At 46.8% G+C, this 43,372-nt stretch carries 39 protein-coding genes; 26 read left to right on the forward strand and 13 right to left on the reverse strand.

Annotation, left to right across the window (positions count from 1 at the left end; translation table 11 throughout):
- The coding region (locus A2X74_RS10795; RefSeq protein WP_299765638.1) for a CoA transferase at window positions 1-345 on the forward strand (345 nt) is incomplete at its 5' end.
- A gap of 1 nt (window position 346) precedes the next feature.
- Window positions 347-1,279: a methionyl-tRNA formyltransferase gene (locus tag A2X74_RS10800; protein ID WP_293625429.1), complete on the forward strand. Its 933-nt coding sequence runs from the start codon at window positions 347-349 to the stop codon at window positions 1,277-1,279.
- Window positions 1,280-1,294: 15 nt separating this feature from the next.
- Here A2X74_RS10800 and panC read toward each other — a convergent pair whose 3' ends face one another.
- The 4 genes from panC to metG form a co-directional block, all read right to left on the reverse strand.
- The gene (gene panC / locus A2X74_RS10805; protein WP_293625427.1) at window positions 1,295-2,146 is read right to left on the reverse strand and encodes a pantoate--beta-alanine ligase; all 852 of its coding nucleotides are present in this window, start codon (window positions 2,144-2,146) and stop codon (window positions 1,295-1,297) included.
- Complete coding sequence (locus A2X74_RS10810) at window positions 2,143-3,024, reverse strand: ScpA family protein (protein WP_293625425.1); 882 nt, start codon at window positions 3,022-3,024, stop codon at window positions 2,143-2,145. The genes panC and A2X74_RS10810 overlap by 4 nt, the downstream gene beginning before the upstream one ends.
- Window positions 3,017-3,205, reverse strand: coding sequence for a DUF3460 family protein (locus A2X74_RS10815; protein ID WP_293625423.1), 189 nt, complete (start codon window positions 3,203-3,205; stop codon window positions 3,017-3,019). The genes A2X74_RS10810 and A2X74_RS10815 overlap by 8 nt, the downstream gene beginning before the upstream one ends.
- A gap of 150 nt (window positions 3,206-3,355) precedes the next feature.
- Complete coding sequence (gene metG / locus A2X74_RS10820; RefSeq protein ID WP_363925369.1) at window positions 3,356-5,026, reverse strand: methionine--tRNA ligase; 1,671 nt, start codon at window positions 5,024-5,026, stop codon at window positions 3,356-3,358.
- A 135-nt stretch (window positions 5,027-5,161) separates the two neighbouring features.
- Here metG and A2X74_RS10825 point away from each other — a divergent pair, with 135 nt between their 5' ends.
- From A2X74_RS10825 to A2X74_RS10840, 4 genes are all read left to right on the forward strand, one after another.
- The gene (locus A2X74_RS10825; protein WP_293625437.1) at window positions 5,162-6,004 is read left to right on the forward strand and encodes a formate dehydrogenase accessory sulfurtransferase FdhD; all 843 of its coding nucleotides are present in this window, start codon (window positions 5,162-5,164) and stop codon (window positions 6,002-6,004) included.
- A gap of 41 nt (window positions 6,005-6,045) precedes the next feature.
- Window positions 6,046-6,612 (forward strand): dCTP deaminase, encoded by a 567-nt coding sequence (gene dcd, locus A2X74_RS10830; RefSeq protein WP_041484826.1) that lies wholly within the window; start codon window positions 6,046-6,048, stop codon window positions 6,610-6,612.
- A gap of 48 nt (window positions 6,613-6,660) precedes the next feature.
- On the forward strand, window positions 6,661-8,928 hold the full coding sequence (locus A2X74_RS10835; protein ID WP_293625421.1) for an arginine/lysine/ornithine decarboxylase: 2,268 nt from the start codon (window positions 6,661-6,663) through the stop codon (window positions 8,926-8,928).
- Window positions 8,929-9,039: 111 nt separating this feature from the next.
- Window positions 9,040-9,273 carry a type II toxin-antitoxin system Phd/YefM family antitoxin gene (locus A2X74_RS10840; protein WP_293625419.1) on the forward strand — a complete coding sequence of 78 codons (234 nt, stop codon included), beginning with the start codon at window positions 9,040-9,042 and terminating at the stop codon, window positions 9,271-9,273.
- Window positions 9,274-9,285: 12 nt separating this feature from the next.
- Here the strand turns inward: A2X74_RS10840 and A2X74_RS10845 are convergent, their stop codons facing one another.
- From A2X74_RS10845 to argH, 3 genes are read right to left on the reverse strand one after another with little or no spacing between them, the layout of a single operon-like run.
- On the reverse strand, window positions 9,286-10,818 hold the full coding sequence (locus A2X74_RS10845; RefSeq protein ID WP_293625417.1) for a TRAP transporter large permease subunit: 1,533 nt from the start codon (window positions 10,816-10,818) through the stop codon (window positions 9,286-9,288).
- Window positions 10,815-11,366 carry a TRAP transporter small permease subunit gene (locus tag A2X74_RS10850; RefSeq protein ID WP_293625415.1) on the reverse strand — a complete coding sequence of 184 codons (552 nt, stop codon included), beginning with the start codon at window positions 11,364-11,366 and terminating at the stop codon, window positions 10,815-10,817. The genes A2X74_RS10845 and A2X74_RS10850 overlap by 4 nt, the downstream gene beginning before the upstream one ends.
- Window positions 11,367-11,371: 5 nt before the next feature.
- Window positions 11,372-12,790, reverse strand: coding sequence for an argininosuccinate lyase (gene argH / locus A2X74_RS10855; protein WP_293625413.1), 1,419 nt, complete (start codon window positions 12,788-12,790; stop codon window positions 11,372-11,374).
- Between the two features lie 43 nt (window positions 12,791-12,833).
- On the opposite strand from argH, the gene hemC reads away from it, so the two are divergent.
- Both hemC and A2X74_RS10865 read left to right on the forward strand, forming a co-directional pair.
- Window positions 12,834-13,814, forward strand: coding sequence for a hydroxymethylbilane synthase (gene hemC, locus A2X74_RS10860; RefSeq protein WP_293625411.1), 981 nt, complete (start codon window positions 12,834-12,836; stop codon window positions 13,812-13,814).
- A gap of 22 nt (window positions 13,815-13,836) precedes the next feature.
- Entirely contained in the window at window positions 13,837-14,646 is an 810-nt protein-coding gene (locus A2X74_RS10865) for a uroporphyrinogen-III synthase (protein WP_293625409.1), read from the forward strand.
- Here A2X74_RS10865 and A2X74_RS10870 read toward each other — a convergent pair.
- Both A2X74_RS10870 and A2X74_RS10875 read right to left on the reverse strand, forming a co-directional pair.
- Window positions 14,643-15,215, reverse strand: coding sequence for a chorismate lyase (locus A2X74_RS10870; RefSeq protein WP_293625407.1), 573 nt, complete (start codon window positions 15,213-15,215; stop codon window positions 14,643-14,645). The genes A2X74_RS10865 and A2X74_RS10870 overlap by 4 nt on opposite strands.
- Before the next feature lie 2 nt (window positions 15,216-15,217).
- Window positions 15,218-16,762, reverse strand: a complete 1,545-nt coding sequence (locus A2X74_RS10875; protein ID WP_293625405.1) for a DEAD/DEAH box helicase — start codon at window positions 16,760-16,762, stop codon at window positions 15,218-15,220.
- Window positions 16,763-17,012: 250 nt separating this feature from the next.
- On the opposite strand from A2X74_RS10875, the gene leuE reads away from it, so the two are divergent.
- A complete protein-coding gene (gene leuE, locus A2X74_RS10880; protein WP_293625403.1) occupies window positions 17,013-17,678 on the forward strand; it encodes a leucine efflux protein LeuE in 666 nt (221 codons plus the stop codon).
- Window positions 17,679-17,699: 21 nt separating this feature from the next.
- Here the strand turns inward: leuE and A2X74_RS10885 are convergent, their stop codons facing one another.
- Window positions 17,700-19,103 (reverse strand): coniferyl aldehyde dehydrogenase, encoded by a 1,404-nt coding sequence (locus A2X74_RS10885; protein WP_293625401.1) that lies wholly within the window; start codon window positions 19,101-19,103, stop codon window positions 17,700-17,702.
- A 51-nt stretch (window positions 19,104-19,154) separates the two neighbouring features.
- On the opposite strand from A2X74_RS10885, the gene msrA reads away from it, so the two are divergent.
- Window positions 19,155-19,727, forward strand: coding sequence for a peptide-methionine (S)-S-oxide reductase MsrA (msrA, locus tag A2X74_RS10890; RefSeq protein WP_293625399.1), 573 nt, complete (start codon window positions 19,155-19,157; stop codon window positions 19,725-19,727).
- 6 nt (window positions 19,728-19,733) lie between these two features.
- Here msrA and pdxH read toward each other — a convergent pair whose 3' ends face one another.
- A complete protein-coding gene (gene pdxH, locus A2X74_RS10895; RefSeq protein ID WP_293625397.1) occupies window positions 19,734-20,369 on the reverse strand; it encodes a pyridoxamine 5'-phosphate oxidase in 636 nt (211 codons plus the stop codon).
- A gap of 22 nt (window positions 20,370-20,391) precedes the next feature.
- Here pdxH and A2X74_RS10900 point away from each other — a divergent pair, with 22 nt between their 5' ends.
- The 6 genes from A2X74_RS10900 (at window position 20,392) to A2X74_RS10925 (ending at window position 28,267) form a co-directional block, all read left to right on the forward strand.
- Window positions 20,392-21,141 carry a tRNA threonylcarbamoyladenosine dehydratase gene (locus A2X74_RS10900; RefSeq protein ID WP_293625395.1) on the forward strand — a complete coding sequence of 250 codons (750 nt, stop codon included), beginning with the start codon at window positions 20,392-20,394 and terminating at the stop codon, window positions 21,139-21,141.
- A 302-nt stretch (window positions 21,142-21,443) separates the two neighbouring features.
- Window positions 21,444-22,769, forward strand: a complete 1,326-nt coding sequence (locus A2X74_RS10905) for an amino acid permease (RefSeq protein ID WP_293625435.1) — start codon at window positions 21,444-21,446, stop codon at window positions 22,767-22,769.
- Between the two features lie 10 nt (window positions 22,770-22,779).
- Window positions 22,780-23,898, forward strand: coding sequence for an alanine dehydrogenase (gene ald / locus A2X74_RS10910; protein ID WP_293625393.1), 1,119 nt, complete (start codon window positions 22,780-22,782; stop codon window positions 23,896-23,898).
- A 74-nt stretch (window positions 23,899-23,972) separates the two neighbouring features.
- The gene (locus A2X74_RS10915; protein ID WP_293625391.1) at window positions 23,973-24,548 is read left to right on the forward strand and encodes a TMEM165/GDT1 family protein; all 576 of its coding nucleotides are present in this window, start codon (window positions 23,973-23,975) and stop codon (window positions 24,546-24,548) included.
- A 34-nt stretch (window positions 24,549-24,582) separates the two neighbouring features.
- Window positions 24,583-27,192, forward strand: coding sequence for an aminopeptidase N (pepN, locus tag A2X74_RS10920; RefSeq protein ID WP_293625389.1), 2,610 nt, complete (start codon window positions 24,583-24,585; stop codon window positions 27,190-27,192).
- 64 nt (window positions 27,193-27,256) lie between these two features.
- Window positions 27,257-28,267: a class 1 fructose-bisphosphatase gene (locus A2X74_RS10925; protein ID WP_293625387.1), complete on the forward strand. Its 1,011-nt coding sequence runs from the start codon at window positions 27,257-27,259 to the stop codon at window positions 28,265-28,267.
- 100 nt (window positions 28,268-28,367) lie between these two features.
- Here A2X74_RS10925 and cphA (A2X74_RS10930) read toward each other — a convergent pair whose 3' ends face one another.
- Window positions 28,368-30,938 carry a cyanophycin synthetase gene (cphA, locus tag A2X74_RS10930; RefSeq protein WP_293625385.1) on the reverse strand — a complete coding sequence of 857 codons (2,571 nt, stop codon included), beginning with the start codon at window positions 30,936-30,938 and terminating at the stop codon, window positions 28,368-28,370.
- Window positions 30,939-33,131, reverse strand: a complete 2,193-nt coding sequence (gene cphA, locus A2X74_RS10935) for a cyanophycin synthetase (RefSeq protein WP_293625383.1) — start codon at window positions 33,129-33,131, stop codon at window positions 30,939-30,941.
- Window positions 33,132-33,341: 210 nt separating this feature from the next.
- Between cphA (A2X74_RS10935) and A2X74_RS10940 the strand changes: the two genes are divergently transcribed.
- The 10 genes from A2X74_RS10940 to A2X74_RS10985 all read left to right on the forward strand — a co-directional run bounded on the left by A2X74_RS10940 (window position 33,342) and on the right by A2X74_RS10985 (window position 43,250).
- Window positions 33,342-35,684 carry an ABC transporter ATP-binding protein gene (locus tag A2X74_RS10940; protein ID WP_293625381.1) on the forward strand — a complete coding sequence of 781 codons (2,343 nt, stop codon included), beginning with the start codon at window positions 33,342-33,344 and terminating at the stop codon, window positions 35,682-35,684.
- Window positions 35,681-36,157 (forward strand): DUF1854 domain-containing protein, encoded by a 477-nt coding sequence (locus tag A2X74_RS10945; RefSeq protein WP_293625379.1) that lies wholly within the window; start codon window positions 35,681-35,683, stop codon window positions 36,155-36,157. The genes A2X74_RS10940 and A2X74_RS10945 overlap by 4 nt, the downstream gene beginning before the upstream one ends.
- Before the next feature lie 187 nt (window positions 36,158-36,344).
- Window positions 36,345-37,346: a tripartite tricarboxylate transporter substrate-binding protein gene (locus A2X74_RS10950; RefSeq protein WP_293625433.1), complete on the forward strand. Its 1,002-nt coding sequence runs from the start codon at window positions 36,345-36,347 to the stop codon at window positions 37,344-37,346.
- A 181-nt stretch (window positions 37,347-37,527) separates the two neighbouring features.
- Window positions 37,528-37,992, forward strand: a complete 465-nt coding sequence (locus tag A2X74_RS10955; RefSeq protein WP_293625377.1) for a tripartite tricarboxylate transporter TctB family protein — start codon at window positions 37,528-37,530, stop codon at window positions 37,990-37,992.
- Between the two features lie 39 nt (window positions 37,993-38,031).
- Complete coding sequence (locus A2X74_RS10960) at window positions 38,032-39,531, forward strand: tripartite tricarboxylate transporter permease (RefSeq protein WP_293625375.1); 1,500 nt, start codon at window positions 38,032-38,034, stop codon at window positions 39,529-39,531.
- Between the two features lie 97 nt (window positions 39,532-39,628).
- Entirely contained in the window at window positions 39,629-40,000 is a 372-nt protein-coding gene (locus A2X74_RS10965; RefSeq protein WP_293625373.1) for a DUF2946 family protein, read from the forward strand.
- A 59-nt stretch (window positions 40,001-40,059) separates the two neighbouring features.
- Entirely contained in the window at window positions 40,060-42,255 is a 2,196-nt protein-coding gene (locus A2X74_RS10970; RefSeq protein WP_293625371.1) for a TonB-dependent receptor, read from the forward strand.
- Window positions 42,256-42,456 carry a hypothetical protein gene (locus A2X74_RS10975; protein WP_293625439.1) on the forward strand — a complete coding sequence of 67 codons (201 nt, stop codon included), beginning with the start codon at window positions 42,256-42,258 and terminating at the stop codon, window positions 42,454-42,456. It abuts the gene before it with no gap.
- The gene (locus tag A2X74_RS10980; protein ID WP_293625369.1) at window positions 42,380-42,739 is read left to right on the forward strand and encodes a DUF2244 domain-containing protein; all 360 of its coding nucleotides are present in this window, start codon (window positions 42,380-42,382) and stop codon (window positions 42,737-42,739) included. The genes A2X74_RS10975 and A2X74_RS10980 overlap by 77 nt, the downstream gene beginning before the upstream one ends.
- A gap of 22 nt (window positions 42,740-42,761) precedes the next feature.
- Complete coding sequence (locus A2X74_RS10985) at window positions 42,762-43,250, forward strand: copper chaperone PCu(A)C (RefSeq protein ID WP_293625367.1); 489 nt, start codon at window positions 42,762-42,764, stop codon at window positions 43,248-43,250.
- The last annotated feature ends 122 nt before the right edge of the window (window positions 43,251-43,372 follow it).

Consider the following 43,372-nt stretch of genomic DNA (forward strand, 5'->3'; position numbering starts at 1 on the left):
CCGCACTTGATGGAAATTTTCGGTGAAATTGAAAAGTGGACCATGACTAAGACGAAGTTCGAGGTTATGGATATCTTGAATAAATACGATATTCCTTGCGGCCCAATTTTGTCGATGAAAGAAATTGCAGAAGAGCCAGCTTTGCGCGCTACTGGAACTGTTGTCGAAGTGGATCACCCAATTCGTGGCAAGTACCTCACTGTGGGGAATCCAATCAAGATGTCTGACAGTCCAACTGACGTTACACGTTCGCCATTGCTAGGCGAGCATACTGATGAGATCCTCCATGAATTAGGTTATTCAACGGATGAGTTGATTAGTCTCCGACACGATAAGGTGATCTAAGATGCGTGTTGCGCTGATTGGAAGTGCAGATTTTGGTAAGGCGGCATTAGAGGCTTTTTTAGATCGCGGTGACGAAGTTGTTGCTGTTTTTTGTCCGCCGGATAACCCCAAATCTAGCAAGCCTGAGGCGCTGAAAGAAGCGGCGATTGCAAGAGATTTAACTCCCTTGCAATTTGCCTCTCTTAAAGGTTCAGAGGCTGCGCAAGCAATGATTGATAGCGGGGCCGATATCTGTGTCATGGCCTATGTGCTTCAATTTGTGCCGCAAGAGCTTTGCAAGATTCCAAAGCATGGAACTATTCAATATCACCCTTCCTTATTGCCGAAGTACCGTGGCCCTAGCGCCATTAATTGGGCAATTGCATTGGGTGAAGAAAAAACAGGCCTGACAATCTTCCGCCCATCCGATGGTTTGGATGAGGGCGAAATCATTTTGCAAAAAGAAGTTGCTATTGGACCTGACGATACTTTGGGTAAAGTCTACTTTGATCACTTATTTCCAGTTGGGGTGAAAGCGCTTCTTGAGGCTGCTGATCTTGTGGTTGCAAACAAGCATCAAGAGGTTGTTCAAGACGAATCGCAGGCGAATTATGAAGGTTGGTTTGATGCGAATGCCGCTCAAATTCACTGGGCAACTCACATTACCCAAATCTATAACTTAATACGTGCATGTAATCCTGCGCCCGGCGCCTGGACTAAGTTTGGCGAACAAAAAGTACAAATCTATGATTGCCATAAGCATGTAGCAGCTACCTTCGGATCCGTTAAAGGTAAGCCTGGTGAAATCACACAAATTACTTTGGATTCAATTTTCGTTGCTTGCCATGGTGGGCAAATCGAAGTCTTAAAGGCAAAAGGCGCCGCAGGAAAAGTAACGGGTGCTGAATTGGCTAAAGAGTTGAGCTTAGAGGTAGGTCAGTTCTTCGCGCTGTAAACCGTAAACCTAGAATTAAATCTCTAGGTTATCAATCAAACGTGTTTTACCCAACTTGGCAGCCGTCAGAATCACTAGCGGCTCACCAGCTTGCAAGCTTTCGTTAGAGGCTGGTGCTAAATCACTTTGCTGGCGAATGGCAATATAGTCTGGTTGCCAGCCACGTTTACTCAGAAGGTCTACCGCTATCTTCTCAATCTCAATGAGTGAATGCGCATTGAGATTGCTTAAGCCCAGCACGCGCGTACGAACTTCCTGCAAAGCTTTCTGCAGTTCAGGCGCTTCTGCGCGCTCTTCAATGGAGAGATAGCCGTTGCGAGAAGATAGTGCAAGACCATCTTCGGCTCGAATCGTTTCGCCCGGAATGATTTCAACTGGGAGGGCAAACTGCTTTGCCATCTGGCGAATAATCATCAACTGCTGGTAATCTTTTTTTCCAAATACGGCGACTTTGGGTTGCACGCAAGACAGGAGCTTCAATACAACAGTGCAAACACCTTTGAAGAAGCCGGGGCGGAACTCACCCTCAAGGATGTCGCCTAGTTGCTGTGGCGGATCTACGCGGTACTCTTGAGGCTGCGGATATAGGTCACGCTCAGTTGGTGCAAACAGGATGTACACACCTTCTTTTTCTAGCTTATCAATATCTGCCTGCATCGTGCGCGGGTAGCTATCAAAATCCTCATTGGGGCCAAACTGTAAGCGATTAACAAAGATACTGGCTACCACTGGATCGCCATGTTGTCTAGCAAGACGCATGAGCGATAAGTGACCTTCATGGAGGTTGCCCATCGTTGGCACGAAGGAAGCGCGATTTTGGCCACGTAAGTGGTCACGCAACTCTTGTATATCGCTAATTATTTTCATGCAACAGGGGTATAGGCGAGGCGCACATAAATTGGTGCATATGGCTCAGCCTGAGTAATTTCAACTAAAGCTTCGCGAGAGAGCTCTAGCATCGCGATGAAGTTTACGATTACCACTGGAATACCTTTTCCAGATTTGATGGCTTCCTCGAATAGCTCGCCAAACTCAACGAATTTAGTGCTTTGCAAGCGACGCAAAATACGTGTCATGAAATCGCGTACGGATAGCTCTTCGCGAGTAATGGTGTGGTGTTGATTGAGTTTTGCGCGGTGAAGCACATCTCGCCAAGCCATTTGGAGGTCGTCTTGATTGACGTCAGGCCATGTCACTGCAACGGTGGTGTCTACATAGCCGTGAGCGATTTGAAAATCACGACCTTGTTGCGGAATTTGATCCAGTTCTTGAGCGGCTAATTTCATACGCTCGTACTCTAAGAGGCGGCGCACCAGTTCTGCGCGTGGGTCCTCAACCTCTTCATCGCTATCTGCCTTCTTCATCGGCAGCAGCATGCGAGATTTAATCTCAATTAACATCGCTGCCATCAATAGATATTCAGCAGCGAGCTCTAAATTGTGGTGGCGGATTTGATCGATGTAACTCAAGTACTGTTGAGTTACTTGCGCCATCGGAATGTCCAGGACATTGAAATTCTGTTTACGAATGAGATAAAGCAGAAGATCGAGGGGGCCTTCAAATGCTTCAAGAAAAACTTCTAGCGCATCAGGTGGAATATAGAGGTCTGTTGGCAGCTTAAATAATGGCTCGCCATATAACTTAGCAAATGCCGAAGACATTCCATCGGTAACCGACGGAGTGCTATCGAGCAACTCAGATTGAACGCTTGGCTCAGATCCCAAGGAACTGCCTGAGTTAGTCATTCGAGTACACGTAAGCGCGCTGCTTTAATTTGGCTGCCTTGGCGCGACGTTGATCTTCGATAGTCAAAGGTTCTTTATCCCAGAGGAGGGCGCGACCAGCTTGTTGGCCTGCCTCGAGATGCGGTTTCTCAGATTTGAGTTCATTTAAGAACTGGGTGAATTCGGATGTATATCTAGCCATCATATTTCCTAAAATTCTTAATTAATTCAATAACTTGCAAAAATTACTGCGTAGCAATGATCTGCCTAGGCCATCATTATTAACGATTTTTCCTACAAACCTGCCGACTTTTTGGTTAATTCCAAGAAATTCGCCTTTTTGAGGCTATTTTTACAGGTTTGCTGCCAATAAAGCGTCGATTTGAGGCGCTTCGACCCGGGTCATGAGGTGCTTATAGGCTTTGATTGGATTTTGGCTGGAAAGAGGCGTTTTAACATCATCCCAGGTCATGGCGGGTACTGAGAGGAAGTCCTCAACCCCAGAGGTAACTTGAGGCAAGATCGGTTTGAGATAGAGGCTTAGTAAGCGGAATGCCTCCAAGGTCACGCTGCAAACACGCTGTAAGTCAGCTTCACGCTCTGGGTCTTTGGCAATCTCCCAAGGCTTGTTTTCATCAACAAAAGCATTGACCTTATCAGCCAATTCCATAATGCTGCGCAATGCCTTGGCGTACTCACGAGCTTCGTAGAGCTCAGCAATTTTTTCACTCGCGGATGCAATATCGGTAAGCAGTGGATTGCTCATTGCTGCATCAGAAACTACCCCACCAAAACGCTTTACCAAGAAGCCAGCACTACGACTGGCGATATTGATGTACTTACCTAATAGATCACTGTTCACTCGTGCAACAAAGTCTTGGAGATTTAAATCTAAATCTTCCATGCTGTCATTGAGTTTAGTTGCAAAGTAATAACGGAACCACTCTGGATTGAATCCAGATTCAATCACGCTATGCGCAGAAATTAAAGTGCCACGTGACTTACTCATCTTTTCACCATCCACAGTGAGGAAGCCATGAGCAAATACATTGGTTGGAGTGCGATAGCCTGCGAAGTGCAGAGTTGCTGGCCAAAAGAGTGTGTGGAAATACAGAATATCTTTACCGATAAAGTGGTACTGCTCGGTGCTGGTATCGGGCTTAACCCATTCCTCAAAGTTCAAGCCTTTACTCTGGCAGTAGTTCAGGAAGCTGGCGTAGTAGCCAATTGGTGCATCAAGCCACACATAGAAATACTTGCCAGGCGCATCGGGGATTTCAAAGCCAAAGTAGGGTGCATCGCGGGAGATATCCCAGTCACCAAGCTTGCTATCTCCTGGCTGTCCAACCCATTCTTTCATCTTATTGCGAGCTTCAGGTTGCAGTGGAGTTTTTACTTGAGTCCACTCGCGCAAGAAAGTTTCACAGCGAGGATCGGATAGTTTGAAGAAGTAATGATCGGAAACTTTTTTAATCGGTGTTGCGCCACTGACCACAGAGAATGGGTTCTTCAAGTCGGTTGGGGAGTAGGTTGCTCCACACTTTTCGCAGGAGTCACCATACTGATCTTTAGCGCCACACTTAGGGCATTCACCTTTAATGAAACGATCCGGCAAGAACATTTCTTTAACGGGATCGTAGGCTTGCTCAATAGAGCGCATTTCAATTAGGCCAGCATCGCGTAACTTGAGGTAGATACTTTGAGATAACTTTTCGTTCTCAGGACTATCGGTGGTGTAGTAGTTATCGAAAGAGATTAAGAAATCATCAAAGTCGCGTTTGTGCTCTTTCCAAACATTGGCGATGAGTTCTTTAGGAGTGAGACCTTCTTTTTCAGCGCGCAACATGATTGGAGTGCCGTGGGTGTCATCAGCCCCAACATAATGGACTTCGTGACCACGCATTCTTTGGAAGCGTACCCAAATATCTGTCTGGATATATTCCACCAAATGCCCAATGTGGATCTGGCCATTGGCGTAAGGCAGAGCGGAGGTAACTAGCAGGCGACGTTTGGGGCTACTCATGCGAACTTAAATAGAAATAATTTCAACAAATGGGAATTCAAGATTATGGGGCTTGCGACCTCACTTCAGCATCAATTTTAGTCTGCGGTTAAAGTTAATACCGATTTGAACCTATTTAAGAGGCGTTTTATGGCTTTGCCCCACAACATTCAGATGTCTAACGCTTCCGTGCCCTTGGTGCACGAGGTGCAGGTCATGGATGAGGCGGGGCGCATTAAGACCACCCATATTCCTGGGGAGCGCCCCTTAACCATCTACTTGGATAAGCGGGAGGTCGTCACCTTGATGACCTTGGGGAGCGCCCCTGAAGCCCTTGTATTGGGCTATCTGCGTAATCAGCGCCTAGTGGAGTCACCCGACGATATTGCGAGTATTCAGGTGGACTGGGAGACGGACTCGGCTGCAGTAAAGACTCACCGCAGCACAGTGGACATCGATGCTCTTACCAGTAAGCGTGTGGTGACTACAGGCTGCGGGCAGGGCACGATGTTTGGTGGCCTGATTGAGGAGATGGCAGAAATTAGATTGCCAGACGGCCCTCAATTAACCCAAGAGGCAATTGTGGCCCTCATCGACAGCATTCGAGTTCATGACACCATCTATAAGAAATCCGGCTCGGTCCATGCCTGTGCTGTTTTTGAGCGGGATGGAAAACACAATGTCCGCCTTCTGCATTTCATTGAGGATGTGGGGCGGCACAATGCTGTTGACTCAATCTCGGGCTTAATGTGGTTGGCAGATAAGCCAGGCAAGGATCTAATCTTCTTTACTACCGGGCGCCTCACCTCGGAGATGGTCATTAAGGGGGCCCAGATGGGCATCCCCTTCTTGATGACTCGCTCCGGTATGACCTTGATGGGCTTAGAGTTGGCCCGCCAAACCAATCTCACCCTCTTATCCCGTTGCTCTGGGAAGCATTTTGAGATCTTCAACGCCCCTGAGAGGGTGATTTTTACCTCTCCACCTACTACCTCGTAAATTCGTGGGCATATGGCCTGCGATGGTTTTACAATTCGGCCATGACTATTAAATCTGACCACTGGATCCGCCGTATGGGCGAGCAAGGCATGATCAGCCCATTTGAACCTGGGCAGGTCCGCCAAGATGCCGCCGGGCAAAAAATTGTGAGCTATGGCACTTCAAGCTATGGCTATGACATTCGTTGCGCTGATGAGTTCAAGATTTTCACGAACATCAATAGCACTATCGTTGACCCCAAGAATTTCGACGAGCAATCCTTTGTGGATTTCAAAGGTCCAGTCTGCATCATTCCACCCAATTCTTTTGCTTTAGCAAGAACCGTTGAGTACTTCAAGATACCACGCAGTGTATTAACCGTGTGCGTTGGTAAAAGTACATATGCGCGTTGCGGAATTATTGTGAACGTCACTCCATTTGAACCTGAGTGGGAAGGTTACGTCACACTCGAGTTTTCTAATACGACCCCATTACCTGCAAAAATTTATGCTGGTGAGGGATGTGCACAAGTTCTGTTCTTTGAAAGCGATGAAGTGTGTGGTACATCGTACAAAGATCGTGGTGGTAAGTATCAAGGCCAAGTTGGCGTGACTCTGCCGAAGACTTAATCTGCTTAATTTGCTTCATCGCCATATTGGCGAATCAAAAGGGTGCTCATGAAATTTCGTTTTCCAATCATCATTATTGATGAGGACTTTCGCTCTGAAAATATTTCAGGTTCGGGTATTCGCGATTTAGCGGAAGCCATTGAAAACGAGGGCATGGAAGTCATTGGCTTAACTAGTTACGGCGACCTTACATCCTTTGCGCAACAGGCCTCCCGCGCCTCCAGCTTTATTGTGTCCATCGATGACGAAGAGTTTGTTTCTGACTCTGAAGACCATGACTTGCCCGCATTAAATAACTTACGCGCATTCATTACAGAAGTGCGTAAGCGCAATGAAGATATTCCAATCTTCTTGTATGGTGAGACTCGCACTTCACGCCATATGCCAAATGACATCTTGCGTGAATTGCACGGCTTCATTCATATGAATGAAGATACGCCAGAGTTTGTGGCGCGTCATATTATTCGCGAGGCTAAGGTTTATCTAGATTCATTAGCCCCGCCATTCTTCCGGGCGCTGACTAATTACGCCTCTGAAGGTTCTTACTCTTGGCATTGCCCGGGCCACTCTGGTGGTGTCGCTTTCTTGAAGAGCCCAGTAGGTCGTATGTTCCATCAATTTTTTGGTGAGAACATGCTCCGCGCTGACGTTTGTAATGCGGTGGAAGAGCTGGGTCAATTATTGGATCACACTGGTCCTGTATTGCAAAGTGAGCGCAATGCTGCCCGCATCTTTAATACTGATCATTTGTTCTTCGTAACGAATGGCACCTCTACATCAAATAAAATTGTTTGGCACTCTACTGTTGCCCCCGGTGACGTAGTGTTGGTAGATCGAAACTGCCATAAGTCGGTAATTCATTCAATTACGATGATGGGCGCGATCCCCATCTTCCTGATGCCAACACGCAATCATCTTGGCATTATTGGTCCGATTCCAAAGGAAGAATTTGAATGGAAAAACATCAAGAAGAAAATTGATGCCAATCCCTTTATTAAAGACAAGAATGTCGTGCCACGCGTCATGACGCTCACGCAAAGTACATATGATGGCATCGTCTACAACGTCGAGATGATTAAAGAGATGCTCGATGGCAAAGTGGATTCATTGCATTTTGATGAAGCTTGGTTGCCTCATGCTGCATTCCATCCTTTTTACAAAGATATGCATGCCATCGGCTCTGATCGTAAGCGTACGAAGAAGAGTTTGATGTTTGCAACCCAATCAACCCACAAGTTGTTGGCTGGCCTCTCACAAGCTTCACAGGTATTGGTGCAGGACGCAGAAGAGCACAAGCTCGATCGCGACTGCTTCAATGAAGCCTATCTCATGCACACCTCGACTAGTCCGCAGTACGCCATCATTGCTTCCTGTGATGTATCTGCCGCCATGATGGAGGCTCCTGGTGGGACTACGCTAGTGGAAGAATCTATTGCCGAGGCGATGGATTTCCGTCGTGCGATGCGTGAAGTCGATGATAAGTTTGGGGCGGACTGGTGGTTCAAGGTTTGGGGTCCAGATCATTTAGCTGAAGAAGGTATTGGTGAGCGCTCAGATTGGATTCTGGAGCCCAATGCTAGCTGGCACGACTTCGGCAAGGTTGCCCAAGACTTCAATATGCTGGATCCAATCAAGGCTACTGTTGTCACCCCTGGCTTGGATATTGAGGGTAACTTCGGATCCATGGGTATCCCAGCAAGCATCGTTACAAAGTACTTGGCTGAGCACGGTGTGATCGTGGAGAAGTGCGGTTTGTACTCCTTCTTCATCATGTTCACTATCGGTATTACTAAAGGCCGTTGGAATACCTTGGTAACTGAGCTACAGCAATTCAAAGATCACTTTGATAAGAATGCTCCATTGTGGAAAGTGCTTCCAGAGTTTGTGGCTAAACATCCTCGTTATGAGCGCGTTGGCCTCAAAGACATCTGTCAGCAAATTCATGAGTTCTACAAGAGTCGTAATGTAGCTCGTATGACGACTGAGATGTACACCTCAGACATGGTGCCTGCAATGATGCCTTCAGAAGCTTGGGCTAAGATGGCGCATAAAAAAGTAGATCGTGTTCCCTTGGATCAATTAGAAGATCGGATTACCGCAATGCTGGTAACCCCATATCCTCCAGGTATTCCACTGCTTATCCCGGGCGAGCGCTTCAATAAACGCATCATTGACTACCTCTACTTTGCTCGTGACTTCAATGAGCGCTTCCCAGGCTTTGAGACCGATATTCATGGTCTGGTTAAAGGAGATATCGATGGGCGTAGTGAGTACTACGTTGATTGTGTAAGGCAGGAGCCTGACATCACTCTATGATCTCTTTCAGGTAATAAACACTCTTAATACCCTGCTTTTGCAGGGTATTTTTTTATCTTGGAATATGTTTATATGGAGCCGTACTATGCGCAATCTAAATTGGAGGCCTTGATGCGAGTTATTCATTTTTCTGATGCAACACAACGGTTACATCAAGTGATAAATCAAGTTGTGAATGATTGTGATGTAACTATTATTTATTGCGAGGGCGGGGAGGCTGCTGTTTTTATATCAAAAAATAAATACTCCAGCATTATGGAGACGCTACATTTATTAAAATCTCCGGCCAACGTAAAACACCTTGACAGGTCTTTGTCTCAATATCGCAAAGGCCAGATAAAGTAAGCGCTTGGCCTACTATTTTCCTGGCTTATCCAATCGAAACAGTACCGGCGCGTCTTCATCAACCTTATTTGTTGCCGCATCAGGCTTGGATTCATCGTCACTCGTGAAGTTAAATTCTTGACTCTGGACCACTGCTGCAGGCTTATCCAAGAAGGTAGTGACTAGTGCCGGGAATGCTGCTACAACCACCACCATGATGAGTTGCAGGACAACCCAAGGCAATGCTCCCCAATAGATATCACTACTCTTCACTTCTTTCGGTGCTACCCCACGAAGATAGAACAACGCAAATCCAAACGGTGGATGCATGAATGAGGTTTGCATATTCACGCAAAGCATGACGCCAAACCATACCAATGCAGCACTGGCTGCGGCCTGGGGATTGCCATTCATTGAGGCAAGTAGAACTGGTGCCAGTAGTTTGATTGCGACTGGTGCTAACAAGGGTACAACGATGAAGACGATTTCAAAAAAGTCTAAGAAGAACGCCAAAAAGAAAACAAACAGATTCACCACCACTAAAAATCCAACCCATCCACCTGGCAGATTGGAAAACAATTCTTCAACCCAGTGGCCGCCATCAACACCCTGGAAGACAACCGAGAAGCAAGTGGAGCCAATCAAGATGAAGACCACCATGGCAGTGATGCGCATCGTGTTTTGATAGGCCTCTTGAATCAATCCTTTGAGATTGGGGATGCTGGCCCTGCGTATCCAGGCTAAAAGCAATGCACCCATCGCACCCATAGCGCCTGATTCGGTTGGAGTGGCGATGCCAGTCATGATGGTTCCCAGTACCAAGAAAATCAGTACCGCTGAAGGAATGATTCCCAAGAGGCACTTCTTCCAGAGCGCCCAGCCTCTAAGGGTGAGCTCATTTTCCGGCGCGGGGGGTAGGTAATCTGGTTTAAAGCGGGAGAGGAAGAATGTGTAGAGAGCAAAAAGACCAATTTGCAGAAGAGATGGACCCCAAGCACCAAGATACATACTGCCAACATCTGCACTCCCGCTCTGGGTTTTGAGCTGGTCAGCCAGGACAATCAGCACTAAAGAGGGCGGCACTAGCTGAGTAATGGTTCCAGAAGCTGCTAAAACGCCCGTAGCGTAGCGCATGTTGTAGCCGTAGCGCATCATCACGGGCAAGGAGATCATCGCCATAGCGATCACCTGAGCAGCCACAGTGCCGGTTATTGCCCCGAGAATAAATCCCACAATAATCACCGAGTAACCAAGACCACCCCGAATGCGTCCAAAGAGCTGACCCATGGAGTCCAGCATTTCTTCCGCAAGACCGCAGCGCTCCAGAATGGCGCCCATAAATGTGAAGAAGGGAATTGCTAACAGTAGGTCGTTAGCAAGGACGCTACCAAAGATGCGCTGAGGAATGGCTTGCAAAAATGGCATGCCAAAGAAATTCTCAGAAATCGCAATGCCGGCAAAAAATAATCCTGCAGCCATCAATGAAAAAGCTACCGGAAAGCCGATCAACATAAACACAATGAGTCCGCCAAACATGAGCGGTGGCATCCATTCAAGCGGAATCATTGAATGGGCTTTTCATAATGGAGATCGGCGGCGGGTAATGTTTCTTTCCCTTTGAGTGCGCCAATGCGTTTAATGATTTCAGATAAGCCTTGCAGGCTCAACATAAAGAAGCCAAGTGGCACAACCAATTTAATCGGGTAGCGTAATAATCCGCCTGCATTGAGTGAATGCTCTGAGACTAGCCAAGAGGGATAAAACAAAGTGGTCCATGACAGCCAAGTAAAAAGAATGCAGGCTGGCATTAAAAAGACAATCAAACCAAAGAGGTCAATGTAGATACGCCCACGATCAGAAACCTGCGAGTAAATTAAATCGACTCGCACATGTTCATTGCGTTTAAGGGTATACGCGGCACCTAACATTACGGCAGTAGCAAAGAGGTACCACTGCAATTCTAGTGGCCAGTTGTTGCTGATATCTAGGCTATAGCGGAGTAGTGCATTGAGAGCTGATACAACGCAAGACAGCAAGATCATGATGCTGGCTGCTTTGCCCAGGAATTGATTTAGACGGTCAATTCCTGTTGAGATTGTTCCCCAAAAGCCCATGCAGTTTAAAGATCTGCGCGACCCCGTTTAATTGCAGCAAGCACTTGTGCTGGAGCGGTGCCACCAGCATGTTGACGAGAATTCACGGAACCATCTACGGTCAGCAAGGCAAAGACATCATCACTCATCATCTCTGGGCGATTATCTAAGCCACAAGCAAAGCGTAATTCAGATAGGGTGAGGTCGGTAAGCATGCAGTTACGACCAACGCAGGCTTTAACAGCGTGAGCTACTGCTTCATGAGCATCACGGAAAGCTAAACCTTTTTTCACCAAGTAATCAGCTAAGTCAGTTGCAGTGGCGAAGCCTTCTTCAGCAGCAGCCTTCATTACATCCGCTTTCACCTGAATATGTGGAACCATATCAGCGAAGATGCGCAATGTATCTTGCACGGTATCAACGGCGTCAAACAAAGGCTCCTTGTCTTCTTGGTTATCTTTGTTGTATGCCAATGGCTGGCTCTTCATCAAAGTTAATAAAGAAATCAAATCACCATATACACGACCCGTTTTGCCGCGCGCCAATTCTGGTACATCGGGGTTCTTTTTCTGAGGCATGATGGAGCTGCCAGTACAGAAGCGATCTGGTAAATCAATAAAGCCAAAGCGTGGGCTGAGCCAAAGTACCAGCTCTTCAGATAGGCGCGACACGTGCATCATCAGGATAGAAGCAAAGGCGCAGAACTCAATCGCGAAGTCACGATCCGATACGGCATCAAGTGAGTTATTGCAGATGCCATCAAAGCCGAGGGTCTTGGCAACTTGCTCACGATCAATTGGGTAGGTTGTACCGGCTAATGCGGCAGCGCCAAGCGGCAGGCGATTAAAGCGAGCACGAAGATCAGCCAGGCGACTCGCATCACGGCTAAACATTTCGTAATAAGCCATTAAATGATGGCCGAAAGTAATGGGTTGGGCTACTTGCAGGTGAGTATGGCCAGGCATGATCGTGGCAGAGTGGGTCTCCGCAAGATCAAGCAAGGCAATGCGTAAAGTTTTGAGGGTGGCTGCAATTTGATCAACGCTACCGCGTAACCACAGACGTAAATCTGTAGCAACTTGGTCATTCCGTGAGCGACCAGTGTGAAGACGCTTTCCGGCATCGCCAACTAATTCCGTGAGGCGAGCTTCAATATTGAGATGCACATCTTCCAATGAAAGTTGCCAGTTAAATTCACCGGCTTCGATTTCACCTTTAATCTGAGCCATTCCCTTTTGAATATCTGCCAAATCTTGTGCGCTAATGATTTTTTGCGCAGCCAGCATTTCAGCGTGGGCTAAAGATCCAGCGATATCTACTAAGGCAAAGCGTTGATCAAAGCCGATAGACGCTGTATAACGCTGTACTAGTTCGTCAACGGGTTCGTTAAAACGGGCCGACCAAGCTTGGGCTTTGTTGGCAAGGGAATTTTTTGATGAGCTCATAAACGCAGTATATTGGTGTAGGTCTTTGATTATTTTAAATGTTATGTCCCAAACCCCCATTTCTAGCTCTAGTTCCTCTGTATCTCCCACCCCTCAGCGCCTGGTAATTGCCTCCCGTGAGAGCCGCCTTGCCATGTGGCAGGCGGAACACGTCCGAGATTGCCTTAAAAAGCTCTATCCAGCATGCGATGTTCAGATTCTGGGCATGACTACCCGGGGCGACCAAATATTGGATAAGGCCCTCTCTAAAGTGGGTGGCAAGGGCTTATTTGTGAAAGAGCTCGAAACCGCTTTGGAGGGCGGTCGGGCTGATTTGGCTGTTCACTCCCTTAAAGATGTGCCTATGGTCATGCCCGAGGGTTTTGATTTGTCCTGCGTAATGGCGCGGGAAGATGCGCATGACGCCTTTGTCTCTAATGATTACGCTAGCCTCGAGGATTTGCCGGCGGGCGCTGTGGTGGGTACTTCAAGCTTGCGGCGTGAGTCAGTTCTCAGATCCAGGTTCCCGCATTTAGTGATCCAGCCCCTGCGTGGCAATTTAGATACCCGTATGGGTAAGCTCGATCGCGGTGAGTATCAAGCAATTATTTTGGCTGCTGCCGGTCTAAAGCGACTTGGTTTGGAGAGTCGTATTCGTGCACTGTTGCCGATTGATCCCTACACGCCAGCCGCCGGACAGGGCGCGCTCGGCATCGAAACCCTCAGCAAGCATCCCAATATTAAAGAGTGGCTTGCCCCTCTGAATGATTTACCAACCCTCTATGCAGTTACTGCCGAGCGTATGGTGTCACGCCAACTAGGTGGTTCTTGTGAAGTGCCTTTGGCTGCATACGCTACCTGGGATCAAGATCATATGAACATCCGCTCTTTTGTAGCTAGCGTAGACGGCACTGCAAGTTGCTTAGCTAGCGCTCAAGGCGCAGTAAAAAGCTTGGAAGATGCCGAGGCACTTGGTTTGTCAGTTGCGTGCGATCTGATTTCTCAAGGCGCCGAGCATTTGCTGCCTAATGGTTTGCCGAAGTAAGTAGTAAAAAGGTAATTCATTAATGAGCAATAAGACCATTGTCATTACCCGTCCTAGCGGACAGGCGCGTCAATTGTCAGAAGCACTCCAGGCAAGCCTGCTCAAGAATAGTTTTACTTCAGAGACTTCTCCCCAAATTATTTCTTTACCCTTGCTGACAATTCTTCCAAAGGGTGAGGGTATATTGGTTAAATCAATCATTGCAGGGCTAAAGAGTGCTGACTTAGCAATCTTTGTTAGCCCCAATGCAATTGAATGCACGATGCGTTTGCTGGAAAGGTCTTGGCAAGAGGTATCTGATCGGCCATTGCCGATAGGTGTGATGGGAGGTAGTAGCTTGGCAGCCCTCAACAATCATGGCATTGGTCTTGAGAGCAATGCTACGAAAATTATTCTTCCTCAGAGTAATGCACAGTGGGACTCCGAAGGTCTTTGGGCTGAATTGCAAAAGTTGAAATGGGATTGGTCCACCAAGAGAGTGATCATCCTTAAGGGTGAGGGTGGTCGTGACTGGCTGGCTGAAACTTTAAAACAGGCTGGTGCGCAAGTTGAGACATTTTCTGTTTATGCGCGAGTCCCATTGGATCTCAATAGTCCTGCCTGGAAAGATGTCCATGAGATGGATTTTGCAAAATCACTTTGGCTTCTGACCTCTTCTGAGGCGGTGCGATATTTGGGTCAAGCAAAATTGCCCTTAGATCTGGCAACAGCCATTTGTCCACATCACAATATTGCTGATGCCGCTGAGCAAATTGGCTTTGGTGAGGTGTTTACTTGCGAGCCTGGTGATGAGGCTTTAATTACCGCATCGCAAGCTTGGCTCTCTATTTAATTACTAGGGTAGCTGAGTAGCGCCGGCAAAAATACTTCGCTCACGAGGAGTGGGCGTCCCTTGAGTTGATATAGAGTTCTTCTTGCCCAGCTCGCAGAAGGAAGCTCTGAGTATTGCTGGAAACATTTTTTCCATAAAACGCTTTGTTTATCCAGTCGAGCAATTTCACGGAATGGTTTTTTCTTGGAGTGCATACGCGTTTTAGCAAATAGCACTGCTCCTAAAGGTTTCTTGCCTAAACGTAAAATCTCATGATTACTGCCACTAGAACTACTAGTGGGAATAATGCTGTGAGCCATAACTAGTGGTACACCGTTTGCGCAAAGTAGCACTTCTCGGATACGGCAACGTTTGATCTTGAAATGAAAATAGCGACTTTCGTCGCTATTTAGGTTTTGTCGGCAATCTCGCAGAACCACTACCTCTAGTTTCTGTCCAATTGCGCGTTCAATTTTTTGGGTTAAAGAGCCGGTATCACTCAACCAAGACTGCCACTTTCGTGGCGCTTGATGCAACTCACCGGAATCGACTCGATTCCATGCAGAACGGAGACGACGACGGTGAATCATATTTAGCTACCGCTAAAGTTTCTGCGCTGACCGCCAGATTTTGGTTTAGCAAAACGTGGACCGGCGGATGGACGTGAATCTCCAGAGCGTGCTGGACGTGAGTCAGCAAAACGCGCAGGGCGTGAATCAGCAAAACGATTGCCACCAGCAGGACGTGAATCGCCGGATGGGCGGGAGTCGCTAGAGCGAGATTCGAAATGATTGTCTGAGCGATTACCACCGCCTCCGCCACCAGAACGAGACTCTGAACGAGCACCAGAACCGTAACGACCGCCACCACCACCAGAACGACCGCCACCGCCAAAGCCACCACCAGAACGACCACCACCTGGGCGACCACCGCCACCACCAAAGCTAGGCTTAGCTTGTGGCTCAAGGCCGGCAATAACTGAAGCAACGATGTCTTGCTGTGTAAAGCGCTCGATATTGCGAATCTTGGCGCGGTCACGATGTTCAACCAAAGTGATAGCTACACCATTGCGACCCGCACGACCAGTACGACCGATGCGATGCGTATAGTCTTCTGGTTTCATTGGCAGGCCAAAGTTAATCACGTGACTAATACGTGGCACATCAATACCGCGAGCTGCTACGTCAGTCGCAACTAAAATCTTGGTGTGACCTTTACGCAAAGACTCAAGACGGCGCATACGAACTGCTTGAGGCATTGCACCGTGTAAGGCGCTAGCTTCGTAACCATTGGCACGCAAAGTGTCAGCAATTTTTTCACTTTCAACTTGAGTGCTTGCAAATACGACTGCTTGATCCAAAGAGGCATCAGCCAAAATGTGCTCAAGCAATTTATGCTTGTGTGACATGCTGTCAGCCCAGTGCAGTTTCTGTTCAATGTTCGCGTGCTTTTCGCCAGCATGAGCAAGCTCAATACGTTTAGCGTTGGTAGTCAACTCATTAGCCAAAGACATAATCTTTGGTGCAAAAGTTGCAGAGAACATCAAGGTTTGGGTGCGACCAGCACAACGCTTATCAATCGCCTCGAGATCATCAGCAAATCCCATGTCGAGCATGCGATCGGCTTCGTCAATAACGAGTTGTTTGACATCATCTAAGCGAATTGCTTTGCTATCGGTCAGATCGAGTAAGCGACCAGGAGTTGCGACAACTAACAATGCGCCTTTGAGGGCCTGGATTTGCTTGCCGTAAGGCATGCCACCCATGACGGTTGCAATACGGATGCCTTTCATGCCGCGAACTAAGTTCACTGCATCTGCGGCAACCTGTTGAGCTAATTCACGAGTAGGGCAGAGCACCAACACTTTAGGTTGTGCGCGACCTGGTACGGGTGAGCCGTTTGGGTTGTCTTCGATCAGTTGATTAATCAAAGGTAATAAGAAGGCTGCGGTTTTACCGCTACCGGTTTGGCTGCTGACCAATAAGTCACCACCAGCGAGAGCAGCAGGAATAACCTGAGCTTGCACTTCAGTAGCTTGGGTGTAACCCAGTTCAGCAACGTTTTTAAGGAGTGGCGCCGCGAGGGCGAAATTCTGGAAATCATTTCCAGCGAGATTGGTTTCTTTAGAAAAAGTCATGCTATTACACATCCCTTTTAAGGGATGTCTCCGTGTATACACTCTTTGTTTTTTTGAGTGTGATGGTCAAAGGCATCGACCATCAGACAGGCGGCAGCGCGTTTTTTTAACTTCGGTGTTTATGACTTCTAAACGGTACGCTGAAATATAGCTGGGGGGCGATGAATCAAATTGCTTTAAAAAGCTTCCCATTATGGCATTTTGAGAAGTGAATTACAAGGGTTTTCCCGAATTTAATTATGATGGGGTGATGGATTGGTTTATTTCACCTTCAAGTGTTGGCATCATCGACTTCCCCACATATTTGCTGGGAGTGATTTTTACCATCCTATTCCCTGGCCCAAATTCTCTTTATGTATTAACGATTGCTTCTCTTAAGGGCTGGCGTGCGGGGGCTTGGGCATCGCTCGGAATCTTTATTGGTGATGCCATCCTGATGATCGGTGTTGCACTAGGCGCCGCCACTTTACTGAACTCATCGCCATCAACATTTAACTTCATACGCATGCTGGGCGCCGCTTATTTGGCTTGGATGGGTTATGGATTTATACGGGATGGAATGAGACGTTGGCGTAGAGATCAAACAGTTGTTACAGAAAATGGCGGGGCGCATTATTTGAATGCGTTACATCCTTTGATAGCTTCTCTGACATTGTCCTTAACCAACCCTAAAGCGATCTTTTTCTTTGTTTCATTTTTTGCGCAGTTTATTCAGCCCGGGTACGCGCATCCCGTTCATACCTTTTTGTATCTTGCCGTTGTACTCCAGCTAGTGAGCATGACTTACTTAGCTGGCCTAATATTTTTAGGTCAGTATTTTCTTGGCTTCTTTAAAAAGCACTCCCGCTATGCTGCGATTCTTTGGCTTGTAGTTGGAATGCTTTTAGTCGGATTTGCTGCGAAATTGTTACTCTAGCGCCATACCAATCGACAGCATTTATTTGAGCCAACTTATCAAGCGCTCAACACCTGTGCGATAGGGCGGTCTTGCCAATTTAGTTCCGCGTAAGAAACTGAGACCCAAGAAGCCGCGAACCTCTAAGACGGATTTGCGATGACTGAATGCTTCAAAACCTGCTTTGCCATGATATGCACCCATTCCGCTTGCACCGATACCGCCAAAAGGTAAATCCTCTATTGCTGCATGCAAGAGGGTGTCATTGATTGTCACGCCACCAGAGCGAGTTTCATTCAGAATGCGCTGCATTACCACCTTATCTTTTCCAAACCAGTACAGGGCCAATGGATTTGGGCGTTCATTGATATAGCGAATGGTGGAATCAACATCATTGATAGCGACGATTGGCAGAATGGGTCCAAACACTTCTTCTTGCATAACCAGAGCATCCTCAGAGACATTCAGAAGTGCTACAGGCATGAATGCAAGTCCAGCATTATCAGCGGGAGAGGTCAAGGGGATTACTTGTGCACCACGATCCGATGCATCTTGAACCAGTTGATGCCAACGCGTTAACTGATAATCATCGATTGCGCCTGTGAATTCCTCCGGATTGGAGAATTGTTCTTGTGCTGCACTTTGCAATCCTTGAATAAACGCATCGCAATCACTCGCGTGAACTATGGCGTAATCCGGGGCAATACAGGTTTGACCACCATTCACTAATTTGCCATAAATAATGCTTGCAGCTGCATCCTTGAGTTTGGCGGATGGGTCAACAATCGCTGGCGATTTACCACCCAACTCAAGTGTGATCGGTGTCAGATGGTCTGCAGCAGCACGCATCACTTTTTTGCCAATGTCGTTCGAGCCAGTAAAGAAGAGGTGATCAAACGGCAGTGCTGCAAAAGATTCTGCAACTTCAGTGCCACCAACGGTGACACAAAATTCACTTGGGTGAAAATATTCTTGAATCAATGTTGCTAAGAATCCAGAGGTGCGTGAACTTCTTTCTGAGGGTTTGAGCCAAACACGATTACCTGCCGCAAAGGCAGCAATAGCTGGAACCAGTGCCAGCTGAACTGGGTAATTCCAAGGGCTCATGATTCCGACGACGCCCATAGATTGCATTTGTGTCCAAGCGTGAGATGAGCCTAGGAATCCTGGCGTTGAGACTAGTTGCGGTTTCATCCACTCTTTGAGATGTTTGCGAACATGTTTGCAAGCCTGATAGATCATCTGAAACTCTAGGAGTCGACTCTCAATCGAGTGACGAGTACCAAAGTCTGCGGCTAAGACTTTGCAGATTTTTTCTTCATTGGCGGCAATCATTTTCTCAATGCGACCGATACGTTCAAGCCGAACCTCCAATGTAGGGTTTGGTTCTGCAGCATATGCTGCCTTGATTTCATCTAATTGGAGTGTGAAGCGATTTATGGACATGAGGTTTATATAGGGCAAGCAAACGATTGAATAAGGCATTAGGATAAAGGTATGAACAACACTATCCTTAAAAACCATCCTAGTCTTGAGCGTGCCACCTTGGGGGGCGGCTGTTTCTGGTGCTTGGAAGCGGTTTACCAGCAAATCTTAGGCGTAAGTGCGGTTGTTTCTGGGTACGCAGGAGGGGCAATGGCCAATCCCGACTATGAATCCGTTTGCTCGGGCCAAACTGGCCACGCTGAAATTGTGGATGTGTATTTCGATCCGACACTAGTGTCTTATCGTGATTTATTAGAAATCTTTTTTGTCATTCATGATCCCACTACCTTGAACTATCAAGGCAACGATCACGGCACCCAATATCGTTCAGTGATCTTCACTCACAGTGAGAGTCAAAATGTCACTGCGCATGAGGTGGTCAAAGAGCTGGAGGATGCGAAGATTTATTCCAGTCCAGTGGTAACCCAGATTGATTTAGCCCCGGTTATTTATCCAGCCGAGGACTATCACCAGGATTATTTCCGTCAGCATCCAGGACAGGGTTACTGCATGGCAGTCGTTGCTCCTAAGTTAGCAAAATTCAGAGCAAAGTTTCAATCTCTAATTGCGCCAGAGTTTCGCTAGAGTCGATTAGGGTGCCAGGCGAGAAATGCGCCAGTGGTCCCCATCCAGTTGATAGTGAATGCGGTCATGTAGTCGTGAGGGTCGACCTTGCCAGAATTCAATTTCAGTGGGGTGTAGACGATATCCGCCCCAATGATCGGGTCTAGGTGGTTTATCTCTAAAGTCGGCCGCGAATCGCTTTTCAGCTTCTTCAAGAAATTCTCGATTCGGAATTTCAGCGCTTTGAGGTGATGCCCATGCCCCAATTCGGGAGGCTGCTGGGCGGGAGTGAAAGTATTCATCGCTCTCGGTAGGGCTGACCCGCTCAACTATCCCTTTAATCCGAACTTGACGCTCTAGCTCATGCCAATGAAAAAGCAAAGCAGCTTGTGGCCGAATGGCTAAGTCCTTACCTTTTTGACTCTCGTAATTGGTAAAGAAGGTAAAGCCAGCCCCATCCGCGCCTTTTAGTAAGACAATACGGGCTGATGGATTGCCTATTGCATCTGCAGTTGCCAAAGTCATGGAGTTGGGTTCTGGGCATTCTGCTTTGACGGCCTGATCAAACCAAAGCTGAAATAAGCTCAGTGGATTGGACGGAACTTCAGTCTCTGAAAGTTGACCGAAGGTATAGTTTTTGCGGAGTTGAGCGATGGAGTCCATTTTTTCAGTATAAAGAGAAGCTATGGCAGAAGACAAGTTAGAAGACGGTGTGGGAGATCGACGCTTTGGTGGTGTAGCTCGGCTATACGGCCCAGAGCTGCGTGAGCGTTTTCATCATGCCACTGTTGTTGTAGCTGGATTGGGTGGAGTCGGTTCATGGGCTGCTGAAGCTTTGGCACGCACTGCTATTGGACATCTAGTCTTGATCGATTTTGATCACATTGCCGAAAGCAATACCAATCGTCAGCTACACGCTCTTGAGGGTGAGTATGGCAAAGCTAAGGTACAAGCGATGACCGATCGCATTCGCCAAATTAATCCTGAAATCAGGCTCACTAGCCACGATGCATTTTTGGAACCAGAAAATCTGGATACCTTGATTCCGGAAGGTGCGATTGTTTTGGATGCAACCGATTCAGTGCAAACTAAAATTGCTTTAGCGGTTTGGGCTAACAAACACCAGCGCGCTCTAGTCATGTGTGGTGCAGCTGGCGGAAAATCAGACCCTACTTCTGTACGCTGTGATGACCTATCTAGAACCGAGCAAGATGCTTTATTGGCAAAGGTGCGTCAGGGTCTCAGACAGGACCATGGATTTTCTAGAAATCTGAAAAGAAAAATTGGTATTCGAGCGATCTATTCTCACGAGCCTCGTGCAGGTGTTGCTAGCGGAGGTCTTGCATGCTCTGGCTATGGGTCAACAGTGATGGTGACGGCGGCATGTGGTTTAGCCGGGGCTGCTGAAGTCTTAAATCTCATTGCTGCTCAATAGATTTTTTCAAATCTATCCATAAATCCTTAAGGGGAATCCCTGTAGGAAATTACGGATTCTGATGTCATCCAAAATTTATTATTTCCTCAGCAAGCCTGCATCCTCTTTGCCTAGTGATTTTTTTCACACCATATTTAATTGTTTAAGCACTTTACGCACTTTTAGCCTCTAGTGCAGATGCTTGGTCCTCCCTAGACTTTGCCTCGTTGGTGATTTACCAACGACAAATCGAAAGGGGGTCTCTTTTGCAGACTGAACAAACTGGTTTACAGCGCCACCTCAAAGTCAGGCACATTCGCCTGATGGCTTTGGGTTCCACTATCGGCGTTGGATTATTTCTGGGCTCGGCAAGTGCAATTCAAATCGCAGGACCTTCCATCTTGCTGGGATATTTGCTTGCCGGCATCGTTGCCTTCATCGTGCTTCGCGCCTTGGGTGAGATGGCAGTACATGAACCTGTTGCAGGCTCGTTTGCTGCATATGCCAATACCTATGTAGGACCGCTGGCGGGTTATATGGTCGGGTGGGGCTACTGGACTTACTGGATCGTTGTTGGAATAGCCGAAGTCACTGCTGTTGGTATTTATATGGGTATTTGGTTTCCAGATGTCCCCCAGTGGATTTGGGCTTTGTCCTCCATCTTGATGATGGGCTTAATCAATCTCATTGCCGTAAAAGTTTTTGGTGAGTTTGAGTTTTGGTTTGCTCTCATCAAAGTGGTTGCTATTGTGGCCATGATTGCCTTGGGAAGCTCAGTCATCTTCTTTGGTTTTACCAATGACTGGAATCCGATTGGCTTCAGTAATCTTTGGCAGCACGGCGGCTTCTTCCCTAATGGTGTTGGCGGCATGTTACTTTCTCTGCAGATGGTCTTATTTGCATATGTTGGTATTGAGATGATTGGGTTGTCTGCTGGTGAGGCTGAGAATCCACGCAAAACCATACCGATGGCAATTGATTCATTGGCATGGCGCATCTTGATTTTTTATATGGGTGCGATCCTGGTCATCTTGGCCATCTTCCCTTGGAATGAGGTTGGGCAGCAAGGAAGTCCATTCGTGGTGATGTTTGAGCGGATTGGTTTACGCGAAGCTGCTGGCATCATTAATTTCGTAGTCATTACTGCTGCTTTGTCATCCTGCAATGCTGGCATATTTAGCGGTGGGCGACTCTTATACGCGCTCTCAGTGAATGGCTATGCGCCTTCCCCATTTGCCAAGCTATCGAAGTATGGGGTTCCACATCGAGCGGTGATGGCAACGGTGGCGGTTTGTATGACCGGGGTGGTGTTGAACTACTTTGTTCCAGATAAAGCGTTTCAGTACGTTATGGCTGCAGTTACCTTTGTTGGATTGATGGTGTGGATTGCAATCTTGCTCACCCAAATTCAATTTCGCCGCTCACTCACTAAAGCCCAGGCTGCCGAATTGGCATATCGCACGCCTTGGTGGCCCTATTCCTCATGGTTTGCATTGGCATTTATTACCTTGGTCGTGGTGTTGATGGGCTTTCATGAGGATGCACGGATTGCTTTGGTATTGGGTCCGTGCCTATTGGGTGTGTATCTCGCCATGTTCTACATCGTTGGCTTACATCGCAAAACAAAACTGAGTCGTGAATTCAAATAAGGAGATTGAAATGATTGTTGGCGTACCTCAAGAAGTAAAAAATAATGAATTTCGTGTTGGCTTAACTCCAGGTAATGTCAGGGGTTTATGTAAGCAGGGTCATTCTGTCCTGGTGCAGCGTGGAGCTGGTGAGCAAATTGGCTTGAGCGATGAGTCCTATCGCCTATCTGGTGCCACCTTGATCAACAGTGCTGCTGAGGTCTTTGCAAAAGCAGAGATGATCGTTAAGGTTAAGGAGCCTCAGCCGCAAGAATGCGCCATGTTGCGTGAAGATCAAATCCTCTTTACCTATTTACACCTCGCTCCAGACCCACAGCAGACCAAAGCATTGCTAGCTTCAGGTGCAAGCTGTATTGCTTATGAAACTGTTACCTCATGTAATGGTGCGCTGCCTCTGTTAGCCCCTATGAGTGAAGTTGCGGGCAGGATGTCTATCCAAGCAGCAGCCATTCATCTTGAGAAAACAAATGGAGGCTTGGGTATCTTGATGGCAGGTGTACCAGGAGTTGCACCAGCAAAAGTCGTGATATTGGGTGCAGGTGTAGTGGGGCGTAATGCTTTGCAAATGGCAGTGGGTATGGGTGCCGATGTTTGTATTTTCGATCGCAATATCGATTGCTTGAGACAGATTGACATGCTCTACGGCAACCGCGTGAGAACCTTCTACGCTGACCCACTCTTGGTTGAGTTGGAGGTTTGTGAGGCGGATGTGGTGATCGGCGCCGTCTTGCTGCCTGGTGCTGCAGCACCAAAGCTGGTTACAAGAGAAATGGTGCGAAAAATGAAGGCGGGTGCAGTAGTAGTGGATGTCGCAATCGATCAAGGCGGCTGTTTTGAAACATCCAAGCCAACTACGCATGCTGATCCTACCTTTATCGTAGATGGCGTTCTGCATTACTGTGTAGCAAATATGCCTGGAGCAGTTGCGAGAACCTCTACCTTTGCACTGACCAATGCGACTTATCCGTTTATTGAAGCTTTAGCTAATCGAGGTATGGTGAAGGCACTCTCTCACGATCACCATTTGCGCAATGGCTTGAGTGTGCATCGAGGTAGTCTTACTTCTGAGCCGGTTGCCAAAGCCCAGAAGGTCGATTTTGTATCAGCAGAAGAGTTGTTGGCTGCGTAGCAGTTTCACCGAAGTCGTAGGTGTGGAATGGCTTGGGGGCTTAGGCTCTCAAGCTTTCCTCTATCATTCAATACATGGACTTATCTGCATTAACTCTTTCTACTGGCGTGGTCGCTCTGGCTGAGATGGGCGACAAAACTCAACTGCTTTCCTTGATGTTGGCTGCCCGCTACCCAAAACAGGCTCTTGCCATTATTGGTGGGATATTGATTGCCACAATTGCGAACCATGCTTGCGCAGCGTTGCTAGGGCATTGGCTCACTACCTTTATGAGTCCAGACATCCTTAAATGGATTTTAGGTTTAAGCTTTTTGGGAATTGGTCTTTGGCTCTTGGTACCTGATCACATTGATGATGCGGCTGGATCTAAAGTGGCTGATAGAGCCCTTCAGGTGTTCATGCTCACGGTTGGACTATTTTTCTTGGCCGAGATGGGGGATAAGACTCAAATTGCCACCATCGCTCTGGGCGCTAAATATTCCGACGTTGTTTCGGTCACCATTGGCACCACTTTGGGGATGATGTTGGCCAACGCTCCAGCTGTTTGGATTGGTCAGAAGTTCACTAAACGCATGCCGATTAAATGGGTACATGCGGTAGCTGCCGTGACCTTCATTGCCATTGGTGTCGCTACCCTCATCTGGGGTTAGGGCGAAATTGGTCTGCGGGGCTTAAAATTGCCCCATGAAAACTGATCTGCCACAGAGCTTTCGCAGGCTCGAATACCGCGCTCCCAATTACACCTTTTCACAGGTTGAGTTAGATATTGCCCTAGATCCTGCTAGGACCATTGTGAAGAGTCGCCTAGAGGTCTTGCCAGGCGCTGGTCATGAGGCTGGAACGCCGTTGGTATTGCAGGGCCATGAGCTGGAGTTTGTGAGTTTGCGTATTAATGGTGAAGCCCATCGTCAATTTGAACTGACACCAGAAACACTAACCATTCATGCATTGCCCAATGAAGGCAAACAAACCTTCATTGTTGAAATCATTTGTGTTTGCGTGCCTGAGAAAAATACTACGCTGATGGGTCTGTATGTCTCTAATGGGAATTTCTTTACCCAGTGCGAAGCAGAGGGCTTCAGAAAAATTACTTATTTTCTTGATAGACCAGACGTCATGGCACGCTATCGTGTCACACTGCGTGCGCGTGAAGCAGACTGCCCAGTACTGCTGTCAAATGGCAATCTCATTAGCACAGAAAAATTACCGAATGGATGGCATAGCGCTGTTTGGGAGGATCCATTTCCAAAGCCATCCTACTTGTTTGCTTTAGTTGCTGGCAAGTTGGAATGCATTGAGGAAACTATCACCACCGGTAGTGGTGCTCAGAAGCTACTGCAAATTTGGGTTGAGCCACATGACCTGAAAAAGACTCGTCATGCAATGGATTCTTTAATTGCTTCGATTCATTGGGATGAAAAACGTTACGGCCTGGAACTTGATCTTGAGCGCTTCATGATTGTGGCAGTAAGCGATTTCAATATGGGTGCAATGGAGAACAAGGGCCTCAATGTCTTCAATACCAAATTCGTGCTTGCCCAGCCAGAGACAGCAACAGATGCTGACTTCGCCAATATTGAAAGCGTAGTAGCTCATGAGTACTTTCATAACTGGACTGGTAATCGAGTTACCTGTCGAGATTGGTTTCAACTTTCTCTTAAAGAAGGCTTGACCGTATTCCGCGATCAAGAATTCTCTGCTGATCAAATGGGTAGTGAGTCTGGCAGGGCAGTGAAGCGTATTGAAGACGTGCGTTTATTGCGTCAACTGCAGTTCCCGGAGGATGCTGGTCCGATGGCGCACCCAATTCGTCCAGATGAGTATCAAGAAATTAATAACTTCTATACCGTGACTGTGTATGAGAAGGGTGCTGAAGTTGTGCGTATGTATCAAACCTTGTTAGGTGTTGAGGGTTTCCGCAAGGGTATGGATCTTTACTTCAAGCGTCATGATGGACAAGCGGTGACTTGTGATGATTTCTTGGCTGCTATGGCAGATGCCAATGGGCGAGACCTCTCCCAGTTTAAAAACTGGTACAGCCAAGCAGGCACCCCTAAAGTCAAAGTAGAAGAATCCTATGATGAGGATAAAAAGCAATATCAAATTACCTTGACGCAAAGTCCATCAGCCAATATTGAGCACAAAGATAGCAAGCCATTTCATATTCCATTGAAGATGCGCCTGCTCACGCCAGCAGATGATCAGGTAGAGACTTTGTTAGAGCTAACTCAAGATCGGCAGACTTGGACTTTTGATCAAATAGAAAGTCGTCCGGTGCTATCGATTAACCGCAATTTTTCGGCACCGATTCATTTAGATTTTGATCAGAGTGAAGCTGATTTACTAACGATGTTCTCAAGTGATGACGATGCCTTTAATCGTTGGGAGGCTGGTCAGAAGCTCGCCATGCAAATGATCCTAGGCAATCGTTTGCCTGATAAAGCCCTGATTGAGGCTTATCGCACACTCTTGACCGATCCAGAGTTGGATCCTGCGTTCAAAGAGTTGGCGCTGACTTTACCCGCTGAGACCTATTTATATGAGCAGTGTGCAAGCGTTGATCCTCAGCAGATTTATGCTGCCCGTCGTGCTTTCCGCCATGCTATTGCCAGTGAACTGAGAATTGAATGGGCTGCTCTCTACCAACAGATGCAGGCTCCAGGGCCATTTAACCCTGATGCAGCAAGTGCTGGTAAGCGCGCATTAAAGAATCTTGCACTCAGCATGTTGCTCGAAGCGGATCCATTAATCTGGGCACCCATGGCAGTCAATCAATATCAAAATGCTGACAACATGACTGACCGATATGCAGCTCTGGCTGGTTTAGTGATTCATGGAAGTAAATCCGCAGCAGCTTGCCTAGAAGATTTTTATAGCCGGTTTGCTGACGATGCTTTAGTAATCGATAAGTGGTTTGCATTGCAATCCAGTAGGCCGCCACTAGTTCATGCTGAATCTACCTTGGATGTGGTCAAGCGTCTGCGTGAGCACGAAGTTTTCAAGATGAATAACCCCAATCGAGTACGCAGCGTGATTCATGCATTTTGTATGAATAATCCCGCCAGCTTTCATCAAACCGATGGTAGTGGTTATGCATTTTGGGCGGAATCTGTTCTTGCCCTGGATCCAATCAACCCGCAGGTTGCCGCTCGTTTGGCAAGGGGCCTTGATCGTTGGCGCCATTTTGCCAAGCCTTACCAAGACCATATGCTGGCAGCCCTGAAGAAGGTCGATGCTTGCGAAACCCTCTCTCCAGATGTGAAAGAGGTGGTTTCTAAGGCTTTGGGCAATTAGGCAGCTTGGAACAAGGCAAAATAGAGCCCATACAGAAATAAACCCCATTACGGAGAAACTCCTTTTGAGCGCTTCAAGTACTTTTAATACCAATTTCAAGCAATATCTATCGTTCGCCAAGGTAAAGGGTGCAGAAATACCTGCGGGTCTTCAAGAGCTGTTATTGGCCGTTGCCGATACTTGCTCAACCTTGAGTCATGAAGTTGCTCAAGGCGCTTTGATTGGCTTATTGGGATCTGCGGGTACTGGCAATGTCCAGGGTGAAGTTCAGCAAAAGCTCGATGTCATTGCTAACGACTTATTGATTGACGGCGTACAGGGCTGCAAATCTTTAGCCGGTCTCGCTTCTGAGGAAATGGAGTTGCCGCTTCCAGTTCAAGGTACTGGCGACTACTTATTGTTGTTTGATCCGCTAGATGGCTCTTCCAATATTGATGTCAATGTCTCTATCGGAACTATTTTCTCTGTGCTGAAAAAGCAAGATCCTGCAGCGCCATTGCAGACAGAAGATTTTTTATTGTCAGGCCGTCACCAAGTTGCTGCGGGTTACGTTGTCTACGGACCACAAACCACGATGGCATTAACTTTGGGTGATGGCGTAGTGATGTTTACCTTGAATAAGGTGACCGGAGAGTTTGTCTTAATTAAACATGCGGTGGAGATTGCGCATTCCACTAAAGAGTTTGCGATCAATATGTCTAATATGCGCCACTGGGCTGAGCCTGTGCGTCGTTACGTTGATGAGTGCTTGGCTGGCGTCAGTGGTGAGCGTGACAAAGACTTCAATATGCGCTGGATCGCATCTATGGTTGCGGATGTGCATCGTGTCTTATCACGTGGGGGCATCTTTATGTACCCGTGGGATCAACGTGAACCGCACAAGCCAGGAAAGCTGCGCCTGATGTATGAAGCAAATCCGATGAGCTTCTTAGTGGAGCAGGCTGGTGGTGCATCGACCAATGGCGAGCAACTTATTATGGATATGGTGCCTACTGAACTGCATGAGCGCGTCTCTGTCATGTTGGGATCTAAAGAAGAGATTGAGCGTTTACAGCACTATCACTCTCAGGTATAAGCAACTACCAAAACCCTGAAGTTGATCACTTAGGTGATCAATTAAAAAAGCCCAATCACTGATTGGGCTTTTTGTTGGCGGCTACAAAAGCAAGCCTTGATTAAGGCTGAACCTTTTCTTTTAGGTAGGCAAGCGATTCTTCCACCTGGTCAATGAGGATCAGGCAAATATCACCAGCAGATAAATCATCAAGTGCAGTATCAATGGCGAGGAATTCGCCGGTAATTTCTTTAACTTGTTTGGCTTTCTTGGTGCCTACTAAACCTTCTTGTAGCAACTTTAAGACTTCACCATCTTCGCGACCGCGTTGACACTGATCTTGATAAAGAATGACATTGTCAAAGCTATTACCAAGAATACGGGTCAGGTCACGAATATCTTCATCCCGACGATCACCGGCACCACTGATCACGACATGACTCTTTTTAGGCTTCATCGCTTCGATGGCACTGGCTAAAGCGCGCATGGCATCTGGATTGTGACCATAGTCAGCAATCACCGTGGCACCTTTATGTTGGAATTGATTAAAGCGTCCGGGCACTGCATTCGCTGAGCTCTCAAAAGAATGGAGGGCGCGAGCCACTGCTTCTGCGTCCAATCCAAGGGCCCAGGCTGCACCAATCGATGCCATTGCATTTTCTATCTGGAAGCCCAGTACACCATTTTGAGTCAGTGGAATTTCGCTTACTGGGTAGCGGAAAAGTACGCGCTCCCCTTTGGAGCAGATGATGTGGGTGCCATCAAAATAAATCACTTTTTTGTTTTTGGCGCGATGGGCTGCAATGACGGGGTGATGTTGGTTCTGAGAAAAGAAGATCACTCGACCGGTGCAGAAATCACCCATCCTAGCCACAATAGGATCTGTTGCATTGAGAACTGCAGCACCAGTAGGGGCAACGTTCTGAACAATGACCCGCTTCAGAATTGCTAGATCCTCTACGCTGGTGATGTAGTTCAGACCCAGGTGATCACCTTCACCGATATTAGTTACAACAGCAACCTCACAACGATCAAAGCCAAGACCTTCTCGCAACATCCCACCGCGAGCAGTTTCTAATACGGCAGCATCCACATCGGGATGCATGAGGACATTACGAGCACTCTTGGGGCCACTGCAGTCGCCAGAATCAATTAAGCGATGATTGATGTACACACCATCCGTTGTGGTCATGCCAACTCGTAAACCGGTCTCATTGAGCAAATGGGAGATGAGGCGAACGGTGGTGGTTTTACCATTAGTGCCTGTAACGGCTACCACTGGAATGCGTCCATCTTCACCCAGTGGGTACATCATATTAATAATGTCCTCGCCAACAGGACGGCCCTTGCCATAAGAAGGCTTGAGGTGCATCCGTAAACCGGGTGCTGCATTGACTTCAACAATGCCGCCACCCTGAGGCTCTAGGGGCTTGTAGATCGCCTCGCATAAGACGTCGACGCCAGCAATATCCAATCCAATCATTTGGGCAGCTGCAATTGCACTCGCAGCTACATTTGGATGTACATCATCAGTCACATCAGTGGCGGTGCCACCGGTACTGAGGTTGGCATTATTGCGAAGTAAAACGCGCTCACCAGTTTTGGGAACATATTGTGGGCTTAAGCCATTGCTAGCTAAATGTGCAAGCGCGATGTCATCAAAACGAATCTTGGTTAAAGCAGTTGCATGACCATCGCCACGCAATGGATTTTTGTTTTCTAATTCAACCAACTCAGAAACGGTATGTTTACCATCGCCAACCACTTGAGCCGGTTCTCGGCGTGCTGCAGCAGAGAGGCGATTACCCACCACCAGCAAGCGGTAGTCAGCACCAGGGAGATAGCGCTCGACAATGGTTTGGCGTCCAAAAGCTTGGGTAACTTCAAAGCCAGCGCGCACCTCTGCTTCAGTTTGAATATTGGCAACAACACCTTTGCCTTGGTTACCATCTTTGGGCTTCAGAACGATGGGGCCACCAATCTTTTGGGCAGCGCGCCATGCATCATCTGCAGTAGTAACCACTTCACCAGTGGGAACAGGAACTCCTGCAGCTGCCAATAAGTTTTTGGTGAGTTCTTTATCTTGTGCAATCGCCTCTGCAATTGCGCTGGTATCGCTAGTTTCTGCTGCCTGAATACGTTTTTGCTTACTACCCCAGCCAAACTGCACCATGCTGCCTTCAGTCATGCGGCGGTAGGGAATATTTCTTTGTACAGCAGCATCGACGATAGAGCCAGTGCTGGGTCCTAGGCGAACATCCTCATATAAAGCCTCTAATTCTGAGAGGGCCGCAGCTAAATCAAATGGCACATCACTCAGGGTTGCTTGAATAAGTCCAAAAGCAAAGTCAAATGCCATACGTCCAACAACTTCTTCGGTATATTCCACAACGACTTGATAGACGCCGACGTCAACCGTTTGTACTGTGCGGCTAAAGGTAACTGGGCAGCCTGCTTGAGATTGAAGACCTAAAGCAGCATGCTCTAAGGCGTGTGCCAGAGAGAGCATTTCATTATGACCGCCACGGCGCATGCTACCTAATTGAGGAAAGCGTTCACGAATCTTGATTTCAAAGCGGGGAATTGAATCGATTGATCGTTCTGTTTCATCGCAAGAAACAATGGCTTCTAGTGCGGTATGGCGGCTCCATAAATTTGGGCCGCGCAACATGCGAATACGGGTGATTTCCAATTAAGCCTCTGGTGGAATATTGGAGCTAGAAACAAATGTTTCAACTCCAGCTTCGATAACGTTGAACGGAATATCCAAAGCCCAGGCTGCACCAATAGCTGCTGCAAGACTTAAGTGTGGCACCCATTCAAGGGATGCCTCCTTCACTGCTGAAGGAGTTGGAATCACTAACTTGTCTACCTTACCTTGCTTGAGCGTAATGACAGATGGACTCACAATAATTGATCGACCATCTTTTTCTTGATGGGCAGTCACTACAGGAGAGTCCGGCTCTTGAGAGAAGTACATCACCTCACCCTTGCTGAGTTCCGCCATTTTGACAATCATGGGATCGTCTGCATTTAATACGCTGGTGCCGGTAGGCAATACAACATCAACCTGAGTACGCACTACGTTAAATAATTGATCTTCTTCGCTGATGTTGTGCTCAGGAAAGAGTTTGAGTGGGTCAATATTGAGTACGACACCAACTTGACATTGATCGTATGCCAGACCCTCTAGCAAGAGTGATGCATTGTCATTCTCAAGAACGGCAACCTCAATCGCTCTATTTTGAAGTGTGCGTCGTGCGTTTTCCCAGTGGGAAGAAGAGGTTTGTTTGATGGTGCGATTGCCAAAATAGAGGCCATTGCTGGTGGAGAGTCCAACATGCACGTTCGTCAATCTAGTGAAGTGGGCAATCATTTCGGCGACGATAGTTCTTCCGGAATTCCCGCTAACGCCAACAATTGGAATTCTGAAATCGTAGCCTGAAGGGAAAAGATGATTTGCAATTTCTTCGCCAACAGGTTGTGGAGTACCGCTAGCAGGTTTTAAGTGCATCAGTAAGCCAGGACCTGCATTCACTTCAACAATCGCCGCGTTTTGCGACTCTAGTGGCTTGCTGATATCTTGAGCTACGAGGTCAATTCCCGCAATTTCAAGCCCAACAACGCGTGCAGCTAATGCTACTTGGTGGGCTACTTCAGGGTGAACTAAGTCGGTCACATCAAATGCCACATTGCCATTACTTTGAATCAATACTTTTTGATCCACCCCTGGAATGCTCTCACCAGTCAGCTTTTGGCGAGCCAGCTCTAACTCAACTGCAGAATCGATCCGAACTGGATTAAGAGGGCATTCTTCAGTCGTGCCACGACGTGGATCAGAATTAATCTGAATTTGAATGAGTTCAAGCACGGTGTGCTTGCCATCACCGGTGATCCAAACTGTTTCACCTTTCGCAGCTGCTACTACTTTATTGCCGACGACTAACAAACGATGTTCATCGCCAATAATGTGGCGCTCTACCAAAACCTCACTACCTTCATTGATTGCTACAGCGTAGGCAGCTTCAATTTCTTGTTGGGTATAGAGGTTAATAAATACGCCACGACCATGGTTGCCATCAATCGGTTTCACAACCACTGGTAAGCCAATATCTTGTGCGGCTTCCCAAGCATCATCAGGACTTGTAACGACTCTACCCTCTGGGATTGGAACGCCTGCGCTAGCTAGCAAGCTTTTAGTCAGATCTTTATCACGCGAGATAGTTTCTGCGATGGCGCTAGTTTGATCGGTTTCAGCCGTCCAAATACGTCGTTGCTTGGCGCCATATCCGAGTTGAACTAAGTTGCCACTAGATAGTCTGATGTAAGGAATTTCTCGGACGGTAGCTGCGTTGACAATGCAGGCTGTGCTGGGACCTAGACAAAGATCATCACTTAAATCACGAAGTTCTTCAATGATCTGCTCTCGTTGAGCAATGGCATCGCCATTATCTTGAATTAGGGTGAGGAGAAGGTCACGCGCAAACTTAAACGCTTGCAATGTCACAGCTTCTTCAGTAGCGCTCACAATGACTTTGTAAACACCCCGGCGACCACCGTCACGAGCTCTGCCAAAACCGCCTGCAATGCCGGCTAAATTTTGCAGCTCAATGGTGAGGTGCTCGAGAATGTGTCCAGGCCAGGTGCCTTCTTCAACCCGTTTTAAAAATCCACCAGGCTCTCCATAACTGCAGCGATGCTCATGCAGGCTTGGAAGACATTTGCAAAGTCGGTCGTAGAAGCCGGGAATTAAGTCAGATGGATAGTCTTCCAAGTCCCCAATGTCGATCAAAACCTCCAGTGCGGGGTTGTAGCTCCACATATTGGGGCCACGCAGATGTCGGTGGCTCAGGATTTCAATGGTTTTATCTAGTAATTGGGGCATGTGTGGAATGGGGAATCTCAGCGCCGCATCAGAAGGCGAGGGCGGGGATGTCTCAGACTATCTCTCTGGTTCTAGTAATTATTCAAAATCCACAAAATTAGCAAAAATACATAAAAAAGACTATTTCGATAATTTAACGGCTTTCTGCCCCTGAAAGTTGACAGCATCATTAAATCTTCAAAACCTGGCTCCACTATACTTTTAGGACTAATGAAGCTCGATATTTCCCCATCCGTGCCCTCTGTACCCATTCAATGGGTTGCTGCATTAGAGGCCGATCAGTCCCCTGTAAATGGGCTGGATTCCATACTGGCATGGGTTGAGCTGGATCTTGATGATGCTATGCGCTTTGAAAAAAGCCTGCTTTGCGTAATCCCGTCAGGGCTATTTTGGACAGATGGTACCCACTCAGAATTCTGGCCTATTAGCTCTGGAGCCCATCTTTTTCAGGGAGATCATGCTGGGGTCGGCTATCTGAAATTGGAGTCCGAGGTCAGTTTGCTCAGGCTTTGGCGCTTTACGTTGGCGGTTAATCCTCAAATATTGCGTCTTCAGGGTGCTTATAAGCAATTAGCCAGTGGTGCGCAGACGGTTAAGGGGTCTGAGGCCTCTGAATACGATAAACAGGTTTGCCCAGTCTGCTTGAGCCCCAAGCCTGCCAATTCTGAAGCTTGCCCATCTTGCGATCCAGAGGATGATGCCCCACCATCCACCTTGACCTTATTTAAGTTGTGGCGTTTTGCGCGCCCTTATAAGAAGCAGCTGTTACTAGGCTTTATTCTGACTTTGCTATCAACCGGCGCCACTTTGATCCCGCCATATTTGACGATGCCTTTAATGGATCACGTATTGATTCCCTATGAAAAAGGTAATCCGATTGACTTCAATTTAGCCAGCAAATATCTCTTCGCTTTATTTGCGGCAGCGATCGTTGCCTGGGGCTTAGGCTGGTGGAAAACCTACCTTCTTGCATTGGTGAGCGAGCGTATTGGCGCAGATTTGCGCAATACCACTTTTGAACATTTACTGAAATTGTCCTTGGAGTATTTCGGCGGCAAAAGAACCGGTGACTTGATTGCGCGTATTGGCGCTGAGACAGATCGCATCTGCGTATTTTTATCTTTGTATGCCTTGGACTTTGCGACTGATGTGATCATGATTACGATGACAGCAGCAATTCTAGTTTCGATTGATCCCTTGCTGGCACTCGTAACTCTCGCGCCATTGCCATTTATCGTGTGGATGATTCATGTAGTACGAGATAAGCTGCGTTTTGGTTTTGAAAAGATTGATCGTATCTGGTCTGAGGTGACTAATATTTTGGCGGATACGATTCCAGGTATTCGGGTTGTCAAGGCTTTTGCTCAAGAAGATCGCGAGCTCAAACGTTTTGTAGATTCCAATAAACACAATTTACAAATTAATGATCGCGTTAATCGAGTATGGGGTTTGTTCTCTCCAACAGTCACGTTATTAACTGAAACTGGCCTCTTAGTGGTATGGGGTTTTGGTATCTGGCAGGTGGCACATCAAAAGGTTACGGTAGGTGTGTTGATTGCCTTCTTAGCCTACATTGGGCGCTTCTACATTCGCTTAGATTCCATGAGTCGCATTGTTTCGCATACCCAAAAAGCTGCTGCTGGAGCAAAGCGTATTTTTGATATCTTGGACCATGTTTCTAGTGTGCCCGAGCCAATTAATCCAGCGCCATTGGGTGAAGTTAAAGGCCAAATCTCCTTACGGGGCGTGGGTTTCCGCTATGGAAACCGAGCCGTCTCCAAAGGGATTGATCTGGATATTGCCCCTGGAGAAATGATTGGCTTAGTAGGGCATAGCGGTTCAGGTAAGAGCACGCTAGTGAATTTGATCTGTCGTTTCTATGATGTGAGTTCAGGTGCCATTACATTAGACGGGCGTGACATTCGAAGCATCGGAATCGCTGACTATCGCAAGCGTATTGGTTTGGTGCTGCAAGAGCCGTTTTTATTCTTTGGCACGATTGCAGAAAATATTGCCTACGGAAAACCGGATGCTACGCGCGAAGAAATTATTGAAGCAGCGCGCGCTGCACATGCTCACGAATTTATTTTGCGCTTACCGTTGGGTTACGACTCTTTGGTAGGTGAGCGCGGCCAATCTCTTTCCGGTGGAGAGCGTCAACGTATCTCGATTGCGCGTGCGCTCTTGATTAATCCAAGTATTTTGATTTTGGATGAAGCGACTTCATCGGTAGACACTACAACTGAAAAAGAAATTCAGCGCGCTTTGGATAATCTGGTTAAAGGTCGTACAACGATTGCGATTGCGCACCGCCTCTCTACTCTTCGAAAGGCTGACCGCTTGGTTGTGCTTGATAAGGGGGAGATTGTGGAGATTGGTTCACATGATCAGTTGATGGATGCACAGGGCGCGTATTACGCCTTGTATCAAGCGCAACTTCGCCATGCTGCCGAATTTGTTGAGGGTGGCGCGATTGGCGAGAGTATTGATGAGAATGAAAGAGACGAAGAACGTCTTCAGATTATTGCCAAGGAAACTGGGGGTGGTGTATGAGCCATCATCAAAAGTTACATACCTTAGAGCGTGATGCCCTTGGACGTCTCGTATTAACCGATGCTGATGGAATCGAGCATATTGGCGTCTATCCAGTCAGAGCGTTCCCGATTACACAGCCAGAGGTCGGAATCTCCATCATGGACCAATCTGGTAAAGAGTTGTGCTGGTTTGATGAAGTCAAAACTATTCCTGAGGGTGAGTTAACTCTCATCAAAGAAGAGCTGGCTGCTCGTGAGTTCATGCCCGTGATTAAAAAGATCACCAAGGTATCCACTTTTGCAACTCCGAGTCTTTGGGATATTGAAACCGACCGAGGTCCCACCAGAATTCGTCTTAAAGGCGAGGAAGATATTCGCCGTATTGCTGGAAATACATTGCTCATTGCTGACTCCAATGGCCTGCAGTTCTTGATACCAGATTCCACCAAGCTCGACAAAATCAGCAAGAAGCTTTTAGACCGGTTTAGGTAAGAATTTTTCTGAAAAAATCTTATTAGGGTTAATACTAATTCGATTAGTGAAAGCCCTAGGTATCGATTTAAATAATGTTGATGCCAATCAAGAGATCTATGTTCGGATCGATCAAAAATCATCACACAACAAAGAAAAGCCAAAGTAATATTGGTATTCAAAATTTTTTGGAGGAGCGTTCATGAAGATGAAGTTAAAAGGGGCATTGATTTCCACCGCATTAGCCCTCGGTGCTGTTGCTGTTTCACCTGCTTTTGCTGCTTGGGAACCAACCAAGCCAGTTGAGTTCATTATTCCTGCCGGTCCTGGTGGTGGTGCTGACCAAATGGCTCGTGTGATCCAAGGGATTGTCACCAAGCATAACTTGATGAAGCAATCGATCATTCCGATTAATAAGTCTGCTGGTGCAGGTGCAGAAGGTTTCTTGGCAATTAAGGAAGCTAAGGGCGATCCAAACAAGATCATCATTACGCTGTCAAACTTGTTCACTACACCGATGGCAACAGGCGTTCCATTCAACTGGAAAGAAATTACTCCAGTAGCGATGTTGGCTCTTGACCAGTTTGTTCTGTGGACAAATGCTGATAAACCTTACAAAACCGCTCCTGAATATATTGCTGCAGCAAAAGCAGCAGGTCCTGGTAAGTTCCGCATGGGCGGTACAGGTTCCAAGCAGGAAGATCAAATCATTACCGTAGCGCTTGAGAAAGCAACTGGTGCAAAGTTCACCTACTTGCCTTTCAAAGGGGGTGGCGCTGTAGCAGTTCAGCTCGTTGGTAACCACATTGATTCATCTGTAAACAACCCAATTGAGGCTGTTGCTCAATGGCGTGCTGGTAAGTTGCGTGCGCAGTGTGTATTTGATGACACTCGTATGCCATACAAGCAAAAAATGACTGATACCCTCTCATGGAATGACGTTCCAACTTGTAAAGAAGTTGGTGTGGATACTGATTACGTGATGTTGCGCGGTATCTTCATGGCTCCTGGTGTAACTCAAGAGCAAGTTGATTACTATGTAGAGCTTTTCAAGAAGGTTCGTGCTACTCCTGAGTGGAAAGACTTCATGGAAAAAGGTGCGTTTAATCAAACCTTTATGACCGGTAAAGAATTCAAAAACTGGTTGACCTTGAACGAAGCGCTTCACTTGCAGTTGATGACTGAAGCTGGCTTCTTGGCCAAGAAGTAATCTCTAAATAGGGCCCCGATTCCGGGGCCCTATCCCTGAGTAGGTAACTTTACTTTTGGTGGTATCTAGAAGTAATTCAATATTGTTTTTTTAATTAACCTTCATATTGGTGATCGAAGTAATGTCTGAAAATTCAAATAATAATAGTCACGAGTCGCTCGTTAGCGTCCGGACAATGGATATGATTACTGCAGCCTTGTTTATTGTCTTGGGCGCCATTTTTATGTATGGCTCTATCAAATTAGGCAATGGCTGGGGTTCAGATGGCCCTGAGGCGGGTTATTTCCCTTTCTACATTAGCTTGATCATGTCAGCAGCTAGTGCAGTTACTCTCTACAAGGCCTACGCCGATAAGAGTGAAGAAGAGGAATCTTTTGTGGATAAGGGCCCGTTTAAACAGGTCCTCTCTGTTTTATTGCCAGCAGCTGTTTTCGTTCTCGGAATGCAGTTAATTGGTATCTATGTTTCTGCATTTATTTATATTGCGGTATTTATGAGATGGCTAGGAAAATACGCGCTTTGGAAATCGATTGTGGTTGGTTTGGGTGTATCTGTTGCGCTCTTTATGGTCTTTGAGATTTGGTTCCAAGTTCCGCTCCCGCATGGCGCACTCTTCAATCCATTAGCGATTGTTGGTGTGCAATAAAAATAACAATTACAAAAATTAAATAAGAAGGAGATCAAGTTGGAAGAAATTAGCGCTCTATTTCAAGGCTTTGCTGTAGCCTTGACGCCATTCAACTTATTACTAATGTTTGTTGGCGTAACACTTGGCGTAATTATTGGCGTATTGCCAGGTTTAGGTGGTGCTAACGGTATCGCAATTTTGCTGCCTTTAACATTTACTATGCCGCCTACCTCCGCAATTATTATGCTGTCCTGTATTTACTGGGGTGCATTATTTGGTGGGGCGATTACATCGATTCTCTTCAATATTCCGGGGGAGCCGTGGTCTGTTGCGACAACCTTTGATGGTTATCCAATGGCTCGTGAGGGTAAGGCTGGACAGGCTTTAACTGCTGCGTTTACTTCATCATTTGTTGGCGCATTCTTTGCTATCGTGATGATTACCTTCTTGGCCCCGTTAATTGCTAAGTTTGCGTTGGAATTTGGACCTCCAGAGTTCTTCTCGGTTTACTTACTGACCTTCTGTAGTTTCGTGGGCATGAGTAAGGGCTCGCCATTCAAAACGATTGCATCAATGATGCTTGGTTTTGCGCTGGCTACTGTAGGTATGGACACCGTAACTGGACAACTCCGTTTAACTTACGGAAGCCAGGAACTCATGCGTGGTTTCGACTTCTTGATTGCGGTTATCGGCTTGTTTGGTATCGGCGAGATTTTGGACTCCATGGAAGAAGGTCTGCAATTTAAAGGCGCTGCAGCAAAAATTCGCCGTCAGGTTGTATTGGAAACTTGGGCTACATTGCCAAAGTATTGGGCGACTTCATTGCGCAGTTGCTTAATCGGTTGCTGGATGGGTATTACTCCAGGTGGCGCTACACCAGCTTCCTTCATGGCCTACGGTGTTGCAAAACGTGTATCTAAAAATGGCGACAAGTTTGGTAAGGGCGAAATCGAAGGGGTGATTGCTCCTGAGACGGCAGCTCATGCTGCTGGTACTGCTGCCTTATTACCTATGTTGTCCTTAGGTATTCCTGGATCTCCAACAGCAGCTGTGTTGCTTGGTGGCTTGCTGATCTGGGGTCTCCAGCCTGGCCCATTGCTGTTCGTTGAGCAGTCTGACTTCGTATGGGGATTGATTGCAAGTATGTACCTTGGAAACATCGCTGGTCTGATCGTGGTGTTAACTTGTGTCCCTGTCTTTGCATCGATTTTGAGAATTCCTTTCTCAATCATTGCGCCAGTTATTTTGGTGGTCTGTGCAGTGGGTGCGTATACGGTAGGAAATGCTTCATTTGACGTATGGCTCATGCTGATATTCGGTGTGGTTGGTTATGTCTTTAAGAAACTAGACTACCCAATGGCTCCGATGGTTCTCGCCTTAGTATTGGGTGACCGTGCAGAAGACTCTTTCCGTCAGTCCATGCTCATGTCTGGCGGCGGTTTAGATATCTTCTTCTCAAACTACCTAGTAGGCGGTATCAGTGGCTTGGCGTTGCTCTTGTTGGTATGGCCTTTAATCAGCAAAGTAATCGGCAAGAAAAAAGTTGCTGCAGCATAAGACTGAAATAAGCTAGAAATAGCGATTTCATAAGGGAAAAGGGGCGCAAGCCCCTTTTTTCATACCCAAGAGAAAATTCCGATAAAATTCCACCATCATGAATTTCCGCAAAAACCACCTTATTCATTGGATTGCAGCTGCAGCCATTGCAATGAGTGCGCTTGCGCCAGCAGTTTCACAAGCGGTATCGCTTGCTAAATATGGTCAAGGTTTTGCGATGGAGATTTGTGCGGCAGATGGTACGAAAGCGCAGATCAATATTCAGAGCGAAGATCAAGCAGATCTTGCAGATGTTCAGCCTTGTACATATTGCATAGCACACACAGCTATCACGCCAGCATTTAACACCAATCTCACATTTCAGGCACCGCAAACACTTGCTTTGTTGCCACAGCTTTTCTATCAATCACCCAAACCTCTCGCTGTTTGGGTAACACCTCCCTCAGCAGCGCCTCCAGCAATCGCCTAACACTACATTCTTCCCATTTTTGGGTTTTGTAATTGACCATCCTGGTCATTGTTTTGGTGATGAAAATGAAATTAGTAAAAGTTACACCTATGGCCTTGGTGGCCTCTTTAATGTGTTCGGGCGCATATGCACAAGTTAGTACTAGTATTGATTCGTTAACAGTAACAGGCATTCAGGAGGCGCCACTTACTCAAACTATCCTTACTGGTAAAGAGTTGAATCAGTCGCGTGTCAACACCCCCAATACTGCAGCAATGCTTTTGAATATCCCCGGTGTAAGCATGTATTCCGGTGGCGGCGTATCTGGCTTGCCGGCAATCCATGGTTTGGCAGACGATCGAGTATCCACCAATATGGACGGCATGCCACTTTTATCTTCCTGCCCAAACCATATGAACTCACCGCTGTCATATATCAGTCCATCCAATGTGGGTAGCGTCAAAGTGATTACTGGTCTATCGCCTGTAAGCGCCGGCGGAGATAGTTTAGGTGGCATAGTTTCTGTGCAATCATTGCCGCCAGTATTTGCCAACAAAGGTGAGACGCTCACACAAGGTGAGGTGGGTGCTTCTTACAGCAGTAATGCATCAGCCATTGGTGGAAATCTGAATGTCACGGCGGCAACCGATGAATTTAGTGCTAACTACACGGTTGACTCTGTAAAGGCAGGTAATTACACAGCTGGTGGCAATTTCAAACCGGCTGGAAATGGTATCTCACCTAGTACGGTTGGCGCCTCAAGATATATTGCTACCAATCAACAACTTGCTTTAGCGTGGCAAAAAGATAACCATCTGGTTGAATTTAAGGCGGGCTATCAATTTATTCCTTTCGAAGGTTATGCAAACCAACGTATGGATATGACTAAAAATCAAAGTGAGCAATTTAATCTCAAGTACACCGGTAAATATGATTGGGGTACTTTGGAAGCTCAAGCCTATAACCAGATGGTCAATCACCAGATGGATGACAACACTGGCGCACGAACATCGCCAGCAATGCCAATGTTGGCAACAAGCTCTACCAATGGAGCCATCATTAAGGGAACATTACCAATTTCTGAGACTCAGTTGGCTAGAGTTGGAACAGAATGGCAGGGTTACAAGTTAAATGATTGGTGGCCAGCATCTAGCACTGGATCTGGAAATCAAATGATGGGCCCCAATACATTTGAAAATATTAATAACGGTACAAGAGAGAGGCTGGCTTTATTTAGTGAGTTAGAACAGCAGTGGTCTAAGGAGTGGATGGGTTTAGCTGGAGTTCGAGTCGAGCAAGTAGCTTCTAATGCAGGAAATGTTCAGGGATATAACAATGCAAATACAGTAGGAATGGGGATGATGAGTATGTCCACAAACTACTTGCGAGATTCCACTGCATTTAATGCTCAGCAGCACAAACAAACTGATTACAACTGGGACTTAACAGCTTTGACAAGATATAAGCCAGATAACACTCAAAATTATGAGGCTGGTTATTCTCGTAAAACAAGGTCTCCAAATCTGTATGAGCGCTACTCTTGGTCAACAACACCAATGGCAGCCATCATGAATAACTTCGTCGGAGATGGTAACGGTTATGTTGGTCAAGTGACGCTTGCCCCTGAGGTTGCAAACACAGTAAGTTTTGCGAGCGATTGGCATGATGCTAATAAAGAGTCTTGGGGATTTAAGACCAACCCTTACTACACCTATGTAAGTAACTATATCGATGCAGCATGTAATACAACTTGCACTGTTGATAAATTTAATGTTCTTAAGTATGTCAATCAAGATGCGCAACTCTATGGATTGGATCTTTCCGGCAACGTAATACTGGGTAAGTTGCCGCAGTTGGGTCGTTTCCAAATGACTGGTATGGCTTCTTACACACGTGGACAAAACGTTACCACTGGTGACAATCTTTACAACATCATGCCGCTGAATGGAAAGCTTGGCCTTGTCCAGTATTTGGGAGCAAATTGGACCAATACGATTGAAGGGCAGTTTGTTGCTGCGAAGAATAATCTCAACGCGGTACGAAATGAGATTGCTACTGGCGGATATTCACTCTATAACTTACGCGCCTCATATGACGATAAAAAATATCGTGTGAACTTTGGCATTGAGAACTTGCTGAATAAGCTCTATGCGTTGCCACAAGGCGGAGCTTATTTAGGGCAAGGCAACACGATGTCTATGAATGGTGTGGCTTGGGGTACTGCAGTTGCGGGCATGGGAAGAACTTTCTATGTCTCTGCAAATATGAAGTTTTAGTTGTTAAATATTGAATTAATTAAAAAAGAACGATTGATGGTGAGGCTGAAAAATGAAAGTCTGGCTAATGAAGAGAAATTGTTCCTTTTCCCCCAAGCAGGTGGGAGTTTTCTACCTATCTATTGTGGGATTTTCTCTTTTGGTGGCTGGATATTTTTATTTGATTGGGGCTTGGATGATTCTCATCTTTACCTCAATTGAGATTCTGGCGGTCACTATTGCGTTATATGTCTATACACGTCATGCATTGGACTATGAAAAGATTACGATTTCAGGAAAGCAGTTATTGTTTGAAAGAAGTTGGGGTGGCAAGATTCAACATCATGAGTTCAATACCATTTGGACTAAGTTGGTTTATAACGAGTCAACAGGTAAAGATCTGGTGTTAAAGACTTCTACTAAAGAAGTTCCAATTGGTTTTTTTGTTGACGCTAATAAGCGAGAGCAGTTTGGAAAAGAGCTCGAGAGATATCTCGGGATTTAAGATTAACTAGGAGGATGTACGAATGAAAAGTAATACTTTATTAAATGCATTATTGGCTACTGTAGTGGGCTTAGGTTTGGCTGCTACTGCACAGGCGCAAAACGCTAAAGTCGGTAGTGTGCAAATTGAAAACGCCTATACGCGTGCTACAGTTCCTGGTCAGCAAGTAGCTGGCGGCTTTATGAAGATTGAAAATAAAGGCGCTGCAGACCAACTTATTTCTGCAAGCTCACCAGTTGCTGGTGAAGTCCAATTACATGAAATGGCGATGGATGGCAATGTCATGAAAATGCGTCAAGTGAAAGATATCCCTGTGCCAGCGGGTGGTGCAGTGGAATTAAAGCCAGGCGGCTTGCATTTAATGTTCATGAACATTAAAGCTCCATTAACTGCTGGTGAAACTGTTCCAGTCAAACTCAAGTTTGCTAAAGCAGGTGAAGTGGAAGTGAAGATGCCTGTCAATGCGATGGGCAATCCTGCTGGCGGCCATGGCGGAGCAATGAAGCACTAAGCATGCGCTTTAGTAGCTTGTAGCAAAGGTATTAAAAAAGCCCCTAGTGTTACTGAACTGACCCACAAAAGTTGGACACCCAATCCAACTCAAAAGGGTCAGTCTCATGTCCAAATACAGCA

Source organism: Polynucleobacter sp. GWA2_45_21, from assembly GCF_001830325.1.
GTDB lineage: Bacteria > Pseudomonadota > Gammaproteobacteria > Burkholderiales > Burkholderiaceae > Polynucleobacter.

Excerpts from the sequence above, each read along its gene's own strand:
- A2X74_RS10810 (WP_293625425.1), bottom strand. The coding sequence starts at position 3,024 with ATGACTAACTCAGGCAGTTCCTTGGGATCTGAGCCAAGCGTTCAATCT.
- A2X74_RS10840 (WP_293625419.1), top strand. The coding sequence starts at position 9,040 with ATGCGAGTTATTCATTTTTCTGATGCAACACAACGGTTACATCAAGTG.
- A2X74_RS10970 (WP_293625371.1), top strand. The coding sequence starts at position 40,060 with ATGAAAATGAAATTAGTAAAAGTTACACCTATGGCCTTGGTGGCCTCT.
- metG (WP_363925369.1), bottom strand. The coding sequence starts at position 5,026 with ATGAGTAGCCCCAAACGTCGCCTGCTAGTTACCTCCGCTCTGCCTTAC.
- argH (WP_293625413.1), bottom strand. The coding sequence starts at position 12,790 with ATGAGCTCATCAAAAAATTCCCTTGCCAACAAAGCCCAAGCTTGGTCG.
- pepN (WP_293625389.1), top strand. The coding sequence starts at position 24,583 with ATGAAAACTGATCTGCCACAGAGCTTTCGCAGGCTCGAATACCGCGCT.
- panC (WP_293625427.1), bottom strand. The coding sequence starts at position 2,146 with ATGAAAATAATTAGCGATATACAAGAGTTGCGTGACCACTTACGTGGC.
- A2X74_RS10915 (WP_293625391.1), top strand. The coding sequence starts at position 23,973 with ATGGACTTATCTGCATTAACTCTTTCTACTGGCGTGGTCGCTCTGGCT.
- dcd (WP_041484826.1), top strand. The coding sequence starts at position 6,046 with ATGACTATTAAATCTGACCACTGGATCCGCCGTATGGGCGAGCAAGGC.
- leuE (WP_293625403.1), top strand. The coding sequence starts at position 17,013 with ATGGATTGGTTTATTTCACCTTCAAGTGTTGGCATCATCGACTTCCCC.
- pdxH (WP_293625397.1), bottom strand. The coding sequence starts at position 20,369 with ATGGACTCCATCGCTCAACTCCGCAAAAACTATACCTTCGGTCAACTT.
- A2X74_RS10835 (WP_293625421.1), top strand. The coding sequence starts at position 6,661 with ATGAAATTTCGTTTTCCAATCATCATTATTGATGAGGACTTTCGCTCT.
- A2X74_RS10875 (WP_293625405.1), bottom strand. The coding sequence starts at position 16,762 with ATGACTTTTTCTAAAGAAACCAATCTCGCTGGAAATGATTTCCAGAAT.
- A2X74_RS10985 (WP_293625367.1), top strand. The coding sequence starts at position 42,762 with ATGAAAAGTAATACTTTATTAAATGCATTATTGGCTACTGTAGTGGGC.
- msrA (WP_293625399.1), top strand. The coding sequence starts at position 19,155 with ATGAACAACACTATCCTTAAAAACCATCCTAGTCTTGAGCGTGCCACC.
- A2X74_RS10945 (WP_293625379.1), top strand. The coding sequence starts at position 35,681 with ATGAGCCATCATCAAAAGTTACATACCTTAGAGCGTGATGCCCTTGGA.
- A2X74_RS10940 (WP_293625381.1), top strand. The coding sequence starts at position 33,342 with ATGAAGCTCGATATTTCCCCATCCGTGCCCTCTGTACCCATTCAATGG.
- A2X74_RS10815 (WP_293625423.1), bottom strand. The coding sequence starts at position 3,205 with ATGGCTAGATATACATCCGAATTCACCCAGTTCTTAAATGAACTCAAA.
- ald (WP_293625393.1), top strand. The coding sequence starts at position 22,780 with ATGATTGTTGGCGTACCTCAAGAAGTAAAAAATAATGAATTTCGTGTT.
- A2X74_RS10870 (WP_293625407.1), bottom strand. The coding sequence starts at position 15,215 with ATGATTCACCGTCGTCGTCTCCGTTCTGCATGGAATCGAGTCGATTCC.
- A2X74_RS10900 (WP_293625395.1), top strand. The coding sequence starts at position 20,392 with ATGGCAGAAGACAAGTTAGAAGACGGTGTGGGAGATCGACGCTTTGGT.
- A2X74_RS10845 (WP_293625417.1), bottom strand. The coding sequence starts at position 10,818 with ATGATTCCGCTTGAATGGATGCCACCGCTCATGTTTGGCGGACTCATT.
- hemC (WP_293625411.1), top strand. The coding sequence starts at position 12,834 with ATGTCCCAAACCCCCATTTCTAGCTCTAGTTCCTCTGTATCTCCCACC.
- A2X74_RS10800 (WP_293625429.1), top strand. The coding sequence starts at position 347 with ATGCGTGTTGCGCTGATTGGAAGTGCAGATTTTGGTAAGGCGGCATTA.
- A2X74_RS10850 (WP_293625415.1), bottom strand. The coding sequence starts at position 11,366 with ATGGGCTTTTGGGGAACAATCTCAACAGGAATTGACCGTCTAAATCAA.
- A2X74_RS10950 (WP_293625433.1), top strand. The coding sequence starts at position 36,345 with ATGAAGTTAAAAGGGGCATTGATTTCCACCGCATTAGCCCTCGGTGCT.
- A2X74_RS10885 (WP_293625401.1), bottom strand. The coding sequence starts at position 19,103 with ATGTCCATAAATCGCTTCACACTCCAATTAGATGAAATCAAGGCAGCA.
- A2X74_RS10955 (WP_293625377.1), top strand. The coding sequence starts at position 37,528 with ATGATTACTGCAGCCTTGTTTATTGTCTTGGGCGCCATTTTTATGTAT.
- A2X74_RS10865 (WP_293625409.1), top strand. The coding sequence starts at position 13,837 with ATGAGCAATAAGACCATTGTCATTACCCGTCCTAGCGGACAGGCGCGT.
- cphA (WP_293625383.1), bottom strand. The coding sequence starts at position 33,131 with ATGCCCCAATTACTAGATAAAACCATTGAAATCCTGAGCCACCGACAT.
- A2X74_RS10965 (WP_293625373.1), top strand. The coding sequence starts at position 39,629 with ATGAATTTCCGCAAAAACCACCTTATTCATTGGATTGCAGCTGCAGCC.
- A2X74_RS10905 (WP_293625435.1), top strand. The coding sequence starts at position 21,444 with ATGGCTTTGGGTTCCACTATCGGCGTTGGATTATTTCTGGGCTCGGCA.